This window comes from Mesorhizobium sp. B2-3-6 (genome assembly GCF_006442305.1).
In the GTDB taxonomy this organism is placed as follows: domain Bacteria; phylum Pseudomonadota; class Alphaproteobacteria; order Rhizobiales; family Rhizobiaceae; genus Mesorhizobium.
Genome location: NZ_VFVW01000004.1, coordinates 283,627 through 336,573, shown reverse-complemented (window position 1 = coordinate 336,573; position 52,947 = coordinate 283,627). Strand labels below are relative to the sequence as shown.

Annotated in this window: 60 protein-coding genes, 2 tRNA genes and 1 pseudogene (2 of these 63 cut by a window edge); 26 read left to right on the top strand and 37 right to left on the bottom strand. The window is 63.2% G+C overall.

Going from position 1 to position 52,947, the window contains the following annotated elements; genetic code table 11:
* From FJ953_RS14190 to FJ953_RS14175, 4 genes are all read right to left on the bottom strand, one after another.
* On the bottom strand, nucleotides 1-509 hold the 5' portion of the coding sequence (locus FJ953_RS14190; protein WP_140494334.1) for a GGDEF domain-containing protein. The gene continues 280 nt to the left of window position 1, outside the view; 509 of the gene's 789 nt are visible here — the first part of the coding sequence; the start codon lies at nucleotides 507-509; the stop codon falls past the left edge of the window.
* A gap of 185 nt (nucleotides 510-694) precedes the next feature.
* Nucleotides 695-919 (bottom strand): hypothetical protein, encoded by a 225-nt coding sequence (locus FJ953_RS14185; protein WP_140494336.1) that lies wholly within the window; start codon nucleotides 917-919, stop codon nucleotides 695-697.
* A 289-nt stretch (nucleotides 920-1,208) separates the two neighbouring features.
* Nucleotides 1,209-1,285 (bottom strand) — tRNA-Arg (locus tag FJ953_RS14180).
* 58 nt (nucleotides 1,286-1,343) lie between these two features.
* Complete coding sequence (locus FJ953_RS14175; protein WP_140494338.1) at nucleotides 1,344-1,649, bottom strand: ETC complex I subunit; 306 nt, start codon at nucleotides 1,647-1,649, stop codon at nucleotides 1,344-1,346.
* 141 nt (nucleotides 1,650-1,790) lie between these two features.
* Here FJ953_RS14175 and FJ953_RS14170 point away from each other — a divergent pair.
* The 4 genes from FJ953_RS14170 (at nucleotide 1,791) to FJ953_RS14155 (ending at nucleotide 4,866) form a co-directional block, all read left to right on the top strand.
* A tRNA-Pro gene (locus FJ953_RS14170) sits at nucleotides 1,791-1,867 on the top strand.
* A gap of 306 nt (nucleotides 1,868-2,173) precedes the next feature.
* Complete coding sequence (locus FJ953_RS14165; protein WP_140624581.1) at nucleotides 2,174-3,043, top strand: ABC transporter ATP-binding protein; 870 nt, start codon at nucleotides 2,174-2,176, stop codon at nucleotides 3,041-3,043.
* Nucleotides 3,040-3,828, top strand: a complete 789-nt coding sequence (locus FJ953_RS14160; protein ID WP_140520616.1) for an ABC transporter permease — start codon at nucleotides 3,040-3,042, stop codon at nucleotides 3,826-3,828. The genes FJ953_RS14165 and FJ953_RS14160 overlap by 4 nt, the downstream gene beginning before the upstream one ends.
* A gap of 27 nt (nucleotides 3,829-3,855) precedes the next feature.
* Nucleotides 3,856-4,866, top strand: coding sequence for an ABC transporter substrate-binding protein (locus tag FJ953_RS14155; RefSeq protein WP_140624580.1), 1,011 nt, complete (start codon nucleotides 3,856-3,858; stop codon nucleotides 4,864-4,866).
* Between the two features lie 395 nt (nucleotides 4,867-5,261).
* Here FJ953_RS14155 and hdaA read toward each other — a convergent pair whose 3' ends face one another.
* The 3 genes from hdaA to FJ953_RS14140 are packed head-to-tail and all read right to left on the bottom strand — an operon-like array spanning nucleotide 5,262 to nucleotide 7,717.
* Nucleotides 5,262-5,966, bottom strand: coding sequence for a DnaA regulatory inactivator HdaA (gene hdaA / locus FJ953_RS14150; RefSeq protein ID WP_140515482.1), 705 nt, complete (start codon nucleotides 5,964-5,966; stop codon nucleotides 5,262-5,264).
* Between the two features lie 34 nt (nucleotides 5,967-6,000).
* Nucleotides 6,001-7,188, bottom strand: a complete 1,188-nt coding sequence (locus FJ953_RS14145; protein ID WP_140494346.1) for an AI-2E family transporter — start codon at nucleotides 7,186-7,188, stop codon at nucleotides 6,001-6,003.
* Nucleotides 7,160-7,717 carry a CDP-alcohol phosphatidyltransferase family protein gene (locus tag FJ953_RS14140; RefSeq protein WP_140495033.1) on the bottom strand — a complete coding sequence of 186 codons (558 nt, stop codon included), beginning with the start codon at nucleotides 7,715-7,717 and terminating at the stop codon, nucleotides 7,160-7,162. The genes FJ953_RS14145 and FJ953_RS14140 overlap by 29 nt, the downstream gene beginning before the upstream one ends.
* A 172-nt stretch (nucleotides 7,718-7,889) precedes the next feature.
* Here FJ953_RS14140 and purM point away from each other — a divergent pair, with 172 nt between their 5' ends.
* The 5 genes and pseudogenes from purM to FJ953_RS14115 all read left to right on the top strand — a co-directional run bounded on the left by purM (nucleotide 7,890) and on the right by FJ953_RS14115 (nucleotide 10,890).
* Nucleotides 7,890-8,966 carry a phosphoribosylformylglycinamidine cyclo-ligase gene (purM, locus tag FJ953_RS14135; protein ID WP_140494348.1) on the top strand — a complete coding sequence of 359 codons (1,077 nt, stop codon included), beginning with the start codon at nucleotides 7,890-7,892 and terminating at the stop codon, nucleotides 8,964-8,966.
* Nucleotides 8,963-9,676, top strand: a complete 714-nt coding sequence (gene purN / locus FJ953_RS14130) for a phosphoribosylglycinamide formyltransferase (protein ID WP_140520619.1) — start codon at nucleotides 8,963-8,965, stop codon at nucleotides 9,674-9,676. Before purM ends, purN begins: the two co-directional genes overlap by 4 nt.
* Before the next feature lie 81 nt (nucleotides 9,677-9,757).
* The gene (locus FJ953_RS14125) at nucleotides 9,758-9,991 is read left to right on the top strand and encodes a type II toxin-antitoxin system HicA family toxin (RefSeq protein ID WP_246674804.1); all 234 of its coding nucleotides are present in this window, start codon (nucleotides 9,758-9,760) and stop codon (nucleotides 9,989-9,991) included.
* Entirely contained in the window at nucleotides 9,988-10,329 is a 342-nt protein-coding gene (locus FJ953_RS14120; protein ID WP_140624578.1) for a type II toxin-antitoxin system HicB family antitoxin, read from the top strand. The genes FJ953_RS14125 and FJ953_RS14120 overlap by 4 nt, the downstream gene beginning before the upstream one ends.
* Before the next feature lie 51 nt (nucleotides 10,330-10,380).
* Nucleotides 10,381-10,890 (top strand): annotated as a pseudogene (locus FJ953_RS14115) (histidine phosphatase family protein).
* Nucleotides 10,891-10,937: 47 nt separating this feature from the next.
* Here FJ953_RS14115 and FJ953_RS14110 read toward each other — a convergent pair.
* The 6 genes from FJ953_RS14110 to FJ953_RS30465 all read right to left on the bottom strand — a co-directional run bounded on the left by FJ953_RS14110 (nucleotide 10,938) and on the right by FJ953_RS30465 (nucleotide 15,466).
* Nucleotides 10,938-11,177, bottom strand: coding sequence for a DUF680 domain-containing protein (locus tag FJ953_RS14110; protein ID WP_140494357.1), 240 nt, complete (start codon nucleotides 11,175-11,177; stop codon nucleotides 10,938-10,940).
* Nucleotides 11,178-11,367: 190 nt separating this feature from the next.
* Nucleotides 11,368-11,595 (bottom strand): DUF680 domain-containing protein, encoded by a 228-nt coding sequence (locus FJ953_RS14105; RefSeq protein WP_140494359.1) that lies wholly within the window; start codon nucleotides 11,593-11,595, stop codon nucleotides 11,368-11,370.
* Between the two features lie 44 nt (nucleotides 11,596-11,639).
* Complete coding sequence (locus FJ953_RS14100; RefSeq protein WP_140515477.1) at nucleotides 11,640-11,843, bottom strand: DUF680 domain-containing protein; 204 nt, start codon at nucleotides 11,841-11,843, stop codon at nucleotides 11,640-11,642.
* A 504-nt stretch (nucleotides 11,844-12,347) separates the two neighbouring features.
* Complete coding sequence (dapB, locus tag FJ953_RS14095; protein ID WP_140624576.1) at nucleotides 12,348-13,121, bottom strand: 4-hydroxy-tetrahydrodipicolinate reductase; 774 nt, start codon at nucleotides 13,119-13,121, stop codon at nucleotides 12,348-12,350.
* Nucleotides 13,122-13,129: 8 nt separating this feature from the next.
* Nucleotides 13,130-15,223 (bottom strand): ATP-dependent helicase, encoded by a 2,094-nt coding sequence (locus tag FJ953_RS14090; RefSeq protein WP_140624575.1) that lies wholly within the window; start codon nucleotides 15,221-15,223, stop codon nucleotides 13,130-13,132.
* 69 nt (nucleotides 15,224-15,292) lie between these two features.
* Nucleotides 15,293-15,466: a hypothetical protein gene (locus FJ953_RS30465; RefSeq protein WP_181165130.1), complete on the bottom strand. Its 174-nt coding sequence runs from the start codon at nucleotides 15,464-15,466 to the stop codon at nucleotides 15,293-15,295.
* Nucleotides 15,467-15,576: 110 nt separating this feature from the next.
* Here FJ953_RS30465 and FJ953_RS30460 point away from each other — a divergent pair, with 110 nt between their 5' ends.
* Complete coding sequence (locus FJ953_RS30460; protein ID WP_181165131.1) at nucleotides 15,577-15,717, top strand: hypothetical protein; 141 nt, start codon at nucleotides 15,577-15,579, stop codon at nucleotides 15,715-15,717.
* A gap of 213 nt (nucleotides 15,718-15,930) precedes the next feature.
* Here the strand turns inward: FJ953_RS30460 and FJ953_RS14085 are convergent, their stop codons facing one another.
* The 3 genes from FJ953_RS14085 to FJ953_RS14075 are packed head-to-tail and all read right to left on the bottom strand — an operon-like array spanning nucleotide 15,931 to nucleotide 19,538.
* Nucleotides 15,931-17,088 carry a M20 aminoacylase family protein gene (locus tag FJ953_RS14085; protein ID WP_140624574.1) on the bottom strand — a complete coding sequence of 386 codons (1,158 nt, stop codon included), beginning with the start codon at nucleotides 17,086-17,088 and terminating at the stop codon, nucleotides 15,931-15,933.
* An 18-nt stretch (nucleotides 17,089-17,106) separates the two neighbouring features.
* The gene (locus FJ953_RS14080) at nucleotides 17,107-18,333 is read right to left on the bottom strand and encodes a Zn-dependent hydrolase (protein ID WP_140624573.1); all 1,227 of its coding nucleotides are present in this window, start codon (nucleotides 18,331-18,333) and stop codon (nucleotides 17,107-17,109) included.
* Complete coding sequence (locus FJ953_RS14075) at nucleotides 18,330-19,538, bottom strand: diaminopropionate ammonia-lyase (protein ID WP_140515473.1); 1,209 nt, start codon at nucleotides 19,536-19,538, stop codon at nucleotides 18,330-18,332. Before FJ953_RS14075 ends, FJ953_RS14080 begins: the two co-directional genes overlap by 4 nt.
* Before the next feature lie 96 nt (nucleotides 19,539-19,634).
* On the opposite strand from FJ953_RS14075, the gene FJ953_RS14070 reads away from it, so the two are divergent.
* Together FJ953_RS14070 and FJ953_RS14065 are read left to right on the top strand one after the other, a co-directional pair.
* Nucleotides 19,635-20,120: an Lrp/AsnC family transcriptional regulator gene (locus tag FJ953_RS14070; RefSeq protein WP_181165174.1), complete on the top strand. Its 486-nt coding sequence runs from the start codon at nucleotides 19,635-19,637 to the stop codon at nucleotides 20,118-20,120.
* 69 nt (nucleotides 20,121-20,189) lie between these two features.
* Nucleotides 20,190-21,332 carry an NAD(P)/FAD-dependent oxidoreductase gene (locus tag FJ953_RS14065; protein WP_140624572.1) on the top strand — a complete coding sequence of 381 codons (1,143 nt, stop codon included), beginning with the start codon at nucleotides 20,190-20,192 and terminating at the stop codon, nucleotides 21,330-21,332.
* An 11-nt stretch (nucleotides 21,333-21,343) separates the two neighbouring features.
* On the opposite strand, the gene FJ953_RS14060 is transcribed toward FJ953_RS14065, so the two are convergent.
* From FJ953_RS14060 to FJ953_RS14045, 4 genes are all read right to left on the bottom strand, one after another.
* Complete coding sequence (locus FJ953_RS14060) at nucleotides 21,344-23,452, bottom strand: molybdopterin oxidoreductase family protein (RefSeq protein ID WP_140624571.1); 2,109 nt, start codon at nucleotides 23,450-23,452, stop codon at nucleotides 21,344-21,346.
* Nucleotides 23,453-23,607: 155 nt separating this feature from the next.
* A complete protein-coding gene (locus tag FJ953_RS14055) occupies nucleotides 23,608-25,485 on the bottom strand; it encodes an ABC-F family ATP-binding cassette domain-containing protein (RefSeq protein ID WP_140494379.1) in 1,878 nt (625 codons plus the stop codon).
* 136 nt (nucleotides 25,486-25,621) lie between these two features.
* On the bottom strand, nucleotides 25,622-26,071 hold the full coding sequence (locus FJ953_RS14050; RefSeq protein WP_140494381.1) for a MucR family transcriptional regulator: 450 nt from the start codon (nucleotides 26,069-26,071) through the stop codon (nucleotides 25,622-25,624).
* A 320-nt stretch (nucleotides 26,072-26,391) separates the two neighbouring features.
* Nucleotides 26,392-26,904: a DinB family protein gene (locus tag FJ953_RS14045; RefSeq protein ID WP_140494383.1), complete on the bottom strand. Its 513-nt coding sequence runs from the start codon at nucleotides 26,902-26,904 to the stop codon at nucleotides 26,392-26,394.
* Between the two features lie 65 nt (nucleotides 26,905-26,969).
* Here FJ953_RS14045 and FJ953_RS14040 point away from each other — a divergent pair, with 65 nt between their 5' ends.
* Nucleotides 26,970-27,662, top strand: a complete 693-nt coding sequence (locus FJ953_RS14040; protein ID WP_140584462.1) for a glutathione S-transferase family protein — start codon at nucleotides 26,970-26,972, stop codon at nucleotides 27,660-27,662.
* Between the two features lie 64 nt (nucleotides 27,663-27,726).
* Here the strand turns inward: FJ953_RS14040 and FJ953_RS14035 are convergent, their stop codons facing one another.
* Complete coding sequence (locus tag FJ953_RS14035) at nucleotides 27,727-27,975, bottom strand: DUF2934 domain-containing protein (RefSeq protein ID WP_224620106.1); 249 nt, start codon at nucleotides 27,973-27,975, stop codon at nucleotides 27,727-27,729.
* Nucleotides 27,976-28,215: 240 nt separating this feature from the next.
* Between FJ953_RS14035 and ndk the strand changes: the two genes are divergently transcribed.
* Together ndk and FJ953_RS14025 are read left to right on the top strand one after the other, a co-directional pair.
* Nucleotides 28,216-28,638: a nucleoside-diphosphate kinase gene (ndk, locus tag FJ953_RS14030; protein ID WP_010915217.1), complete on the top strand. Its 423-nt coding sequence runs from the start codon at nucleotides 28,216-28,218 to the stop codon at nucleotides 28,636-28,638.
* 131 nt (nucleotides 28,639-28,769) lie between these two features.
* A complete protein-coding gene (locus FJ953_RS14025) occupies nucleotides 28,770-29,378 on the top strand; it encodes a class I SAM-dependent methyltransferase (protein WP_140517867.1) in 609 nt (202 codons plus the stop codon).
* 25 nt (nucleotides 29,379-29,403) lie between these two features.
* Here the strand turns inward: FJ953_RS14025 and FJ953_RS14020 are convergent, their stop codons facing one another.
* The 6 genes from FJ953_RS14020 to FJ953_RS13995 form a co-directional block, all read right to left on the bottom strand.
* The gene (locus FJ953_RS14020; RefSeq protein WP_224519189.1) at nucleotides 29,404-30,171 is read right to left on the bottom strand and encodes a YbaY family lipoprotein; all 768 of its coding nucleotides are present in this window, start codon (nucleotides 30,169-30,171) and stop codon (nucleotides 29,404-29,406) included.
* 85 nt (nucleotides 30,172-30,256) lie between these two features.
* Nucleotides 30,257-30,739 carry a molybdenum cofactor biosynthesis protein MoaE gene (locus FJ953_RS14015; RefSeq protein ID WP_140624570.1) on the bottom strand — a complete coding sequence of 161 codons (483 nt, stop codon included), beginning with the start codon at nucleotides 30,737-30,739 and terminating at the stop codon, nucleotides 30,257-30,259.
* 1 nt (nucleotide 30,740) lies between these two features.
* Entirely contained in the window at nucleotides 30,741-30,995 is a 255-nt protein-coding gene (gene moaD / locus FJ953_RS14010) for a molybdopterin converting factor subunit 1 (RefSeq protein WP_140624569.1), read from the bottom strand.
* Nucleotide 30,996: 1 nt separating this feature from the next.
* The gene (pgsA, locus tag FJ953_RS14005; RefSeq protein ID WP_140494400.1) at nucleotides 30,997-31,593 is read right to left on the bottom strand and encodes a CDP-diacylglycerol--glycerol-3-phosphate 3-phosphatidyltransferase; all 597 of its coding nucleotides are present in this window, start codon (nucleotides 31,591-31,593) and stop codon (nucleotides 30,997-30,999) included.
* A 171-nt stretch (nucleotides 31,594-31,764) separates the two neighbouring features.
* Nucleotides 31,765-33,828: an excinuclease ABC subunit UvrC gene (gene uvrC, locus FJ953_RS14000; RefSeq protein WP_140624568.1), complete on the bottom strand. Its 2,064-nt coding sequence runs from the start codon at nucleotides 33,826-33,828 to the stop codon at nucleotides 31,765-31,767.
* Nucleotides 33,825-34,586 carry an SDR family oxidoreductase gene (locus tag FJ953_RS13995; RefSeq protein WP_140624567.1) on the bottom strand — a complete coding sequence of 254 codons (762 nt, stop codon included), beginning with the start codon at nucleotides 34,584-34,586 and terminating at the stop codon, nucleotides 33,825-33,827. Before FJ953_RS13995 ends, uvrC begins: the two co-directional genes overlap by 4 nt.
* Before the next feature lie 411 nt (nucleotides 34,587-34,997).
* Between FJ953_RS13995 and FJ953_RS13990 the strand changes: the two genes are divergently transcribed.
* Nucleotides 34,998-35,654 (top strand): outer membrane protein, encoded by a 657-nt coding sequence (locus FJ953_RS13990; RefSeq protein WP_140494406.1) that lies wholly within the window; start codon nucleotides 34,998-35,000, stop codon nucleotides 35,652-35,654.
* A 62-nt stretch (nucleotides 35,655-35,716) separates the two neighbouring features.
* On the opposite strand, the gene FJ953_RS13985 is transcribed toward FJ953_RS13990, so the two are convergent.
* Nucleotides 35,717-36,313, bottom strand: a complete 597-nt coding sequence (locus FJ953_RS13985; RefSeq protein WP_140624566.1) for a glutathione S-transferase family protein — start codon at nucleotides 36,311-36,313, stop codon at nucleotides 35,717-35,719.
* Nucleotides 36,314-36,890: 577 nt separating this feature from the next.
* Here FJ953_RS13985 and FJ953_RS30455 point away from each other — a divergent pair.
* Complete coding sequence (locus tag FJ953_RS30455; protein ID WP_181165132.1) at nucleotides 36,891-37,178, top strand: hypothetical protein; 288 nt, start codon at nucleotides 36,891-36,893, stop codon at nucleotides 37,176-37,178.
* Between the two features lie 108 nt (nucleotides 37,179-37,286).
* Here FJ953_RS30455 and FJ953_RS30450 read toward each other — a convergent pair whose 3' ends face one another.
* Nucleotides 37,287-37,457: a hypothetical protein gene (locus tag FJ953_RS30450; protein WP_181165133.1), complete on the bottom strand. Its 171-nt coding sequence runs from the start codon at nucleotides 37,455-37,457 to the stop codon at nucleotides 37,287-37,289.
* Between the two features lie 227 nt (nucleotides 37,458-37,684).
* Between FJ953_RS30450 and FJ953_RS13975 the strand changes: the two genes are divergently transcribed.
* On the top strand, nucleotides 37,685-37,993 hold the full coding sequence (locus tag FJ953_RS13975) for a transcriptional regulator (RefSeq protein ID WP_140624564.1): 309 nt from the start codon (nucleotides 37,685-37,687) through the stop codon (nucleotides 37,991-37,993).
* A gap of 131 nt (nucleotides 37,994-38,124) precedes the next feature.
* On the opposite strand, the gene FJ953_RS13970 is transcribed toward FJ953_RS13975, so the two are convergent.
* The 5 genes from FJ953_RS13970 to FJ953_RS13950 are packed head-to-tail and all read right to left on the bottom strand — an operon-like array spanning nucleotide 38,125 to nucleotide 41,077.
* Nucleotides 38,125-38,577, bottom strand: coding sequence for a hypothetical protein (locus tag FJ953_RS13970; protein WP_140494414.1), 453 nt, complete (start codon nucleotides 38,575-38,577; stop codon nucleotides 38,125-38,127).
* A 53-nt stretch (nucleotides 38,578-38,630) separates the two neighbouring features.
* Nucleotides 38,631-38,939, bottom strand: coding sequence for a DoxX family protein (locus FJ953_RS13965; protein WP_181171658.1), 309 nt, complete (start codon nucleotides 38,937-38,939; stop codon nucleotides 38,631-38,633).
* Nucleotides 38,940-38,974: 35 nt separating this feature from the next.
* Nucleotides 38,975-39,823 carry a 23S rRNA (adenine(2030)-N(6))-methyltransferase RlmJ gene (locus FJ953_RS13960; RefSeq protein WP_140584457.1) on the bottom strand — a complete coding sequence of 283 codons (849 nt, stop codon included), beginning with the start codon at nucleotides 39,821-39,823 and terminating at the stop codon, nucleotides 38,975-38,977.
* Nucleotides 39,820-40,431, bottom strand: a complete 612-nt coding sequence (locus FJ953_RS13955) for a hypothetical protein (RefSeq protein ID WP_140555734.1) — start codon at nucleotides 40,429-40,431, stop codon at nucleotides 39,820-39,822. The genes FJ953_RS13960 and FJ953_RS13955 overlap by 4 nt, the downstream gene beginning before the upstream one ends.
* A 37-nt stretch (nucleotides 40,432-40,468) precedes the next feature.
* Nucleotides 40,469-41,077 carry a TetR/AcrR family transcriptional regulator gene (locus FJ953_RS13950; RefSeq protein ID WP_224519188.1) on the bottom strand — a complete coding sequence of 203 codons (609 nt, stop codon included), beginning with the start codon at nucleotides 41,075-41,077 and terminating at the stop codon, nucleotides 40,469-40,471.
* Nucleotides 41,078-41,213: 136 nt separating this feature from the next.
* Between FJ953_RS13950 and FJ953_RS13945 the strand changes: the two genes are divergently transcribed.
* Both FJ953_RS13945 and FJ953_RS13940 read left to right on the top strand, forming a co-directional pair.
* Nucleotides 41,214-41,678 (top strand): carboxymuconolactone decarboxylase family protein, encoded by a 465-nt coding sequence (locus FJ953_RS13945; protein WP_140494422.1) that lies wholly within the window; start codon nucleotides 41,214-41,216, stop codon nucleotides 41,676-41,678.
* A gap of 140 nt (nucleotides 41,679-41,818) precedes the next feature.
* The gene (locus FJ953_RS13940; RefSeq protein WP_140494424.1) at nucleotides 41,819-42,418 is read left to right on the top strand and encodes a YdeI/OmpD-associated family protein; all 600 of its coding nucleotides are present in this window, start codon (nucleotides 41,819-41,821) and stop codon (nucleotides 42,416-42,418) included.
* 93 nt (nucleotides 42,419-42,511) lie between these two features.
* Here the strand turns inward: FJ953_RS13940 and FJ953_RS13935 are convergent, their stop codons facing one another.
* Nucleotides 42,512-42,961, bottom strand: coding sequence for a DNA polymerase III subunit chi (locus FJ953_RS13935; protein ID WP_140494426.1), 450 nt, complete (start codon nucleotides 42,959-42,961; stop codon nucleotides 42,512-42,514).
* Between the two features lie 9 nt (nucleotides 42,962-42,970).
* Nucleotides 42,971-44,491 (bottom strand): leucyl aminopeptidase, encoded by a 1,521-nt coding sequence (locus tag FJ953_RS13930; RefSeq protein WP_140624562.1) that lies wholly within the window; start codon nucleotides 44,489-44,491, stop codon nucleotides 42,971-42,973.
* 362 nt (nucleotides 44,492-44,853) lie between these two features.
* Here FJ953_RS13930 and lptF point away from each other — a divergent pair, with 362 nt between their 5' ends.
* The 6 genes from lptF (at nucleotide 44,854) to rsmA (ending at nucleotide 52,458) form a co-directional block, all read left to right on the top strand.
* Complete coding sequence (gene lptF / locus FJ953_RS13925) at nucleotides 44,854-46,056, top strand: LPS export ABC transporter permease LptF (protein ID WP_140494430.1); 1,203 nt, start codon at nucleotides 44,854-44,856, stop codon at nucleotides 46,054-46,056.
* Nucleotides 46,053-47,138, top strand: a complete 1,086-nt coding sequence (lptG, locus tag FJ953_RS13920) for an LPS export ABC transporter permease LptG (RefSeq protein ID WP_181165175.1) — start codon at nucleotides 46,053-46,055, stop codon at nucleotides 47,136-47,138. The genes lptF and lptG overlap by 4 nt, the downstream gene beginning before the upstream one ends.
* Nucleotides 47,138-49,558 (top strand): LPS-assembly protein LptD, encoded by a 2,421-nt coding sequence (locus tag FJ953_RS13915; RefSeq protein WP_181171657.1) that lies wholly within the window; start codon nucleotides 47,138-47,140, stop codon nucleotides 49,556-49,558. Before lptG ends, FJ953_RS13915 begins: the two co-directional genes overlap by 1 nt.
* A 90-nt stretch (nucleotides 49,559-49,648) precedes the next feature.
* Complete coding sequence (locus FJ953_RS13910; RefSeq protein ID WP_181165136.1) at nucleotides 49,649-50,581, top strand: peptidylprolyl isomerase; 933 nt, start codon at nucleotides 49,649-49,651, stop codon at nucleotides 50,579-50,581.
* 13 nt (nucleotides 50,582-50,594) lie between these two features.
* On the top strand, nucleotides 50,595-51,611 hold the full coding sequence (pdxA, locus tag FJ953_RS13905) for a 4-hydroxythreonine-4-phosphate dehydrogenase PdxA (protein WP_181171656.1): 1,017 nt from the start codon (nucleotides 50,595-50,597) through the stop codon (nucleotides 51,609-51,611).
* 10 nt (nucleotides 51,612-51,621) lie between these two features.
* Nucleotides 51,622-52,458 (top strand): 16S rRNA (adenine(1518)-N(6)/adenine(1519)-N(6))-dimethyltransferase RsmA, encoded by an 837-nt coding sequence (gene rsmA / locus FJ953_RS13900; protein ID WP_140517853.1) that lies wholly within the window; start codon nucleotides 51,622-51,624, stop codon nucleotides 52,456-52,458.
* A gap of 57 nt (nucleotides 52,459-52,515) precedes the next feature.
* Here the strand turns inward: rsmA and FJ953_RS13895 are convergent, their stop codons facing one another.
* Nucleotides 52,516-52,947, bottom strand: the final stretch of a protein-coding gene (locus tag FJ953_RS13895) for a molybdopterin cofactor-binding domain-containing protein (protein WP_140624559.1). It continues 1,818 nt past the right edge of the window; only the last 432 of its 2,250 coding nucleotides appear in the window; its start codon lies off the right edge, out of view; it ends in the stop codon at nucleotides 52,516-52,518.

The following is a 52,947-nucleotide window of genomic DNA, read 5'->3' as shown; positions in this document are numbered from 1 at the left end:
CCGAATTCCTCGCCGCCGATGCGGCCGACGATGTCGGTGCCGCGGAGCTGATCCTTGATCGTCTGCGCGATCAGTTTGAGCGCCTGGTCGCCGCAGTCATGCCCAAGCCGGTCATTGATCGATTTGAAGTGATCGGCGTCGATGATCAGCAGCGCACCGGAATTGGCCGACGCCTGTTTGCGGACCTGTTCGAGATAGGCTTCGACCAGCATGGAGAAAGCGCCGCGGTTGAGCACCGCCGTCAGGCTGTCGGTGGCGGCAACGACGGTGAGATCGCGCTGGGCAATGGCCAACTGGCGTATCTTCCACATCAGGAAGAAGAGAAACGATCCACCCAGCACCAGGGGCAACAGAATGTCGGTCAGCTGAGCCCGCCACACAGCTTCGGGCGAAAGATACGGGAAATTGAACGAATCGACGAAAAACGCCACGCCAATGAAGAACGCCGTGCCGGCGGCGGTGACGGCGATCACCCTGCCCCAACTCGTCGGCGACAGGTCGAGCTTCATCTCTTCAACTCCGTTAGCCGCGTCTACTATGACGCGCCAACGCAAACAAAACGATAAGACTTTCCCTCCAATTCGACGGCAGAGGTTGCAGGGTTACGGCCGCCGGACCGGCGGCCGCCTCCGGCCTGCGTCTCGAAGATTTGTCCGGATGATCGATCCGGACCTACGACAGGAGGGTCCTGCCGTCAGCCGTTGGGCGCCGATTCGCCCAGCGTCTCTGCAACAAAGGATGCCGCGATCAGATCGTCGGCATCCAGGCCTAGAGAGCCTTCGCCCGCTCCCATGATGGCGGCAACCTTATGGAAGGTCTTCAGCTCATGGTCGGAAATCCGGGCGGTTTGCATCTTGGCTTTGAGCTCGGCGATACGTCGCCCCAAGGCGGGCGACGTTCCAATTTCACGTTTCGACATGACGCGGTTTTCTCCTTCCCCAACCCATGCTTGTTTTGCCCGCCATTCGCAGCCCGAATGCTTACTTTTATGAGGGACCGCGAATACAAGGCCCCGAACGCGTGATCGTTACGAAGGTTCCCGCGCGACAAGGTCACGAAATAATACGGAAAGGGCGCCGCAGCGGCGGCGTGCCGCCGTCGCGCCGGCAAGCGCATTCGTGAAGACGAGAAGGGATGAAAAGTTCCGACCGGATTCCTGCCCGCGTTGAAATTTCTCACGTCCGGAGCAGCTAAGCCGTTGAAATTATTGGCGATCCCGACAGGATTCGAACCTGTGACCATCGGCTTAGAAGGCCGGTGCTCTATCCAGCTGAGCTACGGGACCGCTGGCCGGCTCGGAGCCGGTAAGATGTCTGCGCTGGCGCCCGCCCGGGCTTTGCCGGTCAATGCGTCCAGGGCGTCCTGCGGTCATAGCGGAAATTTTCCGCATAGGAAATCTGGCGGCGCTTGGGCTCTTTCGGCTCTTCGACGCGGTAGGCGAGCCCTTCCTTCTCGGCATAGGCCACGGCCTCTTCGCGCGTGTCGAAGGTCAGCTTGATCTGGCTCCTCATGTCGCCGGAAGTGGTGTAGCCCATCAGCGGGTCGATTTTCTTGCGCATCTCGGGATCGAATTCCAGCACCCAATGGCCGGTCTTGGCCGTGCCGGACTGCATCGCGGTTTTGGCTGGACTGAAAATGCGCGCGGACATGACCACCTCATTGCTGTGCAAGGCAGCATGGCCGCCTCTTCGCCCGTCATTACTGCGCAATGCGGACGGCGGCAAGGTTTTTGCACTTGCAGGTTTTTGCACTTGCCATGCAACACTGAAATGAATAGGCAACAGACCGTTCGGAGTGTAGCGCAGCCTGGTAGCGCATCTGGTTTGGGACCAGAGGGTCGGGAGTTCGAATCTCTCCACTCCGACCACCTTTCACAGAAAAGGCAATCGAGGGCCGTTGGCGCCTGCGAATGGCAATGTGTCGGGTGCAGAATGGGGCTGTCGGCAATCTCCGCGCGGCCAGTTGTCTTTGCTGCTGCATGTCACGGTCGCAACAAAAAGCCGCGGACGGCAAAGTTGCCTGCTCCACCGCATCCACTATTGTGAGCCGGAACACAACACGGTGTGGGGCGACAGATGCCCATCGGACATCGACGGTCTCCGCTAAAGCCTCACGGAGGAACCATGAGCGACAGTTGGACACCCACCCGCCTCGGCGCAGGGCGGCATTCAGCATGACGACGGAAACCGCCACGGGCGGCACGGAGACAAAATTCAGACAGCCGCCAGCCGGACCCGGGATCGCGGTCGATCTCGATGGAGTGACCATAGATTTCGCATTGGCGGCTGGGCGTAGCTTCCAGGCGGTAGCCCGCGCCGATCTGAAAGTCGGCGACCAGGAATTCGTGGCGATCATTGGGCCGACGGGCTGCGGCAAGTCAACGCTGCTGAATGCCGGCGCAGGGCTTCTCGAGCCTTCGGCAGGCAGCGTCCGTGTGTTCGGCGCCCCGCTTCGCGGTCTCAACAGACAGGCTGGCTACCTCTTCCAGCAGGATGCATTGATGCCCTGGAAGACCGCTCTGGACAATGTGGCCATCGGGCTGGAAGTGGCAGGCGTGCCCTCTTCCGAAGCAAAGGAACGCGCGCGAGCATGGCTCGGACGCGTCGGCCTGGCTGCTTTCTGCGAGCGCTACCCTCACATGCTTTCAGGCGGCCAGAAAAAGCGCGTTGCTCTTGCGCAGGTGCTGATCCGCGATCCCAAGATCATCCTCATGGACGAACCCTTCGGACCGCTCGACGCACAGACGCGGCTGATCATGGGCGGCCTTTTGCTCAAGCTGTGGTCGGACGACCGCAAGGCGGTGATGTTCGTCACCCACGACCTCGAGGAAGCGATCGCGCTGGCTGATCGCGTGGTGGTGATGTCAGCCGGTCCCTCGGCACGCATCATCGGCGACTTTCCAATCCCGCTGGCGCGTCCACGCGATATTTCGGAAATCAGGCTGGAACCGCGCTTCCAGGAATTGCATCGCGACATCTGGCACATGCTGAAGAAGGAAGTGCTCAAGGCTTACGGCGAGATTGAAGAAGGAGCGATCCGATGAAAAGGACGACGCTGCTTTTCGCACAGCTAACCGTGGCCGTCATCGTCATCGCGCTCTGGCAGGCAGCGTCGACGACGCACCTGATCGGCGATCCGAACAATATTTCCTTCTTCTTCTCGACCCCGTTGGCGGTGGCAGGCCAGATATGGAAGTGGTTTGCCACCGGGACGATCTGGCATCATCTGTGGATCACGCTGTGGGAGTCCATGCTGGCCTTCGCCATCGGCTCGCTGGCAGCGATCGCGATCGGCTTCTGGTTTGCCCGCAAGCCAAGACTTGCGGCCGTCTTCGATCCCTATGTAAAGGCGGCCAATGCGCTTCCCCGCGTCGTGTTGGCGCCGATCTTCACGCTTTGGTTTGGCCTCGGCATCTGGTCCAAGGTTGCCTTGGGCGTGACGCTGGTTTTCTTCATCGTCTTCTTCAATGTCTACCAGGGCGTGAGGGAGGTGAACACGACGGTGCTGGCCAATGCCCGAATGCTCGGCATGAACGAACGGCAATTGCTGCGCCACGTCTATATGCCATCGGCATTGTCCTGGGTGTTTTCATCGCTCCATATCTCCGTCGGATTTGCCGTGGTCGGCGCCGTGGTCGGCGAATATCTCGGTGCGGCCGGGGGACTAGGCTATCTGATACAGCAGGCCGAAGGCGTGTTCGACGTGGCGGGCGTCTTTGCCGGAATGTTCGTCCTCGCCGCTTTTGTGCTCTTGATCGACTGGATCGTCACGCTGGTCGAAAAAAGGTTGCTTGTCTGGCGGCCTGAATTCTCGAAACCAGGCCGATAGGCCCCAATTCCGCTCAAGGAGGAGATCATGAGGATCATTTCGAAACTGGCGACCGCCGCCGTCGTATTGCTCGCGGCGGCCACAGACGCGGGGGCCGCCGAAAAGGTCACTATTTCGATCGGCGGAGCATCATGCCTCTGCTACATGCCGACCGTGCTCGCCAAACAGATCGGCGCTTACGAAAAAGCCGGTATCGATGCAGACCTCGTCGATTTTAAGGGCGGTTCTCAATCGCTGACCGCAGTATTGGGCGGCAGCGCGGATGTGGTGTCCGGCTATTTCGATCACACGGTGAAATTGGCCGCCAAGAACCAGCGCCTGCAATCCTTCGTCGTTTACGACCAGTTCCCGGGACTGGTGCTGGCGGTGGCGCCGGGCCAGACCGGCAAGATCAAGTCAGTGAAGGACCTTGCTGGCAAAAAGGTCGGCGTGACCGCTCCCGGTTCCTCGACCGACTTCTTCCTGAAGTTCCTTCTGCAGAAGAACGGCATCGACCCGACATCCGCCGCCGTGATCGGCGTTGGGCTGGGCGCTACCGCCGTCGCCGCCATGGAGCAAGGGCAGATCGACGCCGTGGTGACGCTCGATCCGGCCGTCACCGTGCTTCAGGCCAGGCATAAGGACCTGACCATCCTGGCGGACACGCGCACCCAGAAGGATACCGAGGCGGTATTCGGAGGCGACTATCCCGGCGGAGCGCTTTACACCCGGCCGGAATGGATGGCCGCGCATCCCCAAGCAACGCAGGGATTGACCAATGCCATGCTTGCCACGCTGGATTACATTCACTCCCACAGCGCCGAAGAGATCATGGCCCAGATCCCCGACAATCTTATCGGCAGCGACAAGGACGCCTATCTGGCCGCGTTGAAAAATGCGATCCCCATGTATTCGACCACCGGGCTCATGGATCCAAAAGGCGCGCAGGCCGTGCTCGACGTTTTCTCTCTCGGTTCGCCCGATGTGGCCAACGCCAAGATCGATATCACGCAGACGTACACGAACGACTATGTGAACAAGGCGAAGAAGGCCAACTGACGAGATCAACGTCAAGCAGCGGGCATATGGCTCGTTCGCCTTAGCCACGGAGTTCACCGAGCGCCGGCATTTCAGCGACTCGGTGGCCTCGTCGCCATTTTGGGTATCCGTCAATTGACGAATACCCGTTCTTCTCTCACCTAGCTTGGCATTGCGCGGGCAAGCCGAACGCGCAGCAATAGTGAGGGTGACTGAAGTCACATGAAGGTAAGCTCGCCGGGCGAGAACCCCAACCGCCCCACTCCCGGCGAGCCTACAACCTGATTTGGAACGCAATCAGGACCGGGGTCAGCCGGCAAGCTTGTATCGCAAGATCGGTGCCAGCTTTGTTTCCCGAAATGGGACGGTTAAAGGGACATGGAACCACCATTTGCTGGCCGGCCGACCATCGCGCCCTAAACCTCGAACTCGCCCTGCCCCTCGTCCATGGCGCTGACGGTTTCAGCCGCCAGCGCCCGGGTGATCGGCGTCTTGCGTTCGAGCGCGGCGCGGTCCAGCCGCTCCACCACGCGCATGGCCGTCGCCAGGGAGCGCTCGATGCGGCGCACCAGATATTGCACGACATGCGGCTCGACCTCGACCTGGCGGTCGGCGAACAGCTTGGTGATGACACCTGCCAGCAGGAGATCGTCGGGTTCGTGGATCTCGACGGTTGCCGCCGCCTTCAGCCGCGACGCCAGATCCGGCAGCGTGACGCCCCAGGCCGAGGGAAAGCGGCGCGCCGTCAAAAGCAAATGCGAGCCGCTGCCGCGCACCGCATTGATCAGATGAAACAGCCCCTGCTGGTCGACTGTGCCGGTATCGACGTCGTCGATCAGCGCCGGCCGGGCACCGAGATTTACAATGCTGTCACCGACGCGGTGCGCGTCGACCTGAACAGCATCCGCCCGTGCCCGCCAGATCGAGGCCAGATGGGTCTTGCCGGAACCGGCCGGACCGGCCAGCACGACCACCGGCGAGGGCCAGTCCGGCCAGCGATCGACCAGCGCCACTGCCTGGTTGTTGGTGCCGGAGACGACGAGTTCGTCTCGCGAATAGCCGGTGCCATGGCCGAGATCGAGCGGCAGCTGGCGCGGCGGGTCGGCCCTCTGGTCGCTCATGCCAGGCTCAGCCGCGCGACCCGGCCAGGCCGGATCATGGATTGATGCCTTTGCGACGATCGGCCGGCAATGGCGGCACGGCCTTGCCGTGACCCTTGTAGAGCGGCGATTCCAGATAACGCGCAATGGCAAAGCGCACCAGGACCGCGACCGCGGCCGATGCAGGCACCGCAATCAGCAGACCGACGAAGCCAAACAGCGCGCCGAAGGCAAACAGCGCGAACATCAGCCACACCGGATGCAAGCCGACGCTTTTGCCGACCAGCCGCGGCTGCAAGATATTGCCCTCGATGAACTGGCCGATGAAGAACACCACCGCGACCGCTACGACCATGGTCCAGTCCGGCCAGAACTGGACGAAGGCAACGCCGACGGCCAGCACCAGCCCGGTCAGCGAGCCGACATAGGGGATGAAGGAGATCAGCCCGGCGAACAGGCCGATGAGGATGCCGAAATTGAGACCGGTCAGCGTCAGGCCAGTGGCATACATGGCGCCCAGCACTAGGCACAGCGTGCCCTGCCCGCGCACGAAGCCGGCCGTTGCCGTGTTGATGTCCCTGGCGATGGCGCGCACCGTGGCGACATTGTCCCGCGGCACCCAGCTGTCGATCACCGCCACCATGCGGTCCCAGTCGAGCAGCATGTAGAAGGCGACCACCGGCGTCACCACGAACAGGCTGATCACCGAGACCAGCGCCACGCCCGAACTCCATATCGAGGTGAACACGGTTGTCAGCAGACCGAAGCCGGATGTCAGCAGTGAATTCAATCCGTCGCGCAGGCCATTGGCGTTGACGCCGAATTTCTGTTCCAGCCATTTTGGATCGAACGAGGTGATCAGGCTCTGCAGCCGCGTCAGGTACTCAGGCAATTTGCCGGCAAAATCGGCCATCTGCGTCGCCAGCACCGGGATGAGGATGACAAAGGCCAGCACCAGCACGACAAGGAAGGTGATGAGGATGACCACCGTTGCCATGAAACGGCTGAGGCCGAGTCGCTGCAGCCGGTCGGCCACGGGATCGAGGAAATAGGCGAGCACCATGCCGGCCACGAAGGGCAAGAGGATGGCGCTGAAAACATAGAGGAAAAGCGCGAGCGCGGCGACGCCGGCAAGCCAGAAGAAGATCTGCCGGCGGAATCCGGCGGATGGATCATCCCCGGCTGCCGCCGGCGCGCTCGCCGCAGCTTCTTTGTCAGGTGCCCGGGGTGGAGCCTTCGCCATAGCCGCTCATATGCCTCAGCCAAGCCACGAGATAGGCTGCGGCCGAAGCCACGGTCAAGACCCCGGACAGCATTATGAGGGCGGGACGAAGTGGATCGAGATGGATCGAAAAAGCAAGCTCACCCAGTACCAGCGCCGCCAGTACAATCTGGATGGCGGTGTTGACCTTGGAGACGAGGAGCGGCTTCATCTCGACGGGATGGGCCATCACGGTGGACAACAGCACCGCGCAAATGATCAGCGCGTCGCGCGACACCATGGTGACGACCAGCCACAGCGGCAATTGCCCGATGAAGCCCAGGACGACGAACACGGAAACCAGGAGCAGCTTGTCGGCCACCGGATCGAGATAGGCGCCGAGCTTGGAATGCTGGTTGAACCGGCGGGCGATGAAGCCGTCGACGCCGTCCGAGATGCCGGCAACGAGGAACCCGGCAAAGGCCCAATCCCAGCGCGCCTGGAGCATGGCCAGCACCACGGCAGGCACCAGGACAAGGCGCATGATTGTGATCAGGTTGGGGATGGTCAAGCGCATGTCCCGTCGCTTCTGTCTGAACGATAGATGATGGAGATGGGGGATGGACGCAAGAGAGAAGCTGCCGAGCTTCCCCTGGTGGGGAGCGGCAGTTTCAGCGCCGTTTTCCTTGCGGACCGAAACCGTTCATGCGAAGAGCCGCAAAGGAAACAGCGACAAGCCAGATATGAAGCGCGATACAGTCAAGCGTAAGAACGGGCTCACCTATGCCGAGGCTGGCGTCGACATCGATGCCGGCAATCTCATGGTCGAGAAGATCAAACCGCTGGTCAAGGCGACGCGCCGGCCGGGCGCCGATGGCGAGATCGGCGGTTTCGGCGGCTTGTTCGACCTCAAGGCCGCCGGCTTTACCGACCCGGTGCTGGTCGCTGCAAATGACGGCGTCGGCACCAAGCTGAAGATCGCCATCGACGCCGGCAAGCACGACACGATCGGCATCGACCTCGTCGCCATGTGCGTCAACGACATCGTCGTGCAGGGTGCCGAACCGCTGTTCTTCCTCGACTATTTCGCCACTGGCAAGCTCGATCCGGACCAGGGTGCGGCGATCGTCGGCGGCATCGCCGCGGGCTGCCGGCAGGCCGGCTGCGCGCTGATCGGCGGCGAGACGGCCGAAATGCCCGGCATGTATCACGGCAAGGACTATGACCTTGCCGGTTTTGCCGTGGGCGCGGCCGAGCGCGGCCAGCTTCTGCCCACCGACGACATCGTCGAGGGCGACGTGCTGCTGGGGCTGGGTTCGTCGGGCCTGCATTCGAACGGCTTTTCGCTGGTGCGCCGCATCGTTGCGACCAGCGGCCTGGCATGGACCGATCCGGCTCCCTTCAATGACGAGGCCACATTGGCCGAGGCGCTGCTCGAGCCGACCCGGATCTATGTGAAATCGATCCTGAAGGCGATCCGCAACACGCACGGCATCAAGGCGCTGGCCCATATCACCGGCGGCGGCTTCCCCGAAAACATTCCGCGCGTTCTGCCGAAGGAGTTCTCGGCCGAGCTCGATCTCGACGCCATCGACGTGCCGCCTGTGTTCTCATGGCTGGCCAAAACCGGCGGTGTGGCGCCCGAAGAGATGATGCGCACCTTCAACTGCGGCATCGGCATGATCCTGGCGGTGGCGTCCGGCCAGGCGGCGCAGGTCGCTGCCGTCTTGCAGGAAGCCGGCGAGACGGTGACGCCGATCGGCCGGATCGTGCCGCGCCGCGACGCCGGCGTCATCTATCGGGGTTCGATCGGTCTATGAGTGCGCAGAAGAAACGCACTGTCGTTCTGATCTCGGGGCGCGGTTCCAACATGACGGCGCTGATCGCCGCCGCCAGCGACCCGGCTTTCCCCGCCGAAATCGTCGGCGTCATCTCCGACAAGGCGGATGCCGCCGGGCTCGGCATGGCGAGGGCGCGCGGCATCGCCACCCAGGTGATTTCCCGGGCCGACCATGCCAGCAAGCAGGCGCATGACGCCGCGATCGATGCGGCGCTCACGGCCTTCAATGCCGAGATCGTGGCACTGGCCGGCTACATGCGCATTTTGACCACCGGCCTCGTCCAGAAATGGCAGGGTCGTATGATCAACATCCACCCCGCTCTGTTGCCGGCCTTCAAGGGGCTCGACACGCATGCGCGCGCGCTGGCGGCGGGCATGCGCATCCATGGCTGCACGGTGCATTTCGTCACGTCCGAGATGGATGACGGTCCGATCATCGCACAGGCGGCGGTGCCGGTAATGGTTGGCGACAATGCCGACACACTTGCCGCACGAGTGCTGAAGGTGGAACACCAGCTCTATCCGCTGGCGCTGGGGCTGGTCGCCGAGGGCAAGGCGCGGATGGAAAAGGGCCGCACCGTGTTTGCCCGCTTCGCCGACGATGCCGACAATGCAACCTCGATGATCATTGCACCGAGCCCGCTACGCGAGGAAATCGATTTCGAGCAATTGGCGCGGATCACGCCGTAGGCATTTTTGCAGTCATAATTTGATTGCAAACTTTGGCGCACCCGCCTATCTCATGCTTGCATGAACAGCAAGCATAGGCGCGTGCTCAAAGCGATATTCACCGATCCAGTTTCGGGCAGTATCGAATGGATTGCCGTCGAAGCCTTGCTGGTCGCCGTTGGTTGCCAGGTGATCGAAGGAAGCGGCTCACGCGTGCGTTTTGTCTTTAAGAGCGAAGTCGAGACGTTCCACCGGCCGCACCCTTCAAAGGAAGCAAAGCGATATCAAGTACGGGATGCTCGCCCATTCTTGTTGAGGATCGGAGTGAAGCCATGAATGCGATGACCTACAAGGGCTATTCGGCCCGCGTTGATTATGATGACGATGACGAGATTTTCTTCGGCCGTATTGCCGGTATTCGAGACGGCGTATCCTTCCATTCAGAAACTGTCGCGGGGCTAAAAGCCGCCTTCCATGAAGCCGTGGACGACTATGTCGAAACTTGCGCGAAAATCGGTAAGTCGCCGCAAAGATCTTATTCCGGCAATCTCATGTTGCGCGTTGACCCCTCGGTTCATTCAAAAGTTGCAATGGCAGCGGAACTCGCAGGCAAGAGCCTGAACCAGTGGGGAGAAGAAGTCTTGCGCGAGGCCGCCGAAAAGCAAATTGCCTGAACCAGCAGCTGTCCTGCCTCCATCTGCATCCGCCATTCGACCGGGAGTATCGTGAAACAGTTGTTTGTGCTGCGCCACGCCAAGTCGAGTTGGGACGATCCCAACCTCCCCGATTTCGACCGGCCGCTCGCCGAACGCGGATTGAAGGCGGCCCAATTGATAGGGCGCGAACTCGCGACGCGCGGGTGGCTGCCGGACCAGGCGCTTGGTATCGCCGGCGCTGCGCACCCGCGAGACCTGGCGGCGGTGGACGCGGAGTTGCCAGCGCATCCACGAGTCGCGTTCTCCGAGGCGCTTTATGAAGCCTCAGCGACGGATATTCTGAGCCAGATTCGTCAAGCCGATCCGTCGAACGACAGCTTGCTGGTGGTCGGCCACAATCCCGGTCTGCAATATCTGGCGAAACAGCTTGCCGGGCCAGGGTCAGAGGCCAAGGCGCGCAGGAGGCTCGAAGGAAAATTTCCAACGGCAGCCTTTGCGCGCCTCGTTTTCCAGGGCGACTGGTCCAACCTGTCGCCCGCGCGGCTGACGCATTGCCTGCGTCCGAAGGATCTGCGCTAGAAATCCGGGGTTAAGCTGGCAGCCAAGGCCGCTGCGTGTCCGGGACGTTAATTGCCCCAGATGCCCTGGCCGGGTTCGGGCCAGTCGGTAGTGGGCTTCGTCTTGGCATCGCCTGTCTCGTGGCCGGCCATGCCCGTATCCTTGAGCGCGCCGGTGACAAGGTGGTCCACGCCCGCCATCGGGGCGACGGGCTGGTTGGCATTGTCGGAGCCATAATGGTCGCTGCCGGCAAAGGCGCTGCCGGTCGCAACGAGGATGGCGGCGGTGGCGAGGGCGATCTTGTTCATTTCAATCTCCTGGATTCATCCGTTAGGCGGCGTCTTGGGAGGACGGTTCCGCTAAGGACAAGACCCCAGGCACTCCTGTTTTATTCCTGGGCTCGGATTGTTTTCTGCCGAGCTTGGAGGATTGGTCATGCGCAAAAAACAAGAGCGGCGGGCCAGGCCCACCGCTCTTTGTGGTCGAAGACTTACAGAATCAACGGCCCCAGATGCCCTGGCCAGACTGAGCCGGCACGTTGGCATTCGCGTCGCCCTGCGCCTTTATGGACTTGGTGATCGAGCCGGTATGCGTGGTGTCGATGTTGGAGGTCGACTGGTTGGCAACCGGCTGGTTGACATTGTTGGAACCATAATTGTCGCTGCCGGCAAAGGCGCTGCCCGTGGCAATGAGAATGGCGGCGGCGGTAAGAGCGATCTTGGTCATTTCTTTACTCCTGAGTTCAAGTTGGTTGATGTCGGCAGTCGCGACTAGCGGCCGAAAAGGTTGCGGTCGGCGCCCTGCGAAGCCGGGGCCTGAACGGTTCCGTTCGTCTTCGAGGTCGAAGCGGTGACGGAATGGTCGACAGCGGCGGCGGGCTGATTGGCGTTGGCCGAACCATAATTGTCGCTGCCGGCGAAAGCGGTGCCCGTGGCAACGAGGATGGCGGCGGCGGTAAGAGCGATCTTGGTCATTTTGGTTACTCCAGTATGTCTGTTCTGTCCGTCTAGTGGCGTGCCCTTGGGAGGATTTCGCGTCGCTCGGACCACCCCGAGATGGGTCTGCGGTGTTGTCGTTTCCAGTCACGAAAATGTGCCAAAAAAGCTGTGGGACGGCTCTTGAAATTGAAACGACATCGCTGGCTGCCACAATTTTATCTTGTCGAACCAATAGTTTATTGAGAAAACTCCATTGAGCCCACCCGTTTGCGCAGAGCGTACGTTCACCGTTTGATGTACGGTCCGTCAACATAAATCGAACCGAACGGTTCGGTTTTATCTACATAACGCCCGCGCGAGTGGCCGCATCCGGGCGTTTGCTTTGCGGTGGGTCGACATTGTCGTTTGCAAACGGGCTGAAGGACGTGCCAAGAGGCGCTCCGCATTCTCCACGCGGAGGCTTCGCCTCCGGTCGCGGCAGGCTCAAGCTTTCAATCATTTTGGCGACTGGAGAAATGGAAAGCGGCGGGTTCTGGCCCGTCAGGAAGCGCCAAAGCCAAGGACGTCGCGCATGCCGTATTGACCGGGCGGTCGCCCGGTCACCCAGAGGGCTGCGGCGATGGCGCCACGGGCGAACATGAGGCGGTCGTCGGCCGCATGCGACAGGGTCACGGTCTCGCCCTCGGTGCAGAAGCTGACGCTGTGCTCGCCGACGATGCTGCCGCCGCGCAGCACCGCGAAGCCGATCTCGCCGGCAGGCCGCGCACCGGTGACACCGTCGCGAACACGCCTCGCCATCGCATTGAGTTCGACGCCGCGTCCGTCGGCAATGGCTTGGCCGAGCATCAGGGCGGTGCCCGATGGCGCATCGATCTTGTGGCGGTGATGCGCCTCTAAAATCTCTGCATCCCAGTCCGCGGGACCGAGCGCTCTCGCCGCCTGCTCGACCAATCCGACCAGCATGTTGAGCCCAAGCGAAAAGCTCCCGGAGCGTACGATGACAACGGTTTTCGCGGCATCGGCGATGGCTGCCAATTCAGCGTCATCGAAACCGGTCGAGCCAATGACCATGGCAGGTCCGCGACGGCCGGCGCAGGCTCTCGCCAGATCGGCCGATGCCGCCGGCGTGGTGAAATCGACGACCACATCGGCCAGGCCGAGCGCCTCGTCGCGACTGACCAGGCCATCGCCGACGACGCCCGGTCGATGAAAGCGGGCAGTAAGCGCCAGCCGCGAGTCGGCCTGCACGGCGTCCGCCATCTGGCGCCCCATGCGGCCGAGCGCACCGGCAATTGCGATCCTGACTGGCGCCATCGCCGCGACTATTTCCACATGCCGCGCATGCGCGCGCCAATGTCGACGCGTATCTCCGGCCGGGGCGCCCTGCCCGGCGCTGCTTGCGCTGCCGGCCATACCGTCTGTTCGAATGCCGCAAGGAGTGAGGCCGGGATGAAGCGCGTGCGCGAGGCATAGACATGGCGGTCGCCGCGCGCCGCCTGGCCATGCGCAAAGAAGCGCTGCGGCATGACCAGGTTGAGGCTGTCCTTGGCCCTTGTCATCGCCACGTAAAGCAGCCGGCGCTCCTCCTCGATATCTTCCCTGGTACCAACGCCGAGATCGGCCGGAATGCAGCCATCGACGGTGTTGAGCACAAACACGTTCTTCCACTCCTGGCCCTTGGCCGAGTGGATGGTCGACAGGATCAAATAATCCTCGTCGCGGTGCGGCGGCCCGGCCTGGTCGCTGGTCGCGTCCGGCGGATCGAGCGTCAGCTCGGTCAGGAACCGTTCGCGCGAAGCGTAGCCGGATCCGATCTGCTCGAGCTGCAGAAGGTCGGCCCGGCGCGTGGTTGCGTCCTCGTGGATGCGCTCGAGATGCGGCTCGTACCAGAGCCTGACCTGTTCGAGATCGGCCGGCCATTTGGCGCCGGCACGCAGGCCGGAGTAGAGCGAGACGAAGCCCGGCCAGTCATCCGCCGCGCGCTGCGGCGGCCGCCAGCCGGCAAGGCCCATCGCCTCGTCCAGCGCCGATGTCATCGTCTCGACGACCTGCGCGGCGGCCGACGGGCCGATGCCGGGCAAAAGCTGCAGCACGCGAAATCCGGCGACGCGGTCGCGCGGGTTTTCGGCAAAGCGCAGCACCGCCAGCACATCCTTGACGTGAGCGGCATCGAGGAATTTCAGCCCACCGAACTTGACGAAGGGAATGTTGCGCCGCGTCAGCTCGATTTCCAGAGGCCCGCTGTGGTGCGAGGCGCGAAACAGCACCGCCTGCGATTTCAGCGCCGTGCCGGCCTCGCGCTCGGCCAGGATGGCCTCGCAGACGAAATTGGCCTGTTCGACCTCGTCGCGTACGGTCACCAGCCTCGGCTTGGCGGCGGATTTGCGTTCCGACCACAGGTTTTTGGTGAAGCGTTCCGAGGCCTCGCCGATCACCGCATTGGCGGCGGCCAAAATGGTTTCGGTCGAGCGGTAGTTGCGCTCCAGCATCACCACATCGGCGGCCTGCGCGAACTGCTTGGGAAAGTCCAGGATGTTGCGCACCTCGGCGGCGCGGAACGAATAGATCGATTGCGCATCGTCGCCGACCACCGTTAGGCCGGCGCCATCGGGTTTGAGCGCCATGAGGATCGAGGCCTGCAGCCGGTTGGTATCCTGGTATTCGTCGACCAGCACATGGTCGAAGCGCCCGCCCAGATGCATCGCTATCTCCGGTTCGGCCGTCATCTGCGCCCAGTAGAGCAGCAGGTCATCGTAATCGAGCACGTTCTGCGCCTGCTTGGCCTCGACATAGCCGGCGAACAGCTGCTTCAGCTGTTCGCCCCATCCGGCGCACCACGGAAAGGCGGAGCCCAGCACCTCGCCGAGCGGCGCCTGCGCGTTGACGGCGCGCGAATAGATGGCAAGGCAGGTGCCCTTGGTCGGAAAGCGCGCTTCCGCCTTCGAGAAGCCGAGTTCGTGCCGCACCAGGTTCATCAGGTCGGCCGAATCCTCGCGATCGTGGATGGTGAACGCCGGATCGAGGCCGATCTCCTGCGCGTAATCGCGCAGTAGCCGTGCACCGATGCCATGGAAGGTGCCGGCCCAGGTCAGCGCGTCAGTGACGATCGAGGCGTCACGGCCGAGCACCTCGCCGGCGATGCGCTCGACGCGCCTGGCCATTTCGGAGGCGGCGCGACGTGAAAACGTCATCAGCAGGATGCGGCGCGGATCAGCCCCCTTGACGATGAGATGGGCTACGCGATGCGCCAGCGTGTTGGTCTTGCCCGAGCCGGCGCCGGCAATGACCAGCAGCGGTCCGGCGATCCTGCCATCGCCATGCTCGACGGCCTGGCGCTGGGCGTCATTCAGCCTTGCGAGATAAGCAGGCTGGTCGGCCGGTTCCCGAAATGTCGAATCATGAGCGGCAAGGTTCATCGCCCATCAAGCATCGTTTCCGCTTTGTTCGCAACAAGGAAGCGGCGCGGCGAGATCAGCGTCGACAGGTCAGCGTTCCGGATCGACACCCATCGCTGCCGACTGCCTGCGCAATGTCTCCCGATCATTCTTCGGGACTGGCAGCAACAGGGGATCGACGGTGTCGGGTACGTCCTCGATCAGCTTGCGCGCGAGGCGGTAAGTGACGAAGGCGATGGTGCAGGCCAAGAGCAGACGGATCATCCAGCAGTCCTCCTTTGCCTGATCCAACCGGAGACATGAGCTTTTGTTCCTCGGCTTGATCGTCGCAACCAAACGGAAGTCGTCTCGTTGTCAGACGAGAGGAGGTAGCGATGAAGAAGCTCTCCCTAGGCCTTCTGCTGATCGTTCTGGCCGTGTCGGCCTGCGACAACAACGTCCCGCCAACCAAGGCTCCGGCAGCGGAAAACCCGCACGCCGACGGCAATCCTGTAGCCGATAAGACCGGCAAATGAGTTGACATGCGTGCAGCAACGCCGCGGACCACGGCGGGACAGCACAAAGCACAGCCTGGAAAGGACGGCCGGCGCCGCTTGGGAGGTGCCTGATAGCGCCGGCCAGGCGGATATCAGGTCCGCCGCAATGTGGATGTTAGCTGAGTCTTGCCGTAGCGTCATGGGGATTCCACCCCTTTGGCTTCCCGCCAAATTCCGGAACGACCGCGCCGTTCATGCTCCCAATCGCCGTCTGACGACCGCGGCATGGAAATTCGTGCCGAACAGCAGGCCGTCATCGTTGAAGTCGTAGCTCGGATTGTGCAGCGGCGCCGTGTCGCCATTGCCGAGGAAGACGAAGCAACCGGGCACGTGAGCGAGGAAACGGGCAAAATCCTCAGAGCCGGTTATCGGCTCGCGGGCGACGGCGACGCCTTCGGGCGCGAACACGTTTCCGGCGGCTGCAAAGGCCTCGTCGACCAATTCGGCGTCGTTGTGCAGCGGCACGAATTCCCTGCTGTAGGCGACCTCGGCGGTGACGTTGTAGGCGGCGGCGGTGCCGGCGGCGATGGTGCGCATCTGCTTCTCGATCTCGGCGCTGACCTCGGGGCGAAAGCTGCGGGCGTCTCCCAGGATACGGGCAAGGCCGGGCAGCGCGTTGCGGGTGCCGTCGGTGATCAGCTCGGTTACCGAAACCACCGATATGTCGGCCGGGCTCAGCCGGCGCGAGACGATGGTTTGCAGATTGGTGACCAGCGCGCAAGCGGCGACCAGTGTCTCCTGTCCATCCTGCGGCCCGGCAGCGTGGCCGCCGAGGCCTCTCAGAACGATCTCGAAGATATCCTCGGCCGACATCATCGGGCCGGGGCGGGTTTCGAAATGGCCAATCGGCAATCCGGGCAGATTGTGCAGGCCGAAAATCTCATCAAAGGGAAAGCGGCGCATCAACCCATCGTCGAGCATGGCCAGCGCGCCCCTGCCCCACTCCTCGGCCGGCTGAAAGATGAAGCGCACCGTGCCGTTGAACCCGCCCTCCCCGGCCAGCAGCTTCGCCGCGCCGAGCAGCATCGTGGTGTGGCCGTCATGGCCGCAGGCGTGCATGATGCCGGGATTTTGCGAGCCATAGGCCACAACCGATTGCTCGGTGATGCGCAGGGCATCCATGTCGGCCCTGAGCGCGATCGCCCTGTTGCCGCTGCCGCGCTTCAGCGTGCCGACGACGCCGGTGCCGCCGACGCCCTCGGTCACATCGTCGAGGCCGAATTCGCGCAGTTTGGCAGCGACGAAGGCCGCGGTGCGCTTTTCCTCGAACCCGAATTCCGGATGGGCATGCAGATCGCGCCGCCAGCCGGTCATCTCCTGCTTCAAGGCATCGAGATCGATTTTGGCCATTTCTCCGCCCCTCTCAAACTAGGTTGCAAGTCGGGTGACGACATCGAGCAGAATGTTGGCGCCGGCGACGAGCTCGGTATCCTCGGTGTATTCGCGCGGATTATGGCTGATGCCGCCGGCGCTCGGCACGAAGATCATCGCGGCAGGTGCGATACGCGCCATCATCTGCGCATCATGGCCGGCGCCGGACGTCATGCGCTTCGAAACCAGCCCGCGATTGATGGCAGCGGCCTCGATCAGCTCCACGATGCGGCTGTCGAAGATCACCGGCTCGAAGCGCGCCAGCCGCTCGACCGAGATCGTCACGCCTTCGGCGGCGGCGAGTTCTTCGAGGTGAGCGGCGAGTGCTGCTTCCTCCGCCTGCAACCGGTGCTCGAAAGGATCGCGCAGGTCGATGGTGAAGACCGCTCGCGAGGGAATGACGTTGATGGCGTTGGGCTCGAAACGCATCGTGCCGACGGTGGCGACGGTCGGCGTGTTCGAAGCCTTGGCACGATCGTGCAGGAAGGCGACGACACGGGCGGCCGCATGGCCGGCGTCGCTGCGCATCGACATCGGCGTGGTGCCGGCATGGTTGGCGACCCCGTCGATGGTGATGCGCTGCCAGGAGATGCCTTGCAGGTTTTCCACCGCGCCGATCGGCACGCCTTCGCGCTCCAGCACCGGGCCCTGCTCGATATGCAGTTCGAGATAGGTATGCGGCTTGAGGAAGCCCGGCTGCTCGTCGCCGGCATAGCCGATGCGCGCCAGTTCCTGCCCGAGCACGCTGCCGTCGGTCCCCACGGCCGCCAGCGCCTCGTCGATCGCAACACCGCCGGCATGAACCAGCGAGCCCATCATGTCGGGGGAATAGCGCACGCCTTCCTCATTGGTGAAGGCGGCGACGGCCAACGGGCGCGACAGGACAAAGCCTGACGCCTTCAGTGTCTCGATTGCCTCCAGCCCAGCCAGCACGCCGTAGCAGCCGTCATAAATGCCGGCATCTATGACCGTATCGATATGCGAGCCTATCAGGATCGGCGCCCGCCCGGCATTCCCAGGCGTCCGCCAGATGCCGAAGATATTGCCCATGCGGTCGATGGCGACTTCGAGCCCCGCCTCGCGCAACCAGCCGACGAAGCGGTCGCGGCCCTGCCGGTCGGCGTCCGAGGCGGCAAGCCGCACCAGCCGGCCCTCGCCGTCGCGGCCGATGGCGCCGAGGTCCCGAATACGGCCAAGCAGCCGCCGCGCGTCGACCGAGATCATGGCGTTGCTCCAGAAAGTACCTTGCCCGCAAGCACGTCCGCGGCGGCCACGCCGACGAGTTCGGCATAACGCCTGGGATCGGTTGCGCCTTCGGTGTTGACGACCAGCACCCGCGAGAGCCGGTCGAGGCCGAGTTCGGCCTTGTTGTCGGCCAGCGCCCGGATCAGTCCGGCCAGGCCGACCCCGCCGCTTTCGCCGGCAACGATGGCCGGATCGCCGCCGGCCGGCCGCGCAAGCCTCCGCATCACAGCGACCGCATCCTCCTCGTCGACGGTCATGAAGGCATCGGCGGCACGCGCCAGCACGCGCCAGGCGACAGGCGACGCCTCGTAGCATTCGAGCATCGCCATGACAGTCGCTTCGCCATGCGCGATCTTGACAGGATGGCCAGCCCTGGCGGCGCCCAAGATACAAGCGGCACGTGCGGGCTCGACCACGGTGAAGACCGGCCTGGCATCACCGAGCACGATGGCGAGATGGCCAGCCACGGCAGCGGCAATGCCGCCGACCCCGGCCTGGACGAAGACGTGGGTGGGCGGTTCGCCGAGCTGGCGCAGCGCCTCGCGCATGATCGCGGTGTAGCCTTGCATGACGAGGCCTGGAATGCGCTCATAGCCCGGCCACGACGTATCGGACACGACGGTCCAGCCCTTGTCCGCCGCGACGCGTGCGGCTTGCCTGACCGAATCATCGTAGTTGCCGTCGACGCGGATCATCTCGGCGCCGTAGCGGGCGATAGCCGTGATGCGCTCGTCGCTGACGCCGGCATGGACGAAGATCGCCGCCCTCGCGCCGACAAGCCGCGCGCCCTGTGCCACCGAGCGGCCGTGATTGCCGTCGGTCGCGCAAGCCATCGTCATGGTGGCGGCGACCGCCCTGACATCGGGCTGATCGAGATCGGCGATGCCGAGCGGCCTGCCAAGCCGGCGGCCGGCTTCCTCCAGCACCAGATGAACGACGGCATAAGCGCCCCCAAGCGCCTTGAAGCTACCGAGGCCGAGGCGAAAACCCTCATCCTTGAGGTGGATGGCGCCAATGCCCAGTTCGGAGGCCAGCGCCGGCAGCGCATGCAGCGGCGTCTCCTGATGATTGTCGCGATGGGACAGGAAACGCTCGGCCGCGTCGGCCCCCGCAACCCCGAGCGTTTCGGCGTCGACCGGATCGAGTGGGCTGCCGTGCAAGGCATTGCGGTTGAGCAGGAACATCAAGGCCTCCTTGGCTGACAACGAGACTATATTGCAAGGCAGGCGCAAAAAGCGCTGTATTCAAGGCCCCGAAATGCAAGTTTGTTTCCTCAGGACATGCCATTGCCCGCGTTGCCAGCCTCGCTCGACAGTTTCGACCTCGCCATTCTCGCCGTGCTGCAGAAGGACAACACGACGCCGCAGCGACTGATCGGCGAGGCCGTGAACCTGTCGGCGCCGGCGGTGCAGCGCCGTATCAAGCGCATGCAACAGACTGGCGTCATCGCGGCCAATGTCGCGGTCATCGAACCGGCGGCGGTCGGCCAGCCCATCACGATCTTCGTCGAGGTCGAACTCGAAAGCGAACGCACCGAACTGATCGACGCGGCCAAGCGGCAATTCCTGGCGGCGCCGGAAGTCCAGCAGTGCTACTATGTGACAGGCGAGGCCGACTTCATCCTGGCCATCACGGTGGCCGACATGAGCGCCTATGAGGCGCTGACGCGGCGCCTGTTCTTCAACAGCAACAATGTCCGCAAATTCCGCACCTTCGTGGCCATGGACCGCGTCAAGGTCGGCCTGACGGTGCCGCTGCCGGGATGAGCGATCAGGTTGCATGTCTGGCATGCTTTCGCCATTCTCCGCATCGCGAATTAGCGGCGGGAGGCGCGCTTGCACGACACCACCCCGGTTGCGATCATCGGTGCCGGGCCGGCGGGCCTGGCCGTTGCCGCGTGCCTGCGGCAGGCCGGGGTCGACTTCATCCTGCTTGAAAAAGAGCAGCAGCCCGCTCCCGCCTGGCGGCGCCACTACGAGCGCGTCCACCTGCACACGACCAAGCGCTATTCATCCCTGCCCTTCGTGCCCTTCCCCAGGCATTATCCGCGCTATGTGCCACGTGATCTGTTCGTCGAATACCTCGATACCTATGCGCAACGCTTCGATCTGCGGCCCCGCTTTGGAGAAGCGGTGCGTGCGATCCGCCGGCAGGGCAGAAGCTGGGGCGTCGAAGCGACATCAGGCACCGTACGCGCTTCCCATGTGGTGATTGCCTCGGGATACAATGCCGAGCCGCTGATGCCGGCATTCGCCGGCGCCGGCAGTTTCAAGGGCAAAAGTCTGCACAGCGCGGATTACCGCAACAACACGCCGTTTGCCGGCCAGTCGGTGCTGGTCATCGGCATGGGCAACACCGGCGCCGAGATCGCGCTCGACCTGGCAGAAGGCGGCGCGCATCCGACGATCTCCGTGCGCGGCGGCGTCCATATCGTGCCGCGCGAACTGCTCGGGGTGCCCATCCAGGTCGTCAGCATGGCGACGCGCCTGGGGCCGCGACGCGTCAATGACGCCGTCTTTCCTATCATCCTCGATCTGGTGTTGGGCAGGCTGGAGAAATATGGGCTCAAACGGCCCAAGCAGGGATTGCTGGAGCAGATATCCCTGGCGTCGCGCATCCCGGTGATCGATGTCGGCACCATCGGCAAGATCCGCGAAGGCGCGATCAAGGTCGCGCCCGACATTGCCGAGATATCAGAAGGCGGCGCCCGTTTCGTCGATGGTCGGCACAGCGACTTCGACGCGATCATCTTCGCCACAGGCTACCGCCCAGCCTATGCCAAATTCCTCCAGCCCGGCGTCGAGCCTGGCGCCAGCGGCGTCAATGCGCGCGCTTCGGAACTCGGTCTTTATCTCGTCGGCTTCCACAATTCGGTCACCGGCCTGCTGCGCGAAATCGGAATCGAAGCCCAGGCGATCACCGACGACATTCGTCTCCGGCAGAACAGAAAAAGGACGGCCGAAACCCTGCCGGTATGAGCTGAGGCCGCTCAGCTTGCCTTGCGCAGCCACACCTTGTTGTCGTGGAATGCCGCGCCGCCATAGGGTGCGGGCGCATCGGCGCCAGTCAGCACGTTGATGCCCTCGCCGCGCTCATGCGCGCTGTTCGGCCAGATGCCTTCGGCGATCACCACGCCGCGCTTGATGCCGTCGAACAGCCTCGCATGCAGCACCACCTCGCCGCGCGCATTGCCGAGTTCGACACGATCGCCCTCTGCCAAACCGTGTGCGGCGGCATCGTCGGGATGCAAGAGCAATTCCGGCCGGCCCTCCTTGGCCTTCGACACCGGCGTTTCGGAAAAGGTCGAGTTGAGGAAGTTGCGCGCCGGCGACGTAGCCAGCCGGAACGGATGCGCCTCGTCGGCAACCTCGATCAGGTCGACATGATCAGGATATTGCGGCAACTGCTCCACCGGGCCGAACAGGCCCATGCTTTTCGGCGGCCTATTGGGGGCGGCTTGTCCGGTCCAATCGGCGCGGAAGCGGAATTTGCCGTCCGCATGGCCGAAGCCCTTGGTGAAATGCGCGGTTTCGAAATCCGGCTGCAGGTCGACCCATTTCTGCTCCTTCAGGCTGGCAAAGCTGCCCAACCCGCGCTTGCCCAGGATGATGTCGATATGCTGCTGTTCGGTGAGGCCGAAGCCCGGCCTGTCGGCGATTCCGAGGCGCTCAGCTAATTGCTCGATGACGAAATGGTTGGTGCGCGGCCCTTCCGGCGGCTCGATCAGCTTCGGGCCGAGCGTGATGTGCTGGTTGCCGCCGCCCTTGTAGATGTCGTCATGCTCGACGAACATCGTTGCCGGCAGCACGACGTCGGCGAGCTTGGCCGTGTCGGTCATGAACTGCTCGTGCACGCAGGTGAACAGATCCTCACGCAAGAAACCCTGCTTCACCAGTCGCTGCTCGGGCGCGACATTGGCCGGGTTGGTGTTCTGGATGAGCAGCGCCGTCACCGGCGGCCCGCCATAGAGCGCATCCGGCGCCCCCGTCAGCACCGGGCCGATGCGCGAATGGTCGAGAAAGCGGATCGAGGGATCGCGCATGCGCGTGCCCTCCAGCACCTCCTGGTTGAGCTTGAAGATGCCGGAATTGGAATGGAAGGCGCCGCCGCCCTCATATTGCCAGGCGCCGGTGACGGCGGCGATGCAGGAGGCGGCATGCATGTTGACCGCGCCGTTGCGCTGGCGGGCAAAGCCGTAGCCGAGGCGGAAATAGGTTTTCCTGGTCATGCCGACGAGACGGGCAAAGTTCTCGATCTCGGCCACAGTCAGTCCAGTGATCGCGGCCGCCCATTCGGGTGAGCGCGTGCGCAGATGCGCTTCCAGACCTTTCGGGTCATCGGTGTATTTCTCGAGATAGGCGCGGTCGGCCAAGCCTTCCCTGAACAGCACATGCATGACCGCGCAAGCCAGCGCGCCATCGGTGCCAGGCTTCAGGACAAGGCCCATATCGGCCTGCTTCATCGTGGCGTTCTCATAGACGTCGATGACCACGATCCTGGCACCGCGCTCCTTGCGCGCCTTGATGGCGTGGGTCATGACGTTGACTTGGGTCACCACGGCATTGGTGCCCCAGATCACCACGCAATCGGACTTGGCCATTTCGCGCGGGTCGGGACCGCGCAGCGCGCCCGCCCCCATCATCCAGCCGGTCCAGGCCAGGTTGGTGCAGATCGAGCCGAAGAAGCCCGAATATCTCTTCGCATGCCGCAGCCGCTCGATGCCGTCGCGCTGCACCAGCCCCATCGTGCCGGCATAGAAATAGGGCCAGACCGTCTCCGAGCCGTATTTTTCCTCGGCCGCGATGAACTTTTCGGCGACGAGGTCCAGCGCCGCCTCCCAACTTGTTTCCTGCCAGGCGCCCTCGCCCTTGGCGCCTTTGCGCACCAGCGGCTTCAGCAAGCGGTCGGGATGGTGGACGCGGTCGGCGTAACGAGCAACCTTGGCGCAGACGACGCCGGCCGTATAGTTGTTGGACTTGGCACCATGGACGCGGCCGATGCGGTTGCCGTCAAGCAACTCGACCTCGAGCGCGCAGGTCGACGGGCAATCATGCGGACAGGCCGAATGGCCGATGCGAAGGCTGGCGTGCTGGTTCATGGGGTTTGTTTAGCCGCTTTCGAACAAGGCGTGTAGGGCCAGATCTGACCGTCCCCTTGAAGGAGAGGGTCGGCGCGTAGCGCCGGGTGGGTTGTGGCGCAGACCCCCACCCCGCTCCGCTTCGCGGATCGACCCTCCCCACAAGGGGAGGGTAACTACTCCGCCGTGCCTTCCTCGTATTCGGCCGACATGGTCAGCCACTTTTCCTCGTGGCCGGCGAGCGTCTGGGCGAGTTGCGATCGCTCCTTCGCCAGCCTTGTCGCCGTCGACGGATCCTTTTCGTAGATCGCCGGGTTGGCCAGTTCGTCCTCGATGCCGTCGATGCGCTTGCGGATGCGGTCCATCAGCGCTTCCGTGGCGCGAATTTCCTTGGCCAGCGGCTCAAAGGCGGCGCGGCGCTGGGCCGCCTCGCGGCGGCGGTCGGCCTTCGAGGCTTTTTCCGCCTCGCGCCGCTCGCGCCGGTCGCCGGACACGCCTGTGACCAGCGTCTTGTAGTCTTCGAGGTCGCCGTCATAGGGGTTGACGGCGCCATCCTTGACCAACCACAGCCGGTCCGCCGTCGCTTCCAGGAGATGGCGGTCGTGCGAGATCAGGATGACGGCGCCGGGGAACTCATTCAGCGCATGGATCAAGGATTCGCGGCTGTCGATGTCGAGATGATTGGTCGGCTCGTCAAGGATGAACAGGTTCGGCCCCTCGAAGGCCGACAAACCCATCAACAGCCGCGCCTTCTCGCCGCCGGACAGGTCTTTCGCCGCCGTGTTCATCTTTTCGGTGGTGAGCCCAAACTGGGCGACACGGCCGCGCACTTTCGATTCCGGCGCTTCCGGCATCAGCCTGCGAACATGCTCATAGGCGTTTTCCTCAGGCCTGAGATCGTCGAGCTGGTGCTGTGCAAAGATCGCCACCTTCAGCCCGGGCGCCACGGTCATGGTGCCGGTCTCCTGCTTCAGGCGACCGGACAGAAGCTTGGCGAAGGTCGATTTGCCGTTGCCATTCGCGCCAAGCAGCGCGATTCGGTCGTCGGCATCGATGCGCAAGGTCATTTTCTTCAGAATCGGCTCACCGGGGGTATAGCCGACATTGACATTGTTCAGCGCGACGATCGGCGAGGCCACCGTCTTCACCGGCTCCGGGAAAGAAAATGGCCGCACCGTGTCGTTCACGATGGCCGTGATCGGCTTCATCTTTTCAAGCGCCTTGATGCGGGACTGAGCTTGTCTTGCCTTGGATGCCTTTGCGCGAAAACGCTCGACGAAGGATTCCATATGCTTGCGGGCGGCTTCCTGCTTGATGCGGCCCTTTTCCTGCTGTTCTTTCTGCTCGGTGTACTGGCGTTCGAACTGGTCGTAGCCGCCGCGCCAGAAGGTCAGCTTCTTCTGGTCGAGATGGACGATCGAGTTGACGGCGCGGTTAAGCAGGTCGCGATCGTGCGAGATCAGCAGCACCGTGTGCGGATATTTGGAAACATAGTTTTCGAGCCACAGCGTGCCTTCGAGATCGAGATAGTTGGTGGGCTCGTCGAGCAGCAGAAGATCGGGTTCGGAAAACAGCACGGCAGCGAGCGCCACGCGCATGCGCCAACCGCCGGAAAATGAGGAGGCCGGACGGCGCTGCGCGGCGTCGTCGAAGCCGAGACCGGCCAGGATGGTGGCGGCGCGCGACTCGGCCGAATGCGCGTCGATATCGGCCAGCCGCATATGGATGTCGGCAATACGGTGCGGATCGGTCGCCGTCTTTTCCTCCTCGAGCAGCGCCGTGCGCTCGAGGTCGGCCTTGAGCACGATCTCGATCAGCGGCTCCTCGGTTCCGGGCGCTTCTTGCGCCACCTGGCCGATCCGCGTGTTCTTCGGCAGGCTGATCGAGCCCGTCTCGGAAGGGAAATCGCCTGTTATGGCCTTGAACAGCGTGGTCTTGCCGGTACCGTTGCGGCCGACAAGTCCGGCCTTGGTGCCGGCCGGCAAGGTCAGCGAGGCATGGTCGAGAAGCAAGCGCCCCGCCATGCGCAGCGAGAGGTCGTTGATGATAAGCATGGCCGCGCTTTTGCACGGGAGACCGGCGCTTCGCAAGACCTTGCGGGCCGGTTGGCCACGCAAGGCATGAAAACGGCGCGCGCAATGGCGCCGTCAACATCGCAGCTCAGAGGCTTCCGGCTGCGGTCGGCCGCGCTCAGGCGCTGGCTTTGCCGCGCTTTGTCGCCTTGGCCACGGGGGCCGGCGCTGCCGGCTTGCGGCCAAGTCCCGTCGACTTCGCCAGCGCTGACCGTGTCGCTGAGTAGTTCGGAGCGACCATCGGATAGTCGGGCGGCAGGCCCCATTTGGTGCGATACTCATCCGGGCTCAGCCCATAGTCCGTCCTGAGGTGCCGCTTGAGCGACTTGAACTTCTTGCCGTCTTCCAGGCAGACGATGTAGTCGGGAAAAACCGACTTCTTCGGGTTCACCGCAGGAACCAGGCTTGGACTTTCCGCGACAACGGCACCTCCGAGCTTTCGCACCGAGGCACTGACGCTGGCAATCAGGTCAGGCAGGCCGGAAACCGGCAGCGGGTTGTTGCCGACATAGGCCGAGACAATGTCAGCGGTCAGCTCGATAACGGTCTTATCCTCGATATTTGACAAATCTTTCACCCTATTTGCGACAAAATCATCTACCCCAGAGAAGAATTTCGTCGATGCATTTATTTAACCGCGTCCCCCAAACGGACCAGCAAATCTCAAAACGAATCAAGACTTGCAGTCAAATATTTTTTAGGGAAATCGGCTCCGTGCAAACTAGAAAAGCTAATTTTTCGGGTCGGCAGACTTGGGCGGCCCGGTTGGAAGGCCAATATCTGTAAAACACGCGCCGTCGGTCATAACGCGCTCCAACGTCTTTCGGCCCTCAGTTCGCAGTTTCCGTGAAACGGTGAAAACTGCTCTATCGCAGCCGGCGGCCGAAATCAGGCGTATGCGCGCCCTTCCTCGGTGCGCTGGAAATGCGCCAGATCGAGCTGCACGGAAGGGCGGCCCAGAACCGTCAGGATCATATGGGCCTGGCCGCGGTGGTGGGTCTGGTGGTTGAAGACGTGGTCGAGCGCCGGAGCCAGCCGTTGCGAGACGGTGCGCATGTCCGATACCGTCATGTATATAAAGCGGCCCGACAGCGCCTTGTCGCTCAAACCGCCAACCCAGTCGACGATCCGCCGGTCCTCCGCCTCGCGCGCCATGCGCAGGCCCGGCAACGCCTGGTACAGTATGGCGTCCAGCGCCGTCGGCGCATCGCCCTCGCCGGTAAAGCGCTTCATCCAGATGCGATCGGCGGCCAGGAGATGGTTGAGCGTGCCCTTCATCGAGCCGAAGAAAGCGCCGACGTCGCGATTGAATTCCTCTTCGTCGAGATCGGCGGCGGCATCGTAGATGCGGCCATTGGCCCATTGATTATAGGCCGCAAACATCATGAAGTGCCGTTTCATCTTTTCTCCCGCCGGCCTGTGTCGAGGCGTTGCGGGATACCTAAACCGCAAGGAAGCCGCCGCCAATGACCATTCTGCTTTATGATCTCGTCGGACGCGACGCCACCCGCCCGTTCAGCCCGCATTGCTGGAAGGCGACGATGGCGCTGGCGCATAAGGGGCTGGAGATCAGCGCGGTGCCGACGCGTTTTCTCGAAGTGCCCCGCGTCGAGGGCGGCGCATCGAAACTCGTGCCGGTGATCCGCGACGGCGAGACGGTCGTCGCGGATTCCTTCGCCATCGCGCTTTATCTCGACGAAACCTATCCGGACCGGCCGTCGCTGTTTGGCGGCGAAGGCGGCAAGGCCATGGCGCGCTTCATCGAGCGCTGGTCGCAACTGACCATCCATCCCTATGTGACCACCGCCGCGATCATGGACCTTTATGCCATGCAGGATACGGAGAACGCCGCCTATTTCCGCCAGAGCCGGGAGGAGCGCCTGGGCAAGAGCCTGGAAGAGGTGATGGCCGCGCGGGACGCCGGGCTTGGCAATTTCAGGGCTTCGCTGGAGCCGCTGCGCTCGATGCTCGCCTATCAGCCATTCATAGGCGGAGATTCGCCCCTGTTTGCCGACTATATCGTGTTCGGCGCGCTGCAATGGGCACGCATCGCCTCGCCCTACCCATTGCTCGACGACCACGATGTCGTGGCGCAGTGGTTCGCCCGCTGCCTCGACCTGCATGGCGGGCTGGGTCGGACGGTTGCGGCGGCCGCGTGAAACCTTAGCGCCTGACCTTGCGGCAGGGCCAACGACGAGCCATCGGCTCCGCTATGGCCAGGTCTTATTTGGCCGCCTTTTTTGGCTTGCCGGGCTTGGCGGCGGTCTTGGCCTCTTTGGGCGCGGTTTTTGCCTTGCTGGCGACGGCCGCCTTTCTTGCTGGCTTCTTCACCGCGGATGACCCTGCGTCCTCCTGGTCGATGTCGGCCGTCGCCTGTTGCCAATGGCGCTCATGCTGTCCGGCCGGTTGCCCTTCTTCCTGCCAGATATGATGTGCGCGGCTGCGAATGCGCTCCTGGCGATCGTCTGTCATGGTCATGGTCTCCATCCGGGCCGACCTCAGCGCGGCGCCGACATGTGACTATAGCAAGCAAAGCCTAATATTGCAGCCGTCCGATCTCGGGCTGGCGGCATCGCCGATATCGGCCCGGCACGCAAACGCGCATGGCGTCGACTTCCCCTGTCGACACCTCTGTCGACTTCCTCTTGGCAATGGGCCGGCCGGCTTGTATAGAGCCCGCCACTCCCAATCCAACCAGACAAGGACGACCCAATGGCGCTCGAACGCACCTTTTCCATGATCAAGCCGGACGCAACGCGGCGCAATCTCACCGGCGCTATCACCAAGATGCTGGAAGATGCCGGTCTGCGCGTCATCGCTTCGCGCCGCGTTTGGATGAGCCGCCGTGAGGCGGAAGGTTTTTACGCCGTCCACAAGGATCGTCCGTTCTTCGGCGAGCTGGTGGAATTCATGTCGTCGGCGCCGACGATCGTGCAGGTGCTGGAAGGCGAGAACGCCATTGCCAGGAACCGTGAGGTGATGGGCGCCACCAACCCGGCCAACGCCGCCGAAGGCACCATCCGCAAGGTGCATGCGCTGTCGATCGGCGAGAATTCGGTGCACGGTTCGGACGCGCCGGAAACCGCCGCGCAGGAGATCAAGTACTGGTTCTCCGACACCGAGATCGTCGGCTGAGCCGACCCTGGCATTGTGACCGAAAAAGGCCGGCGGATTGCCGGCCTTTTTCATTGAAACGGATCGATCCGGCACTGCCGTTGAACCCTTGCCCGCGCTAGAGTCGGTCAGGCACAGGGAGCCGGCGAAGCATGACCAGCACCATTCCCGGCTTCTTCCAGGGCACCGAGATGCCATCGAGCGGCTGGTGGGAGGTGCTGTGGCCCGACCCCGGTGCCGTGCTTTCGTCAACGGGACTGAAGCCGGGCATGGAGGTGGCCGACCTCTGCTGTGGCGACGGCTGGTTTACGTTGCCCATCGCCAGGGTCGCCCGCCATGTCGTCGGCATCGATATCGATACCGACCTGCTCGACGTCACCCGTCGCCGGCTCAATGAAAACGGCACGAGGAATTTCGATCTCGTAGCGGGCGATGCCTATGAACTCGCGAGCCTGATATCCCGCCCCGTAGATTTCATCTTCATGGCAAACGCCTTCCACGGCGTGCCGGACCGGCCACGGCTGGCGCGAGCCGTTAGCGAAGCGCTCGTCCCTGCCGGACGCTTTGTTGTCGTCAACTGGCATCAGCAGCCGCGTGAACAAACCACGGTGCTCGGCGAGCCCCGCGGACCGAAGACCGAATTGAGGATATCGCCGGAACAGACCATTACGGCCGTCGAGGCGGCCGGCCTCAAATTCATCGAGCTGGTCGAGGTGCCGCCCTACCACTATGGCGCCGTGTTCGAAAAAATGGGCGGCTGACCTCCGCCGACAGGGTTTCACGGCATCAGCTCGCGGCGCTGAAACGCAGGATCTCGCGGCCGTTCCCGTCGGCGATGGTCAACTTGCCGGCATCGACTTTATACGAAGCCGCCTTTGCCAGAGCCTCGAACAGCGCCTTTTCCTCCGCCATCACCTCGGGCGCGCAGGCCTTGTAGGTCGAGCCGATGTCGCTGATCGCGATCTTCTGGCCATCGAGGTTGGCGGTGGCAAAATAGCTGTTGCAGGGACCGTTGCCGTCGGCCTTGCCTGCTTCACTCACCCGGAATGTCGCTTGCGATGCGGTGATGGCTACGCCGTCGACATAATCGAGAAGCCAAAGCTGATCGAGAACGGAAGCAGTGGGCTCGGGACTTGGCGTCACCATCTTGAGCATGATTGTTTGCGGCGCATCGGTCAGCGGATCGACTTGATGGCGCTCATCCGAGATGAACAGGAGCCTGTCGCCGACGGTGATGCGGGCCTGCAACGCATAGGTCATCCGCCGCTGGATCCGGGACGGATCGAATTTGACCGCAAAGCTGATCGGCACCTGGCCTGCCGGCGTCAGCTTCTGTTCGCCGACGATTTTGGCGGGCGCGTCGGCCAACGAGACATCGGCAAGCTGGACCGAGAGCACGGCATTGGGCGGCAAAGCGATGCGCTCGCGGTAGGTCACCTCGCCTTTCAGGGCTTTTTCGGCGGCCACGGAGAGTTCCGGCACGGCCAGTATACCGACGACCAGAGGCACGAAACCGAAGACGAAGAACTCCGCTATCCTGTCCAGCACGACCATCTCCCTTCCCCGGGCTGGCCACAGCCCAGGCTGACCAACAACGAATTGGCCAAAGGATTGCGGTCAATGCGTGGCTGATGCAAAATTATTCGGACGGTGGCCTTTTCCAGCGCCCTGCCGCCTGCTCGTCTTTCTCCTTGGCCTCGACCCAGCCGCCCTCGGAGCCGTCGGCATGATGCTCCTTTTTCCAGAAGGGAGCCTGCGACTTCAGATAATCCATGAGGAAATTCGCCGCCTCGAACGCGGCTTGCCGATGCACGGAGGCCGCCACCACCAGCACGATGTTCTCGCCTGGCCGGATCTTGCCATGACGGTGGATGGCGGTGATGCCCTGCAGCGGCCAGCGCAGAACCGCTTCGGCCGCGATGCGAGTGATTTCGGCCTCGGCCATGCCCGGATAATGCTCGAGCTCAAGGGCCGAAAGCGTTCCCTGTTCGTCGCGGCACAGGCCTGAGAAGGTGACCACTGCGCCGATGTCGGCGCGGCCTCGCGTCAGGCTGGCGATTTCGACGGCAACGTCAAAATCTCGGCGCTGAACGCGCACGACGGGTACGACCGCGCCGGCCATCTCAGCCCCCGGTCATCGGCGGAAACAGCGCGATCTCGCGCGCGCCTGCTATCTTCTCGCCGTGCTCGACATGTTCCTGGTTGATGGCGACGCGGATCACGTCGGGATGTTGCAGCGCATGGTCGTATTCCTCGCCGCGCGACTTCAGCCAGCGCAACAGGTCCGCAACCGTGTCGACGCCATGCGGCAATTCCACGTCTTCGTCCGGCTTGCCGATTCGCTCCCGCACCCAGGCGAAGTAGATGAGCTTCGTCATCCTATTCGTCCATGATGTGCTTGAGGCCGGCACGGAAATAGTCATAGCCGGTATAAAGCGTGACCAGGGCAGCGATCCACAACAGCACCAGGCCGGTCTGTGTGGTCAGCGGAAAAATCTTGTCGCCGGCCGGACCGGCGAGCAGGAAGGCGATGGCGACCATCTGGATAGTGGTCTTCCATTTGGCAAGCTGCGTCACCGGCACGGAGACCTTGAGCGCCGCCAAATATTCGCGCAGGCCCGAAACCAGGATTTCGCGGCACAGGATGATGATCGCCGCCCACAGCGACCAGCCGGCAATGCCGGCATGGCGGTCGGTGTCGGCGGCAAGCAGCAGCAGGCATGTCGCGACCAGCAGTTTGTCGGCAATGGGGTCGAGCATCTTGCCGATGTTCGAGGTCTGCTTCCAGGCGCGGGCGAAATAGCCGTCGAAATAATCGGTGATGGACGCCAGCAGGAAAATGATCAGCGCCGACCAGCGGGCGAAGTCGCTCGACTTCAGATGTCCCTCGAGGAAAAAGCACAGCACCACCAGCGGCACCGCGATAATGCGGGCGTAGGTGAGGATGTTCGGAAGGTTGAACGCGCGCTGAGCCATATCCGGGGGAACTCTTTCTGCCTGCGTACTCAAATCAGAAGCTGATGTAGGGGGTCAACAGGCCAAAATCGATTGGCCAGCAAAAATAGGCCAATCTTGTCATCTCGCGGGCTACGCCGCGCCGCTCCTTGCTTCGCCCGGGAGCCGACGGTCGCTTTCGGGCGACATGCATCAGTTCTCGTGGAAATGGTTGTAAACCAGTCTGGCCACCTGCTCGGAAATGCCTTCGACCTTTACCAGGTCCTCGATTGCCGCGCGACCGACCGCCTTGGCGGTGCCGAAATGCATCAGCAGCGCCCGCTTGCGGCTGGGGCCGATGCCGCCGATCTCGTCGAGCGGGCTCTTGACCATCTCCTTCTTGCGGCGGGCCCGGTGCGAGCCGATGGCGAAACGGTGAACCTCGTCGCGTAGGCGCTGGACAAAATAGAGCACCGGGTCGCGTACCGGCAGCGAAAACGAGTCCCTGCCCTTGACGAAGAAGCGCTCGCGGCCCGCGTCGCGGTCCTGGCCCTTGGCGATGCCGATGGCCACGACCCGGTCCTCGATGCCGAGATCGGCGAGGATCTTGCGCACGGCGCTCATCTGGCCCTGGCCGCCATCGATCAGGATGACGTCGGGCCAGGCAGGGAAGCCGCCCGACATGTCGCCCTCATCGCTGTCCGCCTCGCCTGCCGCGGCATCGTTGGGCGTCACATCGCCATGCTCCTTGAGCAATCGTGAAAAGCGCCGCTCCATCACTTCGCGCATCATGCCGAAATCGTCGCCGGGCGTGATCTCGGTCGAGCGGATATTGAATTTCCGGTACTGGTTCTTCACAAAACCTTCCGGCCCGGCGACGACCATGGCGCCGACGGCGTTGGTGCCCATGATGTGCGAATTGTCGTAGACCTCGATGCGCACCGGCGGCTTTTCGAGCCCGAAGGTCTCGGCGAAGCCGGCGAGCAACCTGGCCTGCGTCGAGGTTTCGGCCAGCCGACGGCCGAGCGCCTCGCGGGCATTTTGCAACGCGTTGTCGGTCAGGTCCTTCTTCTCGCCGCGCTGCGGCACCGAGATCGATACTTTGCGGCCGGCGCGGGTCGAGAGCGCCTCGGCCAACAGTTCCTGGTCCTCCACGGCGTGCGACAGCAAAATGGCGCGCGGCGTCGGCTTGTCGTCATAGAACTGCGCCAGGAACGAGCCCAGCACCTCGGCCCCTTCCAGCGCCGGATCGGCCTTCGGGAAATAGGCGCGGTTGCCCCAGTTCTGGCCGGTGCGGAAGAAGAACACCTGGATGCAGACCTGGCCGCCCTCCTGATGGATTGCGAAGACATCGGCCTCGTCGACGGTCTGCGGATTGATGCCCTGGTGGCTCTGCACGTGCGAGAGTGCCGCCAGCCGGTCTCGATAGATGGCGGCGCGCTCGAAATCGAGGTCTTGCGAGGCCTGCTGCATGGCGGCCGAAATCTCGGTCTTCACCTTCTGGCTGCGGCCGGAAAGAAAATCCTTCGCCTCGGCAACCAGCTCGGCATAGTCGCTATGCGAAATCTCGCCGGTGCACGGACCGGCGCAGCGCTTGATCTGATAGAGCAGGCAAGGCCGCGTGCGGTTCTCGTAGAAGGAGTTGGTGCAACTCCTCAGGAGGAAGGCGCGCTGCAAGGAATTGATGGTGCGGCCGACCGCGCCCGCGGAAGCGAAGGGGCCGAAATAATCACCTTTGCGCGAACGCGCGCCGCGATGCTTGTAGATGCCGGGCGAGACATGGTCGCCCGTCAAGAGAATGTAGGGAAACGACTTGTCGTCGCGCATCAGCACGTTGAAACGTGGCCGCAGCCGCTTGATGAGGTTGGCCTCCAACAGCAGCGCCTCGATCTCGGTGCGGGTGACGACGAACTCCATCGTCGCGGTCTCGCGCACCATGCGGCCGATGCGGTTGGTGTGGAAGCGGCCTTGCGCGTAATTGGTGACGCGCTTCTTCAGGCTGCGGGCCTTGCCGACATAGAGCACGTCGCCATTGGCATTCATCATGCGGTAGACGCCCGGCGCATTGGGCAGCCGCTTGACCAGCGTCTGGATCACTTCGGCGCCGACCATGCCGTCGGCATCGCCGGCATGCGGCGTCCAGTCGATGGCGGTGAAGGCGACGTCCGGGCCGGCCGGTTCGACGATCTCCTCCGCCGCCTCGTCCTCGAGGTCGATTTCGGGAGGCAGGTCGTCGGCGCCGCCACGCACCTTGTGTTTCTGCTCTGCGGGACTCATTCCGTCATGCCTGTCACATCAGGCGTGCGCCATGCAAGATGCTGGCCGCCATCAAGCGCGATCATCTGCCCGGTAACCGAGCGGGCTTCCCAGAGATAGCGGATTGTGGCGCCGAATTCCGGCAATTGCGGGCCGCGTTTCAAAATGAGACCGGCGAGCTGCGCGGCAAAGTCGCTGTCGTCCTGGTGCGCGTTCTTCAAGGTCGGGCCGGGACCGATGGCGTTGACGCGGATGCGCGGGCCGAGCGCCTGCGCCATCATCTGGGTTGCCGTCCACAAGGCGGACTTCGACAGCGCATAGGAGAAGTAGCGCGGCGTCGGCCGCCAGACACGCTGGTCGGTCATGTTGACGATCAGTCCCTCCTGCCCGTCTGGCAGAGCCCGGGCAAAGTTCTGCGCCAACAGCGCCGGGGTCTTCACATGAATGGCGAAGTGGCGGTCCCAGCCCTGCCAGTCGAAGTCAAGGACCGAATCCTCCTCGAACAGCGAAGCGTTGTTGACCAGCAGCGAGATCGGCCCGAGCGCGGCTTCGGCGCGGCCGACCAGGTCGCCGACCTCGGCCATGTCGGTCAGATCGGCGGCGACCACGGCGGCGTGGCCGCCGGCGCGGTTGATCCGCTGGGCAATCGCATCCGCGTCATCGCGCGAGCGGTTGCAGTGAATGGCGACGGCAAAACCGTGGGCGGCGAGATCCTCGACAATCGCGCTACCGATCCGTTTTGCCCCGCCCGTCACCAGCGCCGCGGTGGCTTTGCTCATCTGTTGTCAATCCTCGGTTTCGGCGCGAAGGAGGGCGCCGGCAAATTATGGCCCGCCACCCGTTAAATGGCGTTCGCAGCTGCGGCAACATTGTGGCGAAACGGCCGGTTCGGCATTTCGAGCCGGCCGGCAATGAGCCGGCCTCAACACAATATAGGAGGCTGGACTCCTTGCACCAAGCCACCTGCGGTGCAGCACGGCCAATCTGCTGACATTTCGCTGTTGCGAAGATGCAACGCCAAATTTCTGCCTCATTCGCGCCGGGGAATGACCCAAGTTCAGGTTCGCTTCAGCCGTATTTCGACACGACATTTGGAACCGACGAACGCCAGATCCGTTTCACCCCCCGGACGGGTTGATGGGCGATCGTAAGAACAAGCCTGTGTCCTGTGGCTTAAGGAGTAAACAACAATGCAAGCCAATCTCAAATTCGCACGGCCGCTGGCCGTAGCGCTCGGGCTCTTCGCCCTCGGTGGAACTGCCTATGCCGCCGATGTGGTCCAGGAAGAGCCGCCGGCCCCTGCCCCGGTCGCCGAACTGCCCGTCGCGTCCTGGGCCGGCCCCTATGCCGGTCTTAATCTTGGCTATGGCTTCAGCGGCCGTACCAAGGAAAAGGATTTCGACGTTGAAACCGATACCAAGGGCTTCATCGGCAGCGTCTTCGGCGGCTATCAGTGGCAGCAGGAGAACTTCGTCTACGGCGGTGAAGCCGAACTCGGCTACAACGGCGTCAAGGGCGACGACAATGGCATCGACTCCAAGGCCGGCTTCGAAGGCTCGCTGCGTGCCCGTCTCGGCTACGCTGTGACCCCGGAAATCCTGCTCTACGGCACCGGTGGTCTCGCCGGCAGGAGCCTGAAGGTGGAGGACAGCGTCCTCGGCGCCAGCGACCGCGCCACCATGATCGGCTGGACCGCCGGTCTTGGTACCGACATCAAGCTGACCGACAATGTGTTCGGCCGCGTCGAATACCGCTACACCGACTTCGGCAGCAAGGACTTCGATGGCATCGGCAAGGTCAAGGCCACCGACAACCGCGTCACCTTCGGCGTCGGTATGAAGTTCTAAGTCGTTCAAGCCACGACACGAAGAAGCCGGGCCTCGCGCCCGGCTTTTTTATTGTCGGCCGCTCACGCGGGAACGCAGGGTTTCAGGTCCGGGAATTTCTCATCGAAGCGCGCGGCCCAGCGGACCAGCCGGTTGCGGCCTTTTTCCCATTTCCCGGCGAAACGCAGCGCCAGGTAGCCAAGGCAGGCGCGCAGCGCCATCTGGCCGGCGGTGATCTTCTTCGGCAGTTTCGGCGGATTGGCGTTGAGTAGATCGAGCGCGGCGGTGATCTTCGCCCACTGGCGATCGAGCCAGGGCTGGTAGACCATCTCCTCGGGCCGCGTGCGGCGCTCATAAACCATCGACAGCGCACAGTCGCAGATGCCGTCCGCCAACGCTTCCAGCACTTCCGCTTCCAGCCGCTTGTCGGGATTGCGCGGAAACAGCGCGCTCTTCGACATCCGGTTGAGCTGCTGGGTGATGGCTCGGCTGTCGTGGATCGAGCGGCCGTCGTCGAGCACCAGCACGGGGATCTTGCCCAGCGGATTGGCGCCGATCAGTTCGGCCGGCTTTTCTTCGGTTTTGACAGGCGCCAGGTCGACGGCGATGCCGGCATAAAGGGCCGCCATTCGCACCTTGGAACTATAGGGGGACGTGGAGGCGTAAAGCAGCTTCGGCATGATCGGGTTCCTGTTGGCAGCCCGTCACTGTTGACCGGGCGCCCTTCCCCGCGCAACAGCCAGAAGCGGAAAAACCAGCCGCCAGCAGCCGGCGACCACTCCTGCATGCCTTGGTCTCTTGTACGCCTTGATCAGGATGCGCCGCATGATGACGGCGGCAAACTCCGACAGGCCGACAAGACCAACGATCGTCCCGTCGCCGCGTGATGGCGCGGGCAACAAAAGCCCACCGGACTTCGCCCTGCGGCGAAGTCCTGGGAACTGCGAAAGATATCTGGCGTCCGCCCCTCTCGTTGCGCCCCAATGCCAGAGCAGAGGGCGCGAGGCCTCAACGGCACCTGCCCTCATTTCTGCCGACACGGTCCCCGGCGCGAAGAAACGTGACTATTTCTTCGCGGCCTTCGCCGGCGCTGCTTTCTTGGCGGCTGGCGCCGCCTTCTTCACCGGTGCCGAAGACTTCGCCGCGGCAGCCTTGGCCGGAGCCTTGGCAGGGGCTGCCTTCTTTGCAGCGGGCTTGGCCGCGGCCTTGGCAGCCGGCTTCCTGGCCGGAGCGGCTTTCTTTGCCGGAGCGGCCTTCTTGGCCGGTGCAGCCTTCTTTGCGGATGCGGCGCTGGCCTTGGCGGGCGCTGCCTTCTTCGCCGCCGGTTTCGCGGCGGCCTTGGCTGCCGGCTTCTTGGCCGGTGCCGCCTTTGCCTTCGGCGCTGCCGCCTTCGGCTTGGCAGCGGGTGCTGCTTTCTTGACTGCGGTCGTGGCTTTCGCCGCCGCCGCTTTTACAGGTGCTTTCTTTGCCGGTGCCTTGGATGCCGGCGCTTTTGATGACTGCTTAGCCATGCGATGCCCCTTGCGTTATGCCGACGACCGTTAATGGCCCGGCGTGTCATGCTTATCTGACTCGCGCCTCGCTAGCCAGCGAAGCAATGATATGATTTTCTCAGCTTAAATTTTCGTTGCGATCGACACATGATCACACTCATCATCGCAAAAATATGGCGTTATCTTCCGATATCGCCAGCAATTTGGCATCGACATTCTCGATGCGCTGCGTGGGCGCGCCTGCCATGAAGCTGCAAAGATCAGCAAGTAGCTTCACGCATTGATCTTCGGCCGCGAATATCATGAGCTTCGGCTTATAGAGAATGATCATCTTTTGCAGGCGACCGGTCCCTTCGGATTACAAGTGCAATGCGATGCGCCGATCTGGAGATCACCTTGTCAAGCCTGGCTTCATCACTGAATTGACAGATTACTCTGCATACCAGAGTATTCTGGCAAGTGTGTTCGATGTCGTTCACAAAGGCGAATGGTTAGTACTGCCCGAGGCTGCAGAGCCATAGGGTGACAGCTCAAGGTCCGCAGCATTGGAGCCAATTGATGAGTGCCGACGACATCATCCATCAGAGTACACGGCTCAGGATCATGGCCGCCCTGAACACGCTGGAAAGACGCGAGGCGCTGGAGTTCACGCTGAAGGCTATGATCGAAACCACCGACGGAAATCTCGGCGCGCATCTCGACACGCTGGCCAAAGCGGGCTACGTCGATGTTGAAAAGCTTTTCGTCGGGCGGCGGCCGCGGACACGGATCAGAGCAACGACGATCGGGCGGCGCGCTTTTCGCGGTCACGTTGCCTTTCTTCGAAAGATCATCGGTGAAGCCGAGGCGACGCGAGGCAGGAAATAGCACTGCGATTGGCAAACATTGTCGGCGCGTGCCGCGCGGCACATATTTTCGTCAGGGCCGATACCCCGAGTCGCAGAAAAGGCCCGCGGCTTAGGCCGCAGGCACCAACGAAATCGACTGGAAACCGCCCGCTAGCGCAGGATGCGGCAGCGGCCGTTGTAGACCATCCAGCGGTCGAAGCCCGAGACGCAGAATTCGACATTGTCGCCGATCGAGGCAAAGCCCTGGCCTTCCTCGATCAGGTACCAGATGGCGCGGTCGCGGCCATCTGACAGGGCGACCGTGGCGCCGCAATAGCGACGGCCGATCGGCCATTCCTCGCTGGCCGGCAAGTAGCGGTGCTGGTGGATGCGGTGGAAATCGGTGATCGCGACATCCGGCAGGTGCGGGACGTGTCGCACCTGATAGGAGAAGCGGCTGGTGATCTTGTTCAGCACCCAGGCTTCGCCGCAAATGCCGCTGTCCTCGTCAGAATAGACGGCAAGATCGGCGGCTTGCGCCGCCTGGGTGAAGCCAAGCGATGTGCCAAACGGCGTGCAGAGCGAGATCAGGGCGGCAAGGGCGGAGCGGGCGAAGCGAGTCATGGCAGCCTCTCAAGGTCGAATGCGCGCACTGTGCGGGATTCGCCGGGCGGCGGTCAAGCGATTGCATTGACAATGGTTTCCAGGGCGTGGCCGCCGGCCATCAGCCGGGGCGCGCCGCCAGCAGCAGCCCGCCGATAACGGCGACGTTGACCAGGAAGGCGGACCTCAGCGCCTGCCTTTCCGGGCCCGTGATGGCGCCAGAAGGGCAGGACGAGCAGATTCGCCGCCACCGTGAACAGGATGAGCGCGCCGGCGGCATAGGGCACCGCGGCGCCGATGGCGAGGCAGAAGCCGGCCACCAAATCCAGCGGAGCGGAGCCGGGCCGGCCGCAGACCCGCTTTAACTGTTTGTCTTGGCGCATCTGTAAGGACGCCGCTCGCAGCCTGCATCCCGCTGCTACTCCCCTGCCAGCCAGTTCAGCGTCCAGTGCGCCGGCTTTTCCAAGACCAGCAATTTGTGCAGGGCCGGCAGGAGAATGCGCAATTCACCTTCCAGCGTGAAAGGCGGGTTGGCCACGACCAGGCCGCTGCCGTCGAGGCTGGGCTCTTGCGACGCGGGCCGGATTTCGAATTCGATGTCGAGCAATTTCGGAACGCCGGTTTCCTTCAGTGCCTTGCGGAAGCCAATCACCGCCTTGCGGTCCTTGATCGGATACCACAGCGCATAGATGCCGCCCGGCCAGCGCTTGTGCGCCTTCGCCAGCCCGTCGACGAGGCGGCCGAACTCGCCCTCTTCCTCGAATGGCGGATCGATCAGCACCAATCCGCGCTTTTCCTTCGGCGGCAGGTGTGCGCCGAGCGCCAGCCAGCCGTCGAGCTCGATCACCCTTGTCTGGAAATCGCCGGCGAATTCCGTCTTCAGCTTCGCGACATCCTTCGGGTGCAGCTCGATCGCCGATAGCCGGTCCTGCTTACGCAGAAGGTGCCGCGCGACCAGCGGCGAGCCCGGATATTTTTTCAATGGACCGTCTGCGTTGCACGCACGCACCGCGTCGAGATAGGGCGCGAGCAGCATTGCGGCCTGGGCTTCGGGCGCGGCATCGACCAGCCGGCCGATGCCGCCTTGCCATTCGCCGGTCTTCTGCGCCTCGGGCGAGGACAGATCGTAGCGGCCGATGCCTGCATGAGTGTCGATGACGCGGAACGCCTTGTCCTTCTGCTTCAGATATTCAAGCAGCCGCGTCAGCACGACGTGCTTGAGGACGTCGGCAAAATTTCCGGCGTGATAGGCGTGGCGATAGTTCATGTGGAACCCCTGCCCCAACGTGGCGGCGGTGGCTGTGAATTCGGATTTTGCGGCCGGCCGCCGGCAGAACGCAAGGACAGCAGGAAGCCGATCAAGCCGATCGCCATCAGCGCGAAGCCAACCGGTCGCGCACGGCTGTCGGTCTCGCCCACACCGGAGCGCAAGACAAGATCGACCGCGCGTATCGGGATGTCGTCGGCGTCGCCGGGACCGACGGTGAAGACATAGGGGCCGGGGCCGACGGTCCGGATCACGCCAGCCTCATCGCGGAAGATCTTGTCGGGCAGTTGCGGGCTCGCCTGACGCGGATTGTCGGAATGATTGAACTGAAGCGTCGAGGCAAGCACCGTGCGGCCGCCGGAGGCGGCTGTCAGCGTCAGCACTGTGCGCTGCTGCGAAACGATGCGCTCGGCCCTCGCGGTCAAGTCGACCAGCACCCTGACCGGCGCATCGCGCGCGGCAAGCGGCACTGTGACCTGCCTGAAGCGGCCGCCCTCATAGACCCGCCAGCTGCCGATCTGGTGACCGGAGAAATTAGTCATCGCCCATGGATAGATGGCGCCGACGCCGATGCCGGCGAGCAGGATCAACAGGAACAGAAAGCGCATTCAGGGAATCACCTTGTAATCGGACGTTGCCGGACAATTAGCCTGCATTGGCGCTGTCGCGCAGGCGCTCCATTTCGTCCAATAGCATGTCGAGGCCGAGTTCGAATGTCTTGTCGAAACCGCCGGTGCCGAAATAGGTCCCGGCCGCCATGACACTGGGGAAATCCTTCGCCAGTTGCTCGTCGTCGACGGTGGTCACCGCCGACGGGCCCTTGGCGTAGCCCGCTGTCTCGTCGAGGATCGCGCCCATGAGATAATAGCTGGCGGTGCGAAACAGCCTGGCGCTGAGTTCCGGGCCGAAACCGCCAGCCTCGAACAGGCCGATGACGCCGTTCAGCATCGCAAGGCAAGGCGGCGAATTCATCCGGTAGACGACAAGGAATGGCGCAAAGGCCGGATGCTCACTCGCAACACGGCGAAACTCATGCATGACCATCCGAATCCTGTCGCGCCACGGCATGCTGTCGTCGGGGATAACCATCCCGCTGACCTGGCGATCGACCAGCGCCTCATAGAGGTGCGCTTGCGAGGGGAAGTGATGATAAATGCTCATCGCCTCGCAGCCGAGCACGGCGGCGAGCTTGCGCATCGAAAAACCGGAAAGGCCCTCCTTCTCGATCACCTCGAAAGCGGCATCCTCGATCATCTCGCGGGATAGCCGTCCGCGTGCTCGCTTTTTTTTGATCGATGAGTCCATGGCCGCGCTTGACAACTTACAGCGTAAGGTTCATTTTTCACTTCACCTTACACAGTAAGGCTAACAAAGACCAGAGGAGGAAAACATGTCACACCATCGCATTGCCAAATCCGTGCATTCGTCCCTCCATCGTGCGTTGGCTCTAACCGCCGTGGCCTGCGTCCTCGCCGCGGCCCCTGCCTATGCCGACGACTACGATGCAACCATAAAGGACATCCAGTCGACCATGGGCGGCGTGCCGAGCTTTGTGAAGCAACTTCCCAAAGCCGGTCTGCCCGGCGCCTGGGCCGAGGTCAAGGCCATCGAACTCAGCGACAAGACGGCGCTGCCGCCAAAGGTAAAGTCATTGATCTCGCTGGCAGTGGCGGCGCAGATCCCGTGCAACTACTGCATCTGGTCGGACACGCAAAACGCCAAGCGCGCCGGCGCTACCGATGAGGAAATCCAGGAGGCGGTGGCGATGGCGGCGCTGACCCGCCATTGGAGCACCATCTTCAATGGCATGCAGGTCGATTTCGACACGTTCAAGAAGGAAATGGGCGGGCAGTGAAACGACACCCGCGGTGGTCCGCGCCTGCGGGCCACCGCAGAACTGCCCTCATCCGACAGCCATCATCTTCGCCTTCGATTGTCATCCAGCGGGAAATGCCGCATTGAAAGTGCAATCGCAAAGCATGGACGAGGCCGCAAATGGCGCCGGTCAAGGTCGACCCCGACAAGGTGCACGAATTCGAGGACGCCGAGAGCTTTTATACCTGGCTCGGCGAACATCATGACAGGGAAACCGAGGTCTGGATCAAAATCCACAAGACCGGCTCGGGACTGAAGTCGATCTCGGCAAAGGAGGCGATCGAGGTCGTGCTGTGCTGGGGCTGGATCGACGCGGTGCGCAAGGGGCTCGACGACAAGAGCTTCCTGCAGCGCTACACGCCGAGGACGAAGAAAAGCATCTGGAGCCAGATCAACATCGACAATGTCGCCCGGCTGATCGACGACGGCCGGATGACGCGGCATGGGCTCGCCGAGGTCGAAGCCGCCAAGGCCGATGGCCGCTGGGCGCGTGCCTATGCCAGCGGCAAGGACATGAAAATTCCCGATGACCTGCAGGCCGCGATCGATGCCGAGCCAGAGGCTCGGCAAATGCTCGAAAAACTCAGCGCGCAGAACCGCTTCGCGCTCGCCTTCCGTATCCACAACATGAAGACCGAAGCCGGGCGCAGGAAGAAGATCGAGAGTTTTGTCGAGATGCTCAAGCGCGGGGAGACGATCCATCCGCAAGTGAAGAAGTAAGGCTGCTCATGTGACGAGCGACAGGTTTCTTCCGGCTCGATGATCGCGATCCACATTATCAACAAGGCAGTGATCAGCCGCCGCTGACGTCCCTCAGGCCTTGCGTTCCCAGCGGCGGTCGGGCGTCTGCTGCCAATACGTCACCGCGTGGCCGGCGTCTTTCATCGTCTTCCAGTGCCCGCGGGCGGCCTCGACCTGGGCGGCATCGTGGCCGTCGAACAGGAACACGGCGCGCTCGTAGCCGCCAAGGTCCGGCGGCGCAGCGCCGTCCACCAGGAAGCGTATCTGCGCCGCGTTCGGGTTGCCTTCGCCGGTGGTCAAAAGGATCGGCTGTTCGGCGGGATGGGCTTCGCGGTCGGTGGCGTGCGCGAGGAAAGAATCGTCACGGAACGTCCACAGATGCTGGTCGAGCGCGTCGCGCCGCTCCTCGGTGCCGGTCTGCACCACGGCGCGCCAGCCGCGATCGACGCTGCGCTCAAGTAGGCCGGGCAGCGCATCCTCCAGCGTCGATTCGGTCAGGTGATAAAACAGCACGTCGGCCATGGGTCCCGATCAGCTCTCGTAGTGGTCGCGCACGAGCCGGTCGAGCAGCCGCACGCCAAAGCCGGAACCCCAGGACTGGTTGATTTCGTTCGACAGCGCCCCCATGGCAGTGCCTGCGATGTCGAGATGCGCCCAGGGCGTGTCCTTGACGAAGCGCTGCAAGAACTGCGCGGCGATGATGGCGCCGCCATAGCGGCCGCCGATGTTCTTCATATCGGCGTTCTTGGAATCGATCAGCTTGTCATATTCAGGACCGAGCGGCATGCGCCACAGTCGCTCCTGCGTCGACTGCCCGGCTGTCGCCAGGCGTTCCGCCAGTTCGTCATTGTTGGAGAACAGGCCGGCATAGTGCTGGCCGAGCGCGACCATGATCGCGCCGGTCAACGTCGCCAAATTGACCATGAACTTCGGCTGGAAGCGGTCATTGCAGTACCAGAGCGCGTCGGCCAGCACCAGGCGCCCCTCCGCATCGGTGTTGAGCACCTCGATGGTCTGGCCCGACATCGAGGTAACGATGTCGCCGGGACGCTGCGCATGGCCGTCGACGGCGTTTTCCACCAGCCCGATGATGCCGACGACATTGGCCTTCGCCTTGCGGGCGGCGAGCGCATGCATCAGTCCGGTCACCGCCGCGGCGCCGCCCATGTCGCCCTTCATGTCCTCCATGCCGGATGCCGGTTTCATCGAATTGCCGCCGGTGTCGAAGGTGACGCCCTTGCCGATGAACGCGACGGGGCTGTCCTTGGCCTTGCCGCCGTTCCACTGCATGACGGCCATGCGGGCGCCGCGCGGCGAGCCTTGCGCAACGCCGAGCAGCGACCCCATGCCGAGTTTCTTCATTTCCTTCTCGGCCAGTATCTCGACCTTGACGCCGAGGGCCTCCAGTTCCTTGGCGCGGGCGGCAAACTCGACCGGTCCCAGGACGTTTGCCGGCTCGTTGACGAGGTCACGCGCCAAAAGCACGCCGTCGATCACAGCCTCAGTCTCGGCGAAGGCCTTCTTCGCGCCCGCCGGATCGGCGGTGTGGATGGTTATCTTGGCCGGCTTTTTCGGCTCGGCCTTGTCGCCTTGGCCATCGTCCTTGTCTTTCCTGGTCTTGTACTTAAAGAAGGAATAGCTGCGCAGAAGAATACCCGCGGCAAGGCTGGCCGCCTGCGCACCGCTTGACGAGGCGCCGACCACGTCGAGCACCACCGCCACGTCCGTCGCCTTGCGTAGCGACCCCGCGATGGTGCCTCCAAGCTTCGTCCAGGCGTATTCGTCGAGCCCGGATACCTTGCCGGCGCCGATCGCGACCAGCCTGTCGAGCGAGCTTGCCTGTGGCGTCAGCACTTCCACCACGCTGGCGAACTTGGCCGTGAATTCGGCCACAGGGAAGGCCCGTTCCAGCGTCTTGCCGGGATCATACGCCGCGGCGGTTTCGCTCAGGCCGCCATCATCCGCCGCCAGCACGAAGACCGTCCCCCTTCTGTTCGCGGCGGTCTGCGGCGCGGCGAATTTTGCGAAGGCGATCGAGGGTCTCTGGTTCATCATGTCCTGCTTTCGGGGAATGCGCGGCTCGCGCGAAGCGGTTGGAAGCGATCCGCGACATTTGGTCGTTTTCCGGCATTTGGCAAGACTTTGCCAAACGGGCTCCCCATATGGCACATGAATCGACGGCGATTCGTCGCGGCACGGCTCCGCTTTTTGGCCGCAACCTGTTGTTAACCATCGATGTTCGCCCTTTCTTATCCAATCCCGCCGACACTCCGGCCCAACTTGGCGCGCGATGTGGGACGGGAACCGGATCGTCTGCCTGACAGAGCCCGACGCAGCCAGTTGTGCGGGCGTCGCCGGACGGCTACCCTTATCCGGTGGCATGATGCCGTTCGAGAAAATTGAGAAAAGCCTTCATGAAGGTCGTTGAACGCTACATCATGCGCCGCGCTTTCGTGGTCTTTATTGCAGCGCTGGCCTGGACGCTGGCCATTGTCTGGACGACGCAGGTGCTGGCCAAGATCGACCTCGTCACCGACAGCGGCCAGTCGGCGCTGACCTTCTTCGAGGTTGCGGCCCTCATTCTTCCCTCGATCATTCCGATCGTGGTGCCCTTCGCGCTCGTGGTGGCGGTTGCCCAGACGCTCAGCGTCATGAATTCGGATTCGGAGCTTGCCGTCGTCAACGCAGCGGGCGCCTCGCGCTGGACCATCGTGCGGCCGATCATGATTCTCGCGGCCGCGGCCAGCGTCTTTTCCTTCGCCGTCGACAACGGCATCGACCCTTACGCGCGCCAGAAGAACCGGATGCTGGTGGCGGAGTCACGCGCGGATCTTCTGTCGCTGATCATCCAGGAGGGCACATTCCGCAAGATCGATGACGGGCTGTTCCTGCAGATCGGCGAGCGGCTTCCCGACAACCGGCTGGGCGGCATCTTCGTCGCGGATTCGCGCGAGGAAGGCGTCAACCTCGTCTATTATGCCAAGACCGGCAGCATCGTCGAACGCGGCGGCGAAAAGGTGCTGATGATGAATGACGGCGTCATCCATCGAAAGACGCTGACCGGCGACCTCTCGGTCATCCGCTTCACCTCCTATGCCTTCGACATGTCGGCCTTCATGGCGGCAGCGTCGGAGGTGACGCTGATGCCAAAAGACCAGACGACCCAGTACCTGCTCAACCCGAGTGCCAACGACAAGGTCTACCAGCAGCGCCCGAACGAATACCGGGCGGAGGTCGACCAGCGGTTCTCGGAATGGCTCTATTCCATGGTCTTCGCGCTGATCGCACTGGCGGTCGCCGGAGACGCACGCTCGCATCGCGAGGCGCGCGTCAATCCGCTGATCACGGCCATCGCGATATCGCTGTTCGTGCGCTGGCTGGGCTTCTTCGCCGCCAGCAAGGCCGACGAGGTCCCGCAATATGCGTATATGGTCTACGGCGTGCCCATCGTGTCGTCGGCGGTGGCAATTTGGTTCATCGCATCCAACCGGACGATGGAACTGCCAGTGGCCTGGGCAGATTGGCTGACGAATCTCGCCAGCCGGATGGCTGACGCCTGGAATGCCGTCAAGCTGCGCCTGTCCAGGCGCAGCGCCTCGGGCCAGGGGGTCAGCTGATGGGCTGGACGCTGGGACGCTACTTCTTCTTCCGCTATGTCACGATCACCGTGTGGTTCTTCATCGGCCTGCTTGCGCTGGTGTTCCTGATCGATTTCACCGAGCTTTCCGGCCGCACGACCGGCCTGCCCGGCTTCACCTATGGAACGGCGCTGGCCATTTCCGGACTCAGGATGCCGATGATCATGCTGCAGACCGTGCCGTTTGTCGGTCTCTTCTCGGCGATGGCGACGCTGGTCTCGCTCAACCGCAGGTATGAACTGGTCATAGCGCGCTCAGCCGGCGTTTCGGCCTGGCAGTTCCTTTTGCCGTGCTGCATCGGAGCGCTGTTGTTCGGCGTCCTGTCGGTCGGTCTCATCAACCCGCTCGCAGCGCACGCCTTCTCCTGGTCCGAACAGATCGAAACCCAGTTGCGCTCGGGCAAGTCGAATACGGTGTCGGCCGACGCCGCGCCCTGGATCCGGCAGAAAACCAGCTCCGGAGACACCATCATCGGAGCGCGCGCCATCCTCAACCAAGGCCTGGAGATGGCTGACGCTGTCTTTTTCATCCTCGACCCGCAAGGCGATATCGTCGAGCGCAAGGATGCCGCGCGCGCCTACCTGCGGGACGGCTACTGGGAATTGCAGGACGTTAAGACCTTCAGGAACGGCACCATCCAGCCTGCGGCAAACGATCGCGTGCCAACCAATCTGAAGCCCGAATTCGTGCAGGAGCGGCTGGCGCGCCCGGAGACCATTCCATTCTACGATCTGCCGGGAAAAATCGAGGTTGCCCGTTCCTTCGGCCTCAAGGCAAATGCCTTCGCCATGCAGTTCGATTCGCTGGTGGCGTTGCCGTTCCTGCTCGTCGCCATGACGCTGATTGCGGCAACAGTTTCAATGCGATTTGCGAGGATGGGGCAATCGGCAACGATGATTCTGGGTGGCGTCGTTGCCGGGTTTCTGCTTTATGTCGTTTCGGTGCTGGTGAAGGCATTCGGCGTGGCGGGGTTCGTGCCGACTGTCGTAGCTGCCTGGGTGCCGGTCGTGGTAGCTATGTTCTTCGGGGTGACTTTCCTGCTATACAAGGAAGACGGCTAGTGAGGGAGGCCTTTTTGCCCAGTAACAGGCAGGCCGGTTTGGCGCGCCTTTATGCGGCGACCGCCTTGGCATGCCTGTTTGCATGCGCGGTTCCGCTGCCTGCGATCGCGCAGGATGTCGGCGACATGGCGACCAAGGTGCCGTCCGGCTCGCAGATGCTGCTGGCGGCCGATACGCTGGTCTATAACAACGACAATCAGACCGTGACCGCCGTCGGCGGCGTGCAGATCGACTATGGCGGCAACCGACTTGTCGCGCAGAAGGTCGAGTACAACCGCAACACCAAGCGCATGGTCGCAAGCGGCAATGTCGAGGTGATCAATAGCGACGGCACCAAGATCAATTCGGATCATATCGACATCACCGACGACTTCGCCGACGGTTTCGTCAACGCGCTCCGCGTCGAAACCATCGACAAGGCCTATTTCGCCGCCGAAAGCGCCGAACGCATGGGCGGCGTGCTGACCACCTTCCACAATGGCGTCTACACTGCCTGCGAACCGTGCGAGGACAAGCCCGACAAGGCGCCGACCTGGCGTGTGAAGGCCAGGAAGATCATCTGGAACGGCGAAAAGAAGACGGTCCGCTTCGAGAACGCGAATTTCGAATTCTTCGGCTTCCCGCTAGCCTACCTGCCGGCGTTCGAGATCGCCGACCCGACGGTGAAGCGCAAGAGCGGCTTCCTGATCCCCGGCATCGTCTTCAAAAGCGATCTGGGCGTGGGGGTGAAGGTCCCCTATTATTTCGCGCTCTCGCCGACCTACGACCTGACCGTCACCGGCACCGGCTTTACCAAGCAGGGCTTTCTCGGCGAGGCCGAGTGGCGCCAGCGCTTCAACAATGGCGAATACAGCCTGAAGATCGCGGGGATTCAGCAGCGAGACCCCGATGCCTTCATCGACGCCGCCGGCCGCAATATCGATTCGGGCGAGGCCGGCGATCCCAACAAATTCCGCGGCATGATGGGCACACAAGGCCAGTTCGCCATCAATTCGCGCTGGAATTTCGGCTGGGACGTGCTGCTGCAGACCGACAAGAACTTCTCGAACACCTACGCCATCGACAAATACAACGGGTCCGTTCACCAGTCGTCCGTTTACCTGACGGGGCTCGACGGCCGTAATTATTTCGACCTGCGCGCCATGCATTTCGAGGTGCAGGAAGACACGCTGGACAGCAATATCGCTGCGCGAAGCGGCCAGCAGCCCTGGGTGCTGCCCTCGCTCGACTATGCCTACATTCCGGATACGTCGGTCGCAGGCGGCCAGTTGTCGTTCAACGTCAATTCGCGCGTCATCCGCCGCGATGACCTCGACGAGACCTATTTCACCCCCTACTTCCCCCCTTCAGGCACCCAACGTGTGCGCGGCATCGAGGGCGAATCAGGCCGGCTCACCGCCCAAGCCGAGTGGAAGCGGTCATTTGTCACCGATGACGGGTTGGTGCTGACACCCTTGCTGGCGCTGCAGGGCGACGTCGACTATGTCAACGCGTCATCAGCTTCACTCGCGGCCGTCAACCAGATGGCGACGAATTTGGGCGAGCAGGATGATATGCGCTCGTCTTTCGCCCGCTATATGGCAACCGCCGGGCTCGAGATGAGCTGGCCGCTGCTGTTTTCGATGGCCAGCGGCTCCAGTCATGTGTTCGAGCCGATGGCGCAGGTCTTCCTGCGCCCGAACGAACAATATGTCGGCGGCCTTGCCGTCCCGAACGAAGATGCGCAGAGCATGGTTTTCGACGCGAGCACCCTGTTCGAGCGCGACAAGTTCTCTGGCTATGACCGCATCGAAGGCGGCTCGCGCGCCAATGTGGGCCTTCGCTATTCCGGTTCCTACATCAACGGCTGGGGCACCAACGCCATCTTCGGCCAGTCCTACCAGATCGGCGGCGAGAACTCCTTCGACGCGCCGGACCTGGTCAATGTCGGCGCCTATTCGGGCCTCGAAAACACCAAGTCGGACTATGTCGGCCTGTTTGGCGTCAGCAGCCCGAACGGGTTCGCCGCCTCGGTCAGCGGCCGTTTCGACGAGCAGAGCTTCGAGGTTCGCCGCGCCGAGGTAAAGGCCGCCTATTCCGGCCTACCGGTGTCGCTGAGCGCCAAATACGCCTTCATCCAGGCTCAGCCGCTCTATGGTTTCACCACCGACCGCCACGAGGTCACGCTCGGCGCGTCCACGCATCTTGCCGAGAACTGGCGCGTGTTCGGGACGGGAACCTATGACCTCGAGGAAAGCCTGCTGGTCAAGGACGGGGTCGGTTTCGCCTACAATGATTCCTGCTTCACCTATCTGATGACGTACTCGCAGTCGCGCGACCTGCACACCAGGGAGGTGACGCAGAGTGTCGGCTTCAACCTGTCGTTCCGCACCCTCGGCGATTTCGGATCGTCGAGCAGCGCCTTCGACACCACCCAGTAGTCCGCGACATCGTTTCGCCGCATAGGGCTGGCAGGGACTTCACAAACCCCGAAGAAGGATGAAGTTGGGCGGGACCGGGATAGAATTGGGATGTTTGCGATGAGGAAATACCTCTTTTCAGCAGGGTTGGCGCTGCTTGTGGTGGCGACATCCGTGTCGATGACCGTCATCACGCCGCCGGCTTTCGCCAGCGAGATCAAGTACGTCGTCAACGACATACCGATCACCAGCGGCGACATCGCGCATCGCGCCGCCTTCCTCAAGCTGCAGCGCAAGAAGGGCGACGCCGGCCAGGAAATGATCGATCAGACCTTGCGCATGGCCGAAGCCAGACGGCTTGGGATTCACATCAGCGACGCGCAGGTCGAGGCCGCGTACCAGCGCTTTGCCTCGAGCAACAAGATGCAGCTCAGCCAGCTCGACGGCGTCATGGAAAAGTCCGGCGTCAGCAAGGGCCATTTCAAAGAGTTCATCCGCGCCCAGATGGCCTGGAATCAGGCCTTGAGCGCGCGGTACCGTTCCGGCGAGGGCGGCAGCGTGACCGAGCAGGACGCGGTCAGGCGCATGCTCGACAAGGGCGGCTCCAAGCCGAGCGCCACTGAATACATGCTCCAGCAGGTCATCTTCGTCGTGCCGGCGGCCGAACGCAGCGCGACGCTGGGCAAGCGCAAGCGCGAAGCCGACGCCATGCGTGCCCGCTTCAATGGCTGCAACACGACGCGGCAGTTCGCCAAGGGCCTGATCGACGTCACGGTTCGCGATCTCGGCCGGGTGCTGGCGCCGCAACTGCCGCCGGACTGGGCCGAGCAGATCAAGGCCACCAAGGTTGGCGGCGCCACGCCTACCCGCCAAACGGAGCGCGGTGTCGAGTTCATCGGCATCTGTTCGTCGCGCGAGGTGTCCGACGACAAGGTCGCCCAGATGGTGTTCCAGAGCGAAGGCTCCAACGACAAGGCGGCCGACGATCTCAGCAAGAAATATGTCGACGAGCTGAAGGCAAAAGCCCGCATAGTCAAGCGCTGAGGTGGACAGGGCGATGCGCGCGCTGGCGTTGAGCGTCGGCGATCCATCCGGCATCGGGCCGGAAATCGCGATTGCCGCGTTTCTGGCGCGTACAGCCGCAGCCCTTCCGCCCTTCTATCTCCTCGCCGATCCCGCGCTGATCGCCTCGCGGGCGCGCCGCCTCGGCGTTTCGCTGCCTATCGAGGAAACGACGCCAGCGCAGGCAACCGAGGTCTTTGGCCACGCACTGCCGGTCGTTACGCTGGCTGCCCGCTTCATCGACAGCCCCGGCCAGCCGGACCCGGCCAACGCGGCGGGCATCATCGAAGCGATCGATCGGGCGGTGGCCGCCAGCCTCGCCGGCGACGCCGCGGCCGTCGTCACCTGCCCGATCGCCAAGAAGCCGCTCTACGACGCCGGCTTCCGCTTTCCCGGCCACACCGAATATCTGGCGTATCTGGCGGCGCGCCACAGCGGCGTGGAAGCGATGCCGGTGATGATGCTGGCAGGCCCCGACCTGCGCACCGTTCCCGTCACCATTCACATCGCGCTGGCCGAAGTGCCGAAGGCGCTGACCACAGACCTGATCCTCGCCACGACGCGGGTCACCGCCGCCGACCTCAGGGACCGCTTTGGCATCGCCAACCCACGGCTCGCCATCGCCGGCCTCAACCCGCATGCGGGCGAGGATGGCTCCATGGGCCTGGAGGACCAGCGCATCATCCGACCGGCAATCGAGATCCTGCGAGCCGAGGGCATCGACGCGTTTGGGCCGTTGCCCGCGGATACCTTGTTCCATGCCCGGGCCCGGGCCGGCTACGACGTGGCGCTGTGCATGTATCACGACCAGGCGCTGATACCGGCCAAGGCGCTGGCCTTCGACGAGGCGGTCAATGTCACGCTCGGCCTGCCCTTTATCCGCACCTCGCCCGACCACGGCACCGCCTTCGATATCGCCGGCAAGGGCATCGCCCGGCCCGACAGCCTGATGGCGGCGCTGCGGCTTGCACGGCAGCTGGCCGACACCGACGCCAAATTTGTCACGCAATGAGGCTCAACTCATGAGCATGGATGGGCTGCCGCCGCTGCGCGAGGTCATCGAGCGCCACGGTTTGCAGGCAAAGAAGGCACTGGGCCAGAATTTTCTGTTCGACCTCAACCTGACCGGCAAGATAGCGCGCGCCGCCGGCAGCCTGGCGGAGACGACCGTAATCGAGGTCGGCCCCGGCCCTGGCGGGTTGACAAGGGCCCTGCTTTTCAACGGCGCGCGCAAGGTCGTCGCCATCGAGCGCGACGAACGCTGCCTGGCGGCCCTCGCCGAGATATCGGCCCATTATCCCGGACGGCTGGAGGTCGTTTCCGGCGACGCTCTGAAGATCGACTTCCCGACGCTTGCCGCGACCGCCGGAGACGGCGGTCCGGTCAGGATCGTGGCCAACCTGCCCTACAATATCGGCACGGAACTGCTGGTCCGCTGGCTGACCGTCGCGGATTGGCCTCCCTTCTATGCCTCGATGACCCTGATGTTCCAGCGTGAGGTGGCCCAGCGTATCGTCGCCGCGCCTGGCAGCGAGGCCTATGGCAGGCTCGGCGTGCTGGCGGGGTGGCGCACGCAGGCCAGGATAGCGTTCGACGTGCCGCCCCAGGCGTTCACACCGCCGCCCAAGGTGACCTCCTCCGTGGTCCATCTCGAGCCGCGTGTGACACCGCTATGCGCCGACGTGAAAAAACTCGGCCGCGTCACGGAAGCCGCCTTCGGCCAGCGCCGAAAGATGCTGCGGCAGAGCGTGAAGAGCCTCGGCGGCGAGACCCTGCTCGAACGCGCCGGGATCGACCCGACCCGGCGCGCCGAGACGCTCGATGTCGAGGAGTTCGTGCGGCTGACCAATGCGGTGTAATGCCGCCGGCCGTGGAAGCGCAGAGCAATCCGGTCCTTGTCGAGCGCATGCTTCGAACTACACGCCCAACACCGCTTTAACGCGCTCGCGCGTGTAGGGCAGGTCATAAATGCGTTTTCCCGCCGCATGGCGGAAGGCGTTGGCGATCGCGCCGGCGGTCGGGCCCTGCGCTGCTTCCGCGACGCCGAGATAGGGCGTGCCGGGATTGTCGACGACATGCACTTCCACGCTGTCGGGAACGGCGCTGAAGCGCAGGATCGGATAGGCCGACCAATCCGCGCTCAGGATGCGGGTGTCGTCGAAATGGACGGCCTCGTAGAGCGTCCAGCTCATTGACTGCAGGATACCGCCTTCGGTCTGGTTGACGATCGAATCCGGCGCCACCGCTTCGCCGCAGTCGACTGCCGAGACCACATGCGAGATGGCGATGGCACCGCTGTCGCGATCGACCTCCGCTTCAAGCGCGACCGCGAGATAGGCGGCGTGGTT

What these genes read in the sequence shown, in the direction of transcription:
- FJ953_RS14185 (WP_140494336.1), bottom strand. Translation starts at nt 919, where the DNA reads ATGTCGAAACGTGAAATTGGAACGTCGCCCGCCTTGGGGCGACGTATC.
- FJ953_RS14175 (WP_140494338.1), bottom strand. Translation starts at nt 1,649, where the DNA reads ATGTCCGCGCGCATTTTCAGTCCAGCCAAAACCGCGATGCAGTCCGGC.
- FJ953_RS14165 (WP_140624581.1), top strand. Translation starts at nt 2,174, where the DNA reads ATGACGACGGAAACCGCCACGGGCGGCACGGAGACAAAATTCAGACAG.
- FJ953_RS14160 (WP_140520616.1), top strand. Translation starts at nt 3,040, where the DNA reads ATGAAAAGGACGACGCTGCTTTTCGCACAGCTAACCGTGGCCGTCATC.
- FJ953_RS14155 (WP_140624580.1), top strand. Translation starts at nt 3,856, where the DNA reads ATGAGGATCATTTCGAAACTGGCGACCGCCGCCGTCGTATTGCTCGCG.
- hdaA (WP_140515482.1), bottom strand. Translation starts at nt 5,966, where the DNA reads ATGAGCGACCAGAGGGCCGACCCGCCGCGCCAGCTGCCGCTCGATCTC.
- FJ953_RS14145 (WP_140494346.1), bottom strand. Translation starts at nt 7,188, where the DNA reads ATGGCGAAGGCTCCACCCCGGGCACCTGACAAAGAAGCTGCGGCGAGC.
- purM (WP_140494348.1), top strand. Translation starts at nt 7,890, where the DNA reads ATGAAGCGCGATACAGTCAAGCGTAAGAACGGGCTCACCTATGCCGAG.
- purN (WP_140520619.1), top strand. Translation starts at nt 8,963, where the DNA reads ATGAGTGCGCAGAAGAAACGCACTGTCGTTCTGATCTCGGGGCGCGGT.
- FJ953_RS14120 (WP_140624578.1), top strand. Translation starts at nt 9,988, where the DNA reads ATGAATGCGATGACCTACAAGGGCTATTCGGCCCGCGTTGATTATGAT.
- FJ953_RS14110 (WP_140494357.1), bottom strand. Translation starts at nt 11,177, where the DNA reads ATGAACAAGATCGCCCTCGCCACCGCCGCCATCCTCGTTGCGACCGGC.
- FJ953_RS14105 (WP_140494359.1), bottom strand. Translation starts at nt 11,595, where the DNA reads ATGACCAAGATCGCTCTTACCGCCGCCGCCATTCTCATTGCCACGGGC.
- FJ953_RS14100 (WP_140515477.1), bottom strand. Translation starts at nt 11,843, where the DNA reads ATGACCAAGATCGCTCTTACCGCCGCCGCCATCCTCGTTGCCACGGGC.
- dapB (WP_140624576.1), bottom strand. Translation starts at nt 13,121, where the DNA reads ATGGCGCCAGTCAGGATCGCAATTGCCGGTGCGCTCGGCCGCATGGGG.
- FJ953_RS14090 (WP_140624575.1), bottom strand. Translation starts at nt 15,223, where the DNA reads ATGAACCTTGCCGCTCATGATTCGACATTTCGGGAACCGGCCGACCAG.
- FJ953_RS30465 (WP_181165130.1), bottom strand. Translation starts at nt 15,466, where the DNA reads ATGATCCGTCTGCTCTTGGCCTGCACCATCGCCTTCGTCACTTACCGC.
- FJ953_RS30460 (WP_181165131.1), top strand. Translation starts at nt 15,577, where the DNA reads ATGAAGAAGCTCTCCCTAGGCCTTCTGCTGATCGTTCTGGCCGTGTCG.
- FJ953_RS14085 (WP_140624574.1), bottom strand. Translation starts at nt 17,088, where the DNA reads ATGGCCAAAATCGATCTCGATGCCTTGAAGCAGGAGATGACCGGCTGG.
- FJ953_RS14080 (WP_140624573.1), bottom strand. Translation starts at nt 18,333, where the DNA reads ATGATCTCGGTCGACGCGCGGCGGCTGCTTGGCCGTATTCGGGACCTC.
- FJ953_RS14075 (WP_140515473.1), bottom strand. Translation starts at nt 19,538, where the DNA reads ATGTTCCTGCTCAACCGCAATGCCTTGCACGGCAGCCCACTCGATCCG.
- FJ953_RS14070 (WP_181165174.1), top strand. Translation starts at nt 19,635, where the DNA reads ATGCCATTGCCCGCGTTGCCAGCCTCGCTCGACAGTTTCGACCTCGCC.
- FJ953_RS14060 (WP_140624571.1), bottom strand. Translation starts at nt 23,452, where the DNA reads ATGAACCAGCACGCCAGCCTTCGCATCGGCCATTCGGCCTGTCCGCAT.
- FJ953_RS14055 (WP_140494379.1), bottom strand. Translation starts at nt 25,485, where the DNA reads ATGCTTATCATCAACGACCTCTCGCTGCGCATGGCGGGGCGCTTGCTT.
- FJ953_RS14045 (WP_140494383.1), bottom strand. Translation starts at nt 26,904, where the DNA reads ATGAAACGGCACTTCATGATGTTTGCGGCCTATAATCAATGGGCCAAT.
- FJ953_RS14040 (WP_140584462.1), top strand. Translation starts at nt 26,970, where the DNA reads ATGACCATTCTGCTTTATGATCTCGTCGGACGCGACGCCACCCGCCCG.
- FJ953_RS14035 (WP_224620106.1), bottom strand. Translation starts at nt 27,975, where the DNA reads ATGACAGACGATCGCCAGGAGCGCATTCGCAGCCGCGCACATCATATC.
- ndk (WP_010915217.1), top strand. Translation starts at nt 28,216, where the DNA reads ATGGCGCTCGAACGCACCTTTTCCATGATCAAGCCGGACGCAACGCGG.
- FJ953_RS14025 (WP_140517867.1), top strand. Translation starts at nt 28,770, where the DNA reads ATGACCAGCACCATTCCCGGCTTCTTCCAGGGCACCGAGATGCCATCG.
- FJ953_RS14020 (WP_224519189.1), bottom strand. Translation starts at nt 30,171, where the DNA reads ATGGTCGTGCTGGACAGGATAGCGGAGTTCTTCGTCTTCGGTTTCGTG.
- FJ953_RS14015 (WP_140624570.1), bottom strand. Translation starts at nt 30,739, where the DNA reads ATGGCCGGCGCGGTCGTACCCGTCGTGCGCGTTCAGCGCCGAGATTTT.
- moaD (WP_140624569.1), bottom strand. Translation starts at nt 30,995, where the DNA reads ATGACGAAGCTCATCTACTTCGCCTGGGTGCGGGAGCGAATCGGCAAG.
- pgsA (WP_140494400.1), bottom strand. Translation starts at nt 31,593, where the DNA reads ATGGCTCAGCGCGCGTTCAACCTTCCGAACATCCTCACCTACGCCCGC.
- uvrC (WP_140624568.1), bottom strand. Translation starts at nt 33,828, where the DNA reads ATGAGTCCCGCAGAGCAGAAACACAAGGTGCGTGGCGGCGCCGACGAC.
- FJ953_RS13995 (WP_140624567.1), bottom strand. Translation starts at nt 34,586, where the DNA reads ATGAGCAAAGCCACCGCGGCGCTGGTGACGGGCGGGGCAAAACGGATC.
- FJ953_RS13990 (WP_140494406.1), top strand. Translation starts at nt 34,998, where the DNA reads ATGCAAGCCAATCTCAAATTCGCACGGCCGCTGGCCGTAGCGCTCGGG.
- FJ953_RS13985 (WP_140624566.1), bottom strand. Translation starts at nt 36,313, where the DNA reads ATGCCGAAGCTGCTTTACGCCTCCACGTCCCCCTATAGTTCCAAGGTG.
- FJ953_RS30450 (WP_181165133.1), bottom strand. Translation starts at nt 37,457, where the DNA reads ATGATCATTCTCTATAAGCCGAAGCTCATGATATTCGCGGCCGAAGAT.
- FJ953_RS13975 (WP_140624564.1), top strand. Translation starts at nt 37,685, where the DNA reads ATGAGTGCCGACGACATCATCCATCAGAGTACACGGCTCAGGATCATG.
- FJ953_RS13970 (WP_140494414.1), bottom strand. Translation starts at nt 38,577, where the DNA reads ATGACTCGCTTCGCCCGCTCCGCCCTTGCCGCCCTGATCTCGCTCTGC.
- FJ953_RS13965 (WP_181171658.1), bottom strand. Translation starts at nt 38,939, where the DNA reads ATGCGCCAAGACAAACAGTTAAAGCGGGTCTGCGGCCGGCCCGGCTCC.
- FJ953_RS13960 (WP_140584457.1), bottom strand. Translation starts at nt 39,823, where the DNA reads ATGAACTATCGCCACGCCTATCACGCCGGAAATTTTGCCGACGTCCTC.
- FJ953_RS13955 (WP_140555734.1), bottom strand. Translation starts at nt 40,431, where the DNA reads ATGCGCTTTCTGTTCCTGTTGATCCTGCTCGCCGGCATCGGCGTCGGC.
- FJ953_RS13950 (WP_224519188.1), bottom strand. Translation starts at nt 41,077, where the DNA reads ATGATCGAGGATGCCGCTTTCGAGGTGATCGAGAAGGAGGGCCTTTCC.
- FJ953_RS13945 (WP_140494422.1), top strand. Translation starts at nt 41,214, where the DNA reads ATGTCACACCATCGCATTGCCAAATCCGTGCATTCGTCCCTCCATCGT.
- FJ953_RS13940 (WP_140494424.1), top strand. Translation starts at nt 41,819, where the DNA reads ATGGCGCCGGTCAAGGTCGACCCCGACAAGGTGCACGAATTCGAGGAC.
- FJ953_RS13935 (WP_140494426.1), bottom strand. Translation starts at nt 42,961, where the DNA reads ATGGCCGACGTGCTGTTTTATCACCTGACCGAATCGACGCTGGAGGAT.
- FJ953_RS13930 (WP_140624562.1), bottom strand. Translation starts at nt 44,491, where the DNA reads ATGAACCAGAGACCCTCGATCGCCTTCGCAAAATTCGCCGCGCCGCAG.
- lptF (WP_140494430.1), top strand. Translation starts at nt 44,854, where the DNA reads ATGAAGGTCGTTGAACGCTACATCATGCGCCGCGCTTTCGTGGTCTTT.
- FJ953_RS13910 (WP_181165136.1), top strand. Translation starts at nt 49,649, where the DNA reads ATGTTTGCGATGAGGAAATACCTCTTTTCAGCAGGGTTGGCGCTGCTT.
- pdxA (WP_181171656.1), top strand. Translation starts at nt 50,595, where the DNA reads ATGCGCGCGCTGGCGTTGAGCGTCGGCGATCCATCCGGCATCGGGCCG.
- rsmA (WP_140517853.1), top strand. Translation starts at nt 51,622, where the DNA reads ATGAGCATGGATGGGCTGCCGCCGCTGCGCGAGGTCATCGAGCGCCAC.